This window comes from Methylophaga marina (assembly GCF_030296755.1).
Classification (GTDB): Bacteria; Pseudomonadota; Gammaproteobacteria; order Nitrosococcales; family Methylophagaceae; genus Methylophaga; species Methylophaga marina.
In genome coordinates, this window is sequence record NZ_AP027741.1 from 1,800,001 (window position 1) to 1,857,671 (window position 57,671).

Sequence of the window (57,671 nt, forward strand, 5' to 3'; positions counted from 1 at the left end):
TAGAGGAGCGTTGTGTAAGTCTGTGAAGGTGTGTTGAGAAGCATGCTGGAGATATCACAAGTGCGAATGCTGACATGAGTAACGATAAAGGGGGTGAGAGGCCCCCTCGCCGAAAATCCAAGGTTTCCTGCTCAACGTTAATCGGAGCAGGGTGAGTCGGCCCCTAAGGTGAGGCAGAAATGCGTAATCGATGGGAAACAGGTTAATATTCCTGTACTTGTTATTACTGCGATGGGATGACGGAGAAGGTTAGGTCAGCCAACTGTTGGATATGTTGGTTTAACTGCGTAGGCGTGCTGAATAGGAAAATCCGTTTGGCTTAGCTGAGACAGGACGACGAGTGCCATTAGGCGCGAAGTGATTGATACCCAGCTTCCAGGAAAAGTCTCTAAGCTTCAGGTAATAACGAACCGTACCCCAAACCGACACAGGTGGATGGGATGAGAATTCTAAGGCGCTTGAGAGAACTCTGGTGAAGGAACTAGGCAAAATAGCACCGTAACTTCGGGAGAAGGTGTGCCCCTGTTAGGTGAAGTGACTTGCTCACGGAGCTGAAGGGGGTTGCAATGACCAGGTGGCTGCGACTGTTTATTAAAAACACAGCACTCTGCAAACTCGAAAGAGGACGTATAGGGTGTGACGCCTGCCCGGTGCTGGAAGGTTAATTGATGATGTTAGTTTAGGCGAAGCATTTGATCGAAGCCCCAGTAAACGGCGGCCGTAACTATAACGGTCCTAAGGTAGCGAAATTCCTTGTCGGGTAAGTTCCGACCTGCACGAATGGCGTAACGATGGCCACACTGTCTCCACCAGAGACTCAGTGAAATTGAAATTGCGGTTAAGATGCCGTATACCCGCGGCTAGACGGAAAGACCCCGTGAACCTTTACTACAGCTTTGCACTGAACTTTGAACCTACTTGTGTAGGATAGGTGGGAGACGTTGAAGCGATGACGCTAGTTATCGTGGAGTCAACCTTGAAATACCACCCTGGTATGTTTGGAGTTCTAACCTACGCCCATTATCTGGGCGAGGGACAGTGTATGGTGGGTAGTTTGACTGGGGCGGTCTCCTCCCAAATTGTAACGGAGGAGCACGAAGGTACACTAAGCATGGTCGGACATCATGCGGTTAGTGCAATGGCAAAAGTGTGCTTGACTGCGAGACAGACACGTCGAGCAGGTACGAAAGTAGGTCATAGTGATCCGGTGGTTCTGAATGGAAGGGCCATCGCTCAACGGATAAAAGGTACTCCGGGGATAACAGGCTGATACCGCCCAAGAGTTCACATCGACGGCGGTGTTTGGCACCTCGATGTCGGCTCATCACATCCTGGGGCTGTAGCCGGTCCCAAGGGTATGGCTGTTCGCCATTTAAAGTGGTACGCGAGCTGGGTTTAGAACGTCGTGAGACAGTTCGGTCCCTATCTGCCGTGGGCGTTTGAGAATTGAGAGGAGCTGCTCCTAGTACGAGAGGACCGGAGTGGACGTACCCCTGGTGTTCGGGTTGTTGTGCCAACAGCATTGCCCGGTAGCTATGTACGGACGGGATAACCGCTGAAAGCATCTAAGCGGGAAGCCCCCTCAAGATAAGTTCTCACTGGGATTTAATCCCCTGAAGGGCCGTGGAAGACTACCACGTTGATAGGCTGGGTGTGGAAGTGCAGTAATGTATGGAGCTAACCAGTACTAATTGCCCGTGAGGCTTGACCATATAACCCCAAGGGAACTTGGGGAGTTGCGAATTCTTTACGCAATATCTTGTTACCGATTTCCGAGAGTCAGTTTAGAACTGACTATGCCAGTTATGCCTGGCGGCCATAGCGAGTTGGCCCCACCTGATCCCATCCCGAACTCAGAAGTGAAACGACTTAGCGCCGATGATAGTGTGGGAGTTCCCATGTGAAAGTAGGTCACTGCCAGGCTTTAATATAAAAAAGCCCATCCAATCGGATGGGCTTTTTTTATATCTAAAACCCTGACATGACTTCTCTTGACTCAGGGAGCAGCCCATGTGACATTTTTGTCAGGAACAAAAATGGACAGCGATAGCTGCCCGAAGGGTGAAGTGCAGGGAGGCACTTCATCAAAGTAGGTCACCGATAACGGCTCCTGTGTTATCGGCATACATGACATCCGTGTAAATAACTGCCAGGCTTTAATACAAAAAAAAACCAGTCGACATCTGTCGTCTGGTTTTTTTTTATCTAATGTTTAGACCGTGACCAACTTGAACGAAGTGACCGCCAATCGCTCCTGCATTGGCGACATACCGCCATCCATGGACATAACAAAAACATCAGGAATGTTTTGGATGAGCGAAGGAAGTCGCGCCGCGATTTGCACCAGGGATGGGGCACACAAAGTAGGTCACCGATAACTGCTCCTACGTTATCGGCATACATGACATCCATGCATATAACGCCCATACATACTCTAGTTCACAGTTCTTAAGCTCTACACTGAGCGAATTTTACTACTTTGTTCGTTATATGCGAATCCAAATCTGAATAGACTTAGTGGCTGCCCAAAGCGTATGGCGGCGGCTTTAAATTAGCCGCCGGAAGAGGCAGAACTGAAGTCAGATTGCTGAAGACATTCATGTACTATCTGTAAAATGTACCCATGCGCCTTAATGCAGTATGCGTTAGAGGTGCTTTATACCAAGACTTAATCGATAATAATGCTGAGAATTAGATACTGAAATCGCGTATAGACGGTATATCGAGCAAGAAAGATGGAACATTTAAAAAAAAATTAAGCATACTGAGACAGACATGTAGAGCTGTCTCTGATGCCTCAGACCGTATTGTCAATTGGTTATGATAAAGCTATCTTCGGCGTGAAAATATTCTTTCATTTATTAACTAGCTGATAATTAGCCTCAGTAAATCTTGGCGAGCAAATGGCTAAAAATATCAGATCACAACCGCCGTTATTAGTAATGCGTTGTGGTGTTAGTGGTGGAATAATGACGATATCCCCTGCAGATACAAGTTCTGCTTGATTATCTCCTAGTTCGACTAATCCTTCCCCTTCTAAAATGACATAACGTTCTCTTGTCGCGTTTAAACGATGCCATTGTGTCGTGACGCCTGGACAAACTCTGGCTTGAGCTATTGATACATCAGAGTCATGTGAATCATTAGAAAGTTCGTTTATATAGCACCCTTCAAAAAAGAAATACTCTTTCTCTCGTGAGTAACGATGTATTGTGGGAGTTGTCATTTAACTGTCAGATCTCAAATCAATTTCTCAGAGTAGATGCTGGCTCAATGTCCATGGAGAAAATCATGCTGGATATATTCTAACGAACTCAGAGAAGTTTAAAACATATATATCCATGCTATTGACCAACAAAATGTTGATTCGATAACTAGAAATGATTATTTGATTAATCCGCGAGTGCAGCCAACAGTAAAGAATCTCAATTAAGAGCCTTAAGAAAATAAATTCCAAATGATGAGAAAAGGGTGGCTATCAAAATCTCTCCCCTACTATTAACCTAATAACATTACTGTAGTTAGATGAATGAAGTTGCTTTGGCTATTTTTAGAATCTTATTGACCTGCTAGCCAATCATCATCGGAGCCTTCATTCATTCCTTCAAACAGATACGTTGATAAATAGCGTTCACCTGTATCCGGGAGCATTGCTAGAATTGTACTTCCAGGCTTTGCAGTTTCAGCTACTTTCATCGCGGTAGCTAAAGTGCCACCACATGATAGGCCAACAAAAATCCCTTCTTCACTTGCTAAACGGTGCGCCCAAGTTTTAGCTTCATCGTCTGTGACTGAGTACAGTTCGTCATAAACATTTCGATTTAATACATCAGGAATAAAATCAGGTGTCCAACCTTGGATTTTGTGCGGAGCCCAGTCATTACCGGCTAACATCGAAGCGGCAGCCGGCTCTGTTGCAATTATTTTGGTCTCTGGGCGAGCGGCTTTGATGATTTCACCGGCTCCAGTAAGTGTTCCACCTGTCCCCCAACCTGAAACCCAATAATCGAGAGGCTTACCAGCAAAGTCAGAGAGTATCTCCGGACCAGTTGTGTTGCGATGATAAGCCGGATTAGCTGGATTTTCGAACTGTTTAGCCAAAAACCAACCATATGTCTCAGCAAGTTCTTCAGCTTTTCTTACCATGCCTTTGCCGCTCTCTGCGGCTGGTGTCAGGATGACCTTTGCGCCTAAAGCACGCATAATTTTGCGTCTTTCTACTGAAAAGGTTTCTACCATCGTTGCGACAAAAGGATAACCTTTTGCTGCGCATACCATAGCGAGCGCAATACCAGTATTGCCTGATGTTGCTTCAACTACTGTTTGACCAGGTTTTAATACGCCACGTTTTTCAGCATCGTCTATAATCGCGTATGCTAAACGGTCTTTAACAGAACCCATCGGGTTGAAGGACTCAACCTTTACATACATATTCACATGATCTGGGGCGATATTATTTAATTTAACAACAGGTGTGTTGCCTATCGTATCGAGTATGCTGTTATATATCATATTATGTATTCGCTTCGTTAACTTATTGATATCGCTTTTTACTATAAGTCAGCTGCGGTGCTTTTATAGTAAATTATTTTCATAGCCATCAATTATCGCTTGAGCCGCTTCAATGTTATCTCGCTCGACAAAGACATGAGCAAAATCTGTAGCTGGGAGATCACCAACCGCGCCTTGTAGGAAGTGTCCGCCAACATGACATTCAATTTCGTGACTTTTTAATAAACCTGCGACTATGTGAGCCTCAAGAATATTATTAGCGCGAAATACTAGTTGCATTCGTTTTGTCTCCAATTAATATTGAGACTGGCACTCAGTTTAAAAAAAACAATGTGGTAAACGTTATTTTGTCGTTACATGTATTTGTTGTTTTGTGGATTGTTTAGCGGGTTTTTTGCTGTTTTCGATATTTGATGATGTCTGCAGAGCTCGTAATATATTTTGTCGTGTGATGGAGCCCACTAAGCGGTTATCTTTTATCACCGGCAAACATTTGTATGCCGTTGATAAAAAGGTTTGTGCTATTTCGATGATAGAGTCTTCAACATCTGCTGTGGCACATTCAGAGTTCATGAATTCTCCGACTTGACCTGCTGCTTCACCTTGATATGCCGCATTAAGAGCAACTTGCATACAATCTTTTTCTGATAAGAAACCGATGAGGTTGCCATGATGATCAATGACCGGTGCACCGGATAGTTTAAATTCTACAAGTTGGTTAATTGCACGAAGTATGTCCATATCTGGCGTGAAGGTAATTTTAGTACCATTCATGTAATCTTTAACTTTCAACGGTGCTAACATGTTTACCTCCTCAAATAGGTGCTATTTTTGCTGTGCTTTTCGCTTTTCGCATGCTTCTTTTTCCTGAGCAGAACATGCGCCACCACAACTTCCGCTCAATCCAACTTGATTTAGACCGCCACAACTACCTTTGATCGCTGAACGACCGAATAGTACACCTATTGCCATTGCAGCAGTGATAATCAGTAGTAATACAAATGCGGCGATAAAAGTTGTCATCTAACCTCCAAAGTCATCCAAGAAGATGTTTTCACGTTCAACACCTAAATCTTCAAGCATATTAATGACTGCAGCATTCATCATTGGTGGACCACACATATAGAACTCACAGTCCTCAGGTGCTGGGTGATCCTTCAAATAGTTTTCATACAGCACGTTATGGATAAAGCCAGTGTACCCCTGCCAATTATCTTCTGGCAATGGATCGGATAAGGCCACATTCCAAGTGAAGTTTTCATTCTCTGCAGCCAGCTCATCAAAGTCTTCGGTATAGAACATCTCACGTAAACTGCGGGCACCATACCAGAAGCTGATCTTACGATCGGTTTTAATTCTGCGAAGCTGATCGAAAATATGTGAACGCATAGGTGCCATACCCGCACCACCACCAATAAAGACCATTTCCTTGTCAGTGTCTTTTGCAAAGAACTCACCGAATGGTCCTGATATGGTTACCTTATCACCTGGTTTTAAATTGAAGATATAAGATGACATTTGACCTGGTGGAATATCATCGTTATCAGGTGGTGGAGAAGCTATCCGAACGTTCAGCATAATGATGCCTTTCTCTTCAGGATAGTTCGCCATTGAATAAGCACGTACAACGTCTTCTTTTACTACAGACTTATACCGCCACATATCAAAGCGATCCCAGTCACCCCGGTAATCACCTTCTACATCGAAGCTTTTATATTCAACCGTATGAGGAGGGCACTCAATTTGAATAAATCCTCCTGCACGGAAATTAACATCTTCACCTGTAGGCAGTTCAAGAACAAGCTCTTTGATAAAGGTTGCTACGTTATGATTAGAGCGGACAGTACATTCCCATTTTTTGACACCGAAAACTTCTTCGGGCACTTCAATTTTCATGTTCTGTTTAACCGCTACTTGGCAGGATAAACGGTCACCTTCAGCGGCTTCACGCTTAGTAATGTGTGACTCTTCTGTCGGAAGGATTGAGCCACCACCTTCAAAAATTTTGACCTTACACTGTCCGCAAGTACCACCGCCACCGCAAGCTGAAGATACAAATAGATCTGCATCAGCGAGTGCGCCTAGTAATTTGCTACCCGCTTTTGTCTTGATGGTTTTTTCATCATTGATGACGATTTCAATATCACCCGTTGAGACTAATCGTGAGCGTGCTCCTAGTATCAAAAATACTAAGGCCATGATGATAAGGGTAAATAGTACGATGCCGAGTACGATTTCCATTACAATTGAATCCCAGAAAATGCCATAAAACCAAGTGCCATAAGTCCTGCGGTAATAAACGTAATGCCCAAACCTTGCAGTCCATCAGGTACATCTGAATATTTGAGTTTCTCACGTATGCCAGCGATAGCTGTAATAGCCATGGCCCAGCCGAGACCACTACCTACCCCGTATACAGCACTTTCAGATAGATTGTAGTCACGTTCAACCATGAATAGGGTTCCCCCAAGAATCGCGCAGTTCACAGTGATTAATGGTAAGAAAATACCTAGCGCGTTATACAGGGCGGGGGCATATTTATCCATGGCCATTTCGAGGATTTGTACCATGGCAGCGATAACGCCGATGTAGCTGATGAGCCCAAGGAAGCTTAAGTCAACATCTGGTAAGCCTGCCCAAGCCAGTGCGCCATCCTTGAGTAGATATTGGTAAATTAAGTTATTTGCCGGTACGGTAATCGTCTGAACCATGATGACAGCGATACCAAGCCCTAGTGCTGTTTCAATCTTTTTTGATACAGCAAGGAATGTACACATCCCTAAAAAGAAGGATAGAGCCAGGTTCTCAATAAAAATTGAGCGTACGAATAGGCTAAGATAATGTTCCATCTACAATACCTCCGTACGATGAACTTGATGGATTTGATAGTCGGGAGCTTCAACTTGCTCTTTCTTCCAGCTACGAACAGCCCAAATCAGTAGGCCAATAACAAAGAAAGCACTAGGCGGCAGCAACATAAGACCATTTGGGATATACCAACCACCGTCATTGGCCACTGGGATCACTTGATAGCCAAATAATTTACCGGCGCCCAAGAGCTCACGGAAGAATGCCACCAACATCAAAATAAGACTGTAGCCTAAGCCGTTACCGATGCCATCCAAAAAGCTTAGCATCGGTGGATTTTTCATTGCATATGCTTCTGCACGACCTAATACAATACAGTTAGTGATGATTAAGCCAACAAAAACAGACAACTGTTTACTCGCTTCAAAAGCGTAGGCTTTGAGTATCTGATCCACAATAATCACCAGTGAAGCGATGATGGTCATCTGGACGATGATTCGAATACTACCAGGAATATGTTTACGGATAGCACTGATACAGGCACCTGAGAAAGCTGTTACTGTTGTCAAAGCCAATGACATAATGAGTGCAGACATCATGTTAGTGGTAACAGCTAATGCAGAGCAGATACCCAGTACCTGAAGTGTAATTGGATTGTTATCAATGAGAGGATCGATAACATTATTTTTTGCTTGGCTTGCCATAAGTTATTTCCCCAATTCCGAATGCATGTTTTTCAGGTAAGGTCCAAAACCTTGGTCACCTAACCAGAATTGTAGAAGGTTGGTGACACCATTACTGGTCAATGTCGCACCAGATAAGCCATCAACTTTATATTCTGCATCAGGTGTACTAGGCTCAACATGCCCACGAATGACGCGTATTTCTACATTACCTTCTTCATCAAAAACTTTCTTGCCAATCCATTGAGCGCGCCATTTAGGGTTGTCAACTTCACCGCCAAGACCGGGTGTTTCAGCATGTTGATAGAAGCGTAAACCACGAATAGTGTTGAAGTCACTCTCCAGAGCTAAAAAGCCATATAACGTTGACCATAAACCATAGCCGTGAACAGGCAGCACCACTTGTTGAATATTGTCACCATCTTTCAGAATATATACAGGTGCGTACTTAGCGCGACGACCAATGCCGGCAATATCATCCTTGTCATCAATATTAATGCTCATTTGCGGGTCAGCTGATGCCGCACGTTGGTCATAACTAACGGGATCGATATCCTTGTCAGCATAATTACCTGTATCTAGATCAATCAATTTCACTTCAAACTGACTGAACAATTCATCAACGCTACCAGACTGATCATTTAAGCCTGTGACAGCAAGAATATTCTTTTTGATGTCAGCTTTCTTATTATCATCTTGTATCGGCCGTAAGTATACGGCCGCTGTAGATACCAGGACTGAACAAACCAGACATAACAGAATAGCGATAAAGAGTGTTTTTTTCGGATCATCATTAGGCAAATTTAATAACCCACCTAATAATCCTTTTTTTGTATTAGTTTCAGCCATGATGTTAACTTCGCTTCAATCTGCGTTTGATATTGGCCTGAACAACAAAATAGTCGATCAGGGGGCGAAAATATTGCCAAATAATATGGCCAGCATAATACCTTCTGGGAAGGCTGGGTTCACGACACGAATCATAATCGCCATAAAACCAATCAATGCCCCATATATCCATCGGCCTTTATTTGTCATTGCCGCTGAGACAGGGTCTGTTGCCATAAAGACCATACCAAAAGCAAGGCCGCCCATCGTTAAATGCCAGTACCACGGTACACTAAACATAGGGTTTGTATCACTGCCTATTAGATTAAATAATAGGGTTGTAGCAAACATACCCAAAAATACGCCGAGAATAATCCTAAAATTGGCTACACGGGTATAGATGAGAAAAGCAGCACCGATCAAAATAGCGAGAGTTGATGTTTCCCCTAATGAGCCAGGCATAATGCCAAAGAAGGTTTGAGACCAGCTATAGCCTGCTGACTCAACAGCATCGATGCCACCTGATGCTGCTAGTGCTAATGGGGTCGCACCAGTATAGCCATCGACTGCAGTCCATACTGCGTCACCTGACATAGCTGCAGGATAGGCAAAGTACAGGAATGCACGGCCTGTTAATGCGGGGTTGAGGAAGTTTTTACCCGTACCACCGAATACTTCTTTACCCAAAACGACACCAAAAATGATACCGAGTGCGACCATCCATAACGGTGTTGAAGGTGGAAGTGTGAGGGTGTACAGCATGGAACTGACTAAGAAACCTTCATTGACTTCATGATTCCTGACTGCTGCAAAGATGACCTCAAAAACACCCCCAGCAACGAGTGTGGTGATGTACATGGGTAAAAAGTAAAGCAGCCCGTGGAACATATTAGCGAATAGACTATTGGGATCGTAGGCAATGCCTAACGAGCTCATTATCCAATTACGCCAGCCATCTAAGTCTGTCATGCCCATCTGTGTAATTGCGTTGTTGGCTTGAAAACCTGTATTCCAGAGCATCAATAACAACACAGGGAACGTGGCTACAACAACATAGCTCATTACCCGCTTGAGATCGATAGCATCACGGACGTGAGGAGAGCCTCTTGTTACATCAGCGGGTGAATAAATAAACGTATCCACCATCTCATATAACGCGAAATACTTTTCGTATGGGCCGCCTTTCTGAAATTGTGGCTCGATACGATCAAGAAAACGTCTTAAGCGTGCCATCAACTATCCTTCTATCTCAATTTGTGTCAAATTCGTTCTAAGTGCTGGGCCATAGTCATATTTACCTGAACAGACAAAGGAACATAATGACAAATCTTCTTCGTCGAGTTCCAAACAGCCCAGCTGTTGTGCTGTATCAGTGTCTTTAACCAGCAAAGAGCGCAGTAACTGTGTCGGCAAAATATCCAGTGGCATGACTCGTTCAAAAACACCTACTGGAACCATCGCACGGGGACTGCCATTTTGTGATGTCGTTAAAGGGACATCTTTTTGACGAAAAATGCTCGAAAAGAAAACATTAAGCGAAGAAAATTTGCCTTTACCACCGGGACGAATCCAACCGAGTAACTCACGCTCAACACTTTCAGCAATCACTGAGATTTGATTATGAAAACGGCCTAGATAGGCTGCCCAGTTGTTAGCCGTATGGCCATGCAACACAGAACCAGAAATGATACGAGACTGAATATTCTGAACTTCACCAAACACTAAGTCCTGGGTGCTAGCTCCCAGACGTGTGCGAATTAGGCGAGGCTTGTTTACCAGTGGTCCGGCAAAAGAAACAACGCGCTCAACCCAGAGGCGTCCAGTTGTGAAAAGCTTACCAATGGCGATGACATCTTGATAACCGATAGTCCACACTGATTTGCTAGCGCTGACCGGTTCAAGGAAATGAATGTGTGTACCCGCTAAACCTGCTGGGTGGGGACCAGAAAAAGTATGAACTTCGATATTATTTTTCTGATTGACTGGAAGGGCTGTGTCTGGAGCCTGGCAGACATAGACTTTTCCTTCTGTCAGTTGACTGAGAATCGTTAAACCATGTTTAAACTCTTCAGCATATTCGCTAATGATAATACTGGGATCAGCGGCAAGAGGGTTGGTATCAATGGCCGTGACAAAAATCGCATCAGGGACAGCTTCAACAGCTGGGGAGCGGCTGTATGGACGTGTGCGGAATGCTAGCCATAAACCTGAGTCAATCAAGTTTTTTGTGATATCTGCACGCTTTAGATTATCGAGATTGTTAGCATCATATTGTTCGAAAGTGATTTCATCATCACCCTCTAACTCAATTACCACTGATTGTAATGCTCGTTTCGCACCACGATTGATGGCTTTTACGATGCCTGCTCCGGGGAGGTAAATTGAACACCTGGGTTCTTTTTATCAGTGAATAATGGCTGTCCGAGTTTAACTTTCTGGCCTTCTTCCACCATCATCGTAGGTTTCATACCTACATATTCATTACCCAATATGGCTACTGAATTGACTTTATTGCCATCGTAGATAGTTTGTTCGGGTTTCCCCGAGATGGGCAAATCTAGCCCTTTCTTAATCGAGAAATGCATACTTCACCTGATCAGGAGACAACGGACGTACCTGCTATCTGTGTTACGTTAAATTCCCAGCTTGTAAGTATAAGTATTGTTTCCGATGAAAGAAAGCAGAAATCCCGATAAATATCAGCTTAAATCATTCACCTGCTTGAATGCGATCAGATTCTTTCAGCCATCTATAGGCAAGAACGAACCCTAAGAAGCTAAACATGCTAGCAATTAAAAATGTCCATATGGCGCCAGGGCTATCCCACATATAACCGCTGAATAAGCTGCCAATCACACCACCGGCACCAAAGCTGGCACTGCTATATAAGGCTTGTCCTCTTCCTTGTGTCGGTCCTGTGAAATGCCGATGAACCCAAGCAATTGCAGATGCATGAAAACTACCATAACTTGCAGCATGTAATAATTGAGCGAGAATTAGCACAGTAAGGTTTTGCGGAAAGAGGGCTATCAAGAGCCAACGCAGTGTCGTAAGTAAGAGACTAGCCATGAAGACATTACGGAGTCCGAACTTGGGAAGCCAACGATGCATCACCAGAAATATGGCCACTTCAGCTAAAACACCGAGCGCCCATAATTGTCCAATCAAGCTGCTACTGTAATCATACTGCTCAAGGTAAATGGTATAGAAGGTGTAGTAGGGGCCATGACTTGCTTGCATCAATAAGCAAACCAGCAAAAAAGCAATCACGCTGGGTCTTTTTAATAAGGTTCTTAACGACGTTGTTTGGTGATGAGCGGTCTTTGCTGATTCCGGTACTGTAAGGCTAAATAACCAGATACCAATGATACTGAAGAACAGCGCTGTAGGAACAATGTCAGGTTCAAAATGCTCTAGTAAATTGCCTAAAATCACGACAATGGTGATAAAGCCAATTGACCCCCATAAACGCACTTTACTGTAATAATGACTATCTTCACCGAGATGTTGCAGTGTAGTGACTTCAACTTGGGGTAATGATGCATTCCAGAAGAAGCTGAATAGCATCAAAATTATGGCTACGGCAAGGTATGATTGCTCGATGAATATAGCCGAAAATACGATGATGGTGGCAAAGCTAGCGAGTCTTACAATACGCATTCGGCGATCGTAATGGTCTGCTATCCATCCCCAAATATTGGGAGCGATAATTCTTGAGCCCATCAAGATCGCAGTCAGCTCACCAATTTGACTCGGACTAAATCCTTCCCATTTTAGATATAGACTCCAGTAGGGGACTAAGATCCCCAGACAGGCAAAATAGAAGAAGTAAAAGCCGGACAGGCGCCAGTATGGCAATTGGGATAAAGGCACCTGAACGATTTATGCTTGACTTGGAATGATCGGCGTATCAGTTACGACATCCATATTTTGTGCACGATGACGTAAAACGTGATCCATCAGAACTAGTGCCAACATTGCTTCTGCAATAGGCGTGGCTCGAATACCGACGCAAGGATCATGGCGACCTTTAGTCACAACTTCAATCGCATTTCCTTGAGTATCAATACTACGACCAGGCAAACGTAAACTAGAAGTTGGCTTTAAAGCAATACTGACAAGTAAATCCTGACCACTAGTGATGCCACCTAAGGTGCCACCTGCATGATTACTGAGAAACCCATCAGCTGTGATTTCATCCCGATGTTCAGTCCCTTTTTGAGTAACGGAATCAAAGCCAGCGCCGATCTCAACACCCTTGACTGCATTGATACTCATCATCGCATGGGCGATGTCGGCATCAATACGATCAAATATGGGTTCGCCCAAACCAACAGGAACATGACGAGCCACAACATTAATTCTGGCTCCAACTGAGTTGCCTTCTTTACGTAAGGCATCCATATAGTTTTCGAGTTCAGATTCTTTATCTGGATCAGGTGAAAAAAGGCACTTTTTTCAACATGTGACCAGTCTAATGTATCGACTTTTATCGGTCCCAGTTGTGATAAATACGCCTGTATTTCAATGCCATAACGTTCTCGAAGGTATTTTTTGGCAATACCGCCGGCAGCGACACGCATGGCAGTTTCTCGTGCCGATGAACGTCCACCGCCACGATAATCACGCACGCCGTATTTTTGGTGATAAGTGTAATCCGCATGCGCTGGTCTGAACTGATGCATGATGTTGCCGTAATCTTTGGATCGTTGATCAACGTTTTCAATCAACATTCCAATAGGTGTACCTGTTGTTTTGCCTTCAAATACACCAGATAGAATCTTAACTTGGTCAGGCTCACGGCGTTGTGTTTCATGGCGCGATTTACCTGGGCGCCGACGGTCTAAATCTCTTTGGAGATCCGCTTCTGTGAGTTCAAGTCCTGGAGGACAACCATCTACGATACATCCTAAAGCTTGTCCATGACTCTCACCAAAAGTGGTCACAGTGAAGAGTTTTCCAAAGGTATTACCTGACATATCTCATTCCGATTGGCATTAAGGTTAAACAATAAATAATTTGGCAAAGCCTAAAAAGGCGACAAAGCCAACAACGTCTGTAACGGTCGTTAGCAAAACACTGCCAGACAGGGCCGGATCGATACCAATTCGCTTCAGCCCCAGTGGTATGGTGACCCCAGCTAGTGCGGCTGCGACTAAATTAATAACGATGGCGCTCCCTATAAGCAGGCCCAAAGACAGGCTATTAAACCAGATCACAGTCACTACTGCGATAGCCGTCGCCCATATCAAACCATTGGTGGCGCCTACTAACATTTCTTTGCGCAACAGCCAGCGCTCATTTTTGCTGTTCAACTGACCTAATGCCATCGAGCGAATAACGAGTGTTAATGTTTGACTACCGGCTATCCCCCCATGCTGGCAACGATTGGCATAAGAACAGCCAGCGCGACTTGTTTTTGGATAGTTGTTTCAAACAGACCAATTACCCATGAGGCAAGAAAAGCTGTAATTAAGTTAACAGCGAGCCAGATGGAGCGGCGATTGACGCTTTTTTCACTGTTGCGAAAGTATCTTCATCTTCGCCTAAGCCCGCCATGCTTAACATGGAGTGCTCTGCTTCATCACGAATAACGTCTACAACGTCATCAATCGTGATACGACCAAGTAGACGGTTATCTTTATCTACCACTGGTGCAGAAATCAGGTCATGTTTTTCAAATCGTCTTGCCACATCACGATCAGTCATATTTGCTGGAATAGGATCCACTTGATGTGACATGACTTCACTGACCAATAATGAGCGACTTCGACTGACAACCTGAGAGAGCCTTAACGTGCCAAGGTAGTGATCATTGTGGTCAACCACGTATAAGCTGTCGGTATTTTCCGGTAACTCACCGAGCATACGTAAATAACGTAAAACGACTTCTAAGGTGATATCCGTCCTGACGGTGGTGACGTCGGTGTTCATCAAACCACCGGCGCTATCCTCGTCATAGGCTAAAACGGCTTCAACACGACGCCTGTGTTGAATGTCCATCGCACGTAATATTTCATGCACAACATGATCGGGGAGATCCTGCAGAATATCGGCGATATCGTCTGTATCAAGGTCTTCGGTGGCATTGATGAGATCGGCCGTGTCCATATCCGTCATCAGATCGGTACGGACTTCTTCACCAATATAGGATAGAACCTCACCACGCAGATCGGGATTAATCAGGGGCCAGCAGATTTTTCTTTCGTTAGGTGGTAAAGATTCAAGTAAATGAGCTGTTTCTGCCGGATGCAGGCCCGCCAGTAAACGACGCATTCTGACAAAACGTCCGCTTTGCAATGCATCGGATAAAGCATTGATTGATTGATTAAGGGCGTGGTCGTGGTCCAGCTCAGACATATCCAGTTCTCAACGGTGGAGGTGTTTAGGATTGTGATTAGGCTTTATTTTAGCTTGCTTAGCCTTTACTGGATAGCGTGAGATAGCTTGTGGCTAATGAAATACTCTGATTTGGTGAGATTTTTTCCTATCAAAATCATTCATTACAGCCTTGCTAATGTTTATTACCTTCTAACTTAGTGACTGGGGCCATTAATATCTTCTAATAACAAATCAAGGGCTAAGGGGTCAGTTGTATTCATGATATCCAATGTGTTGAGTGGTAATTCACTCAAATTGGTTTCATTTATCACCTGTTTCACTTCAAGTATGGCATTGGGATGCATACTGAAGTTTTCCAAGCCCATGGCAAGTAAGAGTCTGGTATAGCGTGGATCACCAGCCATTTCACCACACATAGATACATCGACATTGTGCTGTTTACCCGCTTGCAGCGTCATATAGATTAGTCGTAATACAGCAGGGTGCAGCGGGTCGTAAAGGTAGTTGACGTGATCATCTATACGGTCGATGGCAAGTGTATATTGGATGAGATCATTGGTACCAATCGAGAGAAAGTCGACATGCTGTGCGAAAATTTCGGCACAGACTGCGCTCGCTGGCACTTCAATCATCGCCCCCACCTCAATGTGATGATCGTATTCGAGGTGTTCTTTATCTAATTCTTGCTTGCACTGTTCCAATAGGTTTTTTGCCTGCAATAGTTCATTCACCGTCGATATCATCGGGAACATGATTTTGATTTTGCCATAGGCCGAGGCGCGCAAAATGGCTCTTAATTGTGTACGAAACATGGTTGGTTGAGTCAAACATAGACGAATCGCACGCATGCCCAGTGCCGGATTGGTCACAACCGTCTGGTTCAGGTTGCGTCCACCATCGACTGTTTTATCTGCGCCAAGGTCAAAGGTACGTATGGTGACTGGCTGATTATTCATACCTTCAACCACATCACGGTATGCTGACAATTGCTCTTCCTCCTCAGGAGGGGACAACCGGTTCATGTATAAGAACTCAGTACGGTAAAGCCCTATACCTTGAGCGCCGGCACTACTGATAGTGGTGACATCCTCTGGCAATTCGGCATTAGCTAATAGTGTGACGGATTTGCCATCACGTGTTTTAGTGGGTTGAGATTTATATCGACTGAGTGAGGAGATATGCTCACGGAAAGCAATCAATCTGCCTTCATATTCAAATTGGGTGCGTTCATCTGCCCCCAATAGCATCACACCTGTCTCGCCATCGACAATCAGTGGTTCGTTATCCTGTACATAGCGTCGGACTGACTCAACACCTACGATGGCTGGAATACCTAAACTTCTCGCTAAGATAGTTGTGTGAGATGTCGCGCCACCGTGTTCGGTGACAAAAGCCACAATTCCCTGATGTTGCATCAGTACGGTATCTGCCGGGGTCAGATCTTCGGCGATAATGATGTGGCCCTTGAGCCGGCCATCAGGAATTTCGTGATCAGCGACTTCTTGATCTGCCAGAATACGATGAATACGGTTGACCACATGATCCACATCATCACGGCGTGTACGGAGATAAGGATCGTCCATTTCATTAAAGACATTGATCAAAGCGTCACGCTGTAATTGCAAAGCCCATTCGGCATTACAACGGCGCTGACGGATCATGTCGACCGGAATCTTATTCAGCGAAGAGTCGCTTAACATTAATAGATGTGTATCAATGAAAGAAGTGACATCAGCTGGGGCATTTGCTGGAATATGATTACGAATGGATTTTAATTGTTGTTTTGCTTGATCAATGGCATCAAGAAAACGATCCACTTCCTGTTCAATAGCAAAAGCCGGTATGAGATATTCACGAACATCTGGTTGATTATGAAAAAGAATATGGGCACGGCCCATAGCAATGCCACGAGAGACGCCAATACCTTGCAACTCAAGTGTCATTCACCTTCTCCAAAATAATCATTTATCAGGGTATCCAAGGAGGCTAATGCTTGTTCCGCATCTGCACCTTCTGCAGTGACTGTGATTTCAGAGCCTTTTGCGGCTGCCAGCATCATTACACCCATAATGCTTTTTCCATTCACCGTTCTGTTTTCTCTTGAGACGGTAATGTCTGCTTGGTGAGCTGATGCCGTTGTGACGAATTTAGCTGCAGCTCTGGCATGCAACCCTAGTTTATTAATTATTGTGAATGTTTTTGTCATCATTTTCTTGAGTAGCCTGTGTGATGACAGCGAACCACGCCTTCTTGTCCACCACTTAACGCTTTTATTTCGAGCTCTTCTAAATTAAGGGCTGGGTAATTCAAAACACGTATCAGCATAGGAAGGTTGAGACCCGAGACCACCCGGATATCTGTTCTATCAGATACGGCGCACGCTATATTACTAGGCGTTGAACCGAACATGTCAGTCAGTATGAGGATACCGTGACCTTGATCAAGTTTTTTAAGTCTTCATCCATTTCTAATCGAATGGCTTCCGGATTATCTTTGGTTTCGATAGAAATGACTTTCGTCGGAAGAGGGCAGCAAGATAACATTTGACGAGCGGTATTGATGAGCTCTGTACCGATGTTATTGTGCGAAACGAGTAAAACGCCTACGGTCATATTAGTTCTCTATAAAAACAGCCATGGCTGTAGATAGACAAATTGGCTCTGCCTCTGTCTTTAAACGATAATGAATGTAATAGATATACGACATGTCATCAAGTTAATGTGAAATGCTCATTGCTGAATTTGCTGTTGTTGCCGGTATTTTAGCTGTTCATTCGCATTATTTGTCATTCTTTGCATTTTTAACCAGGTCAGCAACCGTATACTGAGCGAGGATGGATTTGATAATGACAAGTGTAGCATTGGTGTAGCTATGCCCAGAATCTGTTCCTCACTCTGGTTTCCTTCAAGTTGACTCTCTTGCTTTAATGTCTCATGCAGGTTTAGCTGAAAGTGTAATGGGCAGGTATCCAGCACGTGCGCGCTGCCAAAATGTTGCCTGATATTGATTGTGCCGAGCTCTCTTGTATTGAGGAGATCTTTCAGTATGGACGGTGCAGTCGCTATCAATTCATGTTTGTGACGATGAATATCAACCACATCATCAGCAACAAATTGATGACCTTCACTAATCAGTTGAAGAGCCAGACTGCTTTTGCCTATGCCTGGTGGGCCTTTGATGAGAACACCTAAACCATCAACACAGACCATCACTCCATGAAGTGAGAGGTGTTGGCTAGTTTGAGGCACGATTAATCTTCGTCGATGGAGAGCAGTAACTCAAAAATCTGTTCTGCGCTATTTGCATTGCGCAGTTTCTGGCAGATTTCCGGATCGCGAAATAAAGTCACGAGGCGTGACAAATGTTGTAGGTGATGGTCGGTATCTTCTTCAGGCACGAGTAAACCAAAAGCAATATCGATAGGTTGGTTGTCAACGGATTCAAAAGGAACGGGTGTTTCGAGTGTGAGCATAGCGGCGATGGTATGAGTCAGTCCGGGGACTCGGGCGTGAGGTATAGCCACGCCTTTGCCCAGACCTGTACTGCCTAGTCTTTCTCGTTCTAATAACACCTGAAATATTTTTTCTGCTGTTGTCGCATTCGTATTACTGGCTAACTTCTGACTTAAGTTTTCCAGTACTTTCTTTTTGCTCGTAGCATTGTCATGAAAGCTGATACTGTCAGCGTTAACCAATAATGCGGCAATTAGCATAAAAAAGAATCTCTTATTAGTTGACGTTGTGCTTCATTTCAGCACCGACTGACTGATGATGATCGGTGATTTTATCTTTGTGTTTAATGATTTGACGGTCCAGCTTGGCAACCAGATTCTCAATAGCAGAATACATGTTTTCATTTTCATCTGAGGCGAACAAGTCTGCGCCGCTGACATGAACAGTCGCTTCCGCTTTCTGACGTTGTTTTTCTACTGATAACACAACATGAACATTGGTCATGTGATCAAAATGGCGAGTCAGTTTTTCGAATTTTTTGTTGACGTGATCGCGTAAGCTGTCAGTGATTTCGATATGTTGTCCGCTTAAATTTAACTGCATAATGTTGGACTCCTTTTGAGTGATGATAACTGGTTTTACACCAGTCGTTTACGCTCATTCGATGGCGCAATTGCCAACGTTTCACGATATTTTGCAATTGTTCGTCTGGCGACATTGATACCTTGTTCTCCGAGGATATCGGCAATTTTACTGTCGCTCAATGGTTTTCGTGGATTTTCAGCTGCAACCAGTTTTTTGATGATAGCGCGAATCGCTGTAGCTGAACATTCTCCGCCGGCCTCAGTACTGACATGGCTGGAGAAAAAGTATTTCAGTTCAAAAATTCCGCGAGGTGTATGTAAGTATTTGCGCGTTGTGACCCTGGAAATCGTTGATTCGTGCATTTCCACAGCTTCAGCAATATCTGCCAATACCAGCGGTTTCATCGCTTCTTCACCAAAATCGAGAAAGTCTTTTTGTCTGTCAATAATCGCTTCGGTGACTTTTAATAAGGTTTCGTTGCGGCTTTGTAAGCTTTTCAGAAACCAGCGTGCTTCCTGCAGATTGTTTTTCAGATAGGTATTTTCGGCGCTGTTATCAGCCCGATTGATCAGTTGCGCGTAGTGTTCAGCTATTTGCAAGCGTGGGGCATTATCAGGATTAAGAGATAAGACCCACTGACCTTTTGATTTTCTGGCGTACACGTCTGGAACGATATATTCCGTTGTATCTGTCTGGATTTGACTGCCGGGACGCGGGTTTAAAAGCTGGATAGAGCGAACCAATTCGGTCAATTCATCATCCGACACTTTCAAAGCACGCTTAATTTGGGCGTAGTCGCGTTTAGCCAATGTATCCAGATGTTTATCAATTAACTCTCTCATCAGATCAATATGAGGTAGACCTGAGGCTTCATACACCCGAAGTTGAATCAGTAAACACTCGCGTAAGTCTCTGGCTGCTACGCCTACGGGATCAAAATGTTGAATACGGTGAAGCACAGTCTCGATTTCATCTAACTCTATTTCAGCAAATTCTTCACCTAAGCTTGCTTGGATATCGTCGAGAGAAGTTTTCAGGTAGCCATCATCTTCAATTGAATCAATAATGATAGTCGCGATAGCTTCTTCGATTTCAGTGAAATGAGTCAGTCGCATTTGCCAAAGCAGGTGTTGCTGTAGCGAGTCAGTGCTCTCGTCCTGATTCTCGCGTTCCATATCACCGTCATGAATAACATTGCTGTTACTGGTACTGACGGGTTGATAATCGTAGGTATCTTCCCACTGACTATCTACAGGAAGATCTTCGGGAATATTCTGATTGTCGAGCTCACTGATTTCGCGACTGGTCTGATCTTCGGTGTTTGATTTGCGTGCGTTCTCGTCAACTTCAAAGTCTTCTTCAACTTCGAGCAAAGGGTTGGTTTCGAGTGCTTCCTGAATTTCTGTTTGTAACTCAAGCGAAGACAATTGCAGCAAACGAATGGCTTGCTGTAATTGCGGAGTCATTGACAGACTCTGGCCTACACGCAGCTGTAATGAGGGTTTCACGAGAATTCTTTATGTGTTTTGACGACCATGTAAATATGTTACCGCAAGTCTTATGCCATTGCCTACAGCTACATACAAAATCTTAACTGTAGATTTATTTAATCAGGCCTAAACGATCACAAATGGTGAGTGTCGGGTCAACCTTATTCATGGTGTAGAAATGTATACCAGGTACACCCAAATCGATTAATTGCTGAGTAAAGTCAGTTAAAAAATCAACGGTGAACGCAGTCATTGATGCCGTATCATCGTAAAAAGCTTCCAGTTTCTTGCGAAGCCATCGAGGGATTTCGGCACCACAACCTGCTGAAAATCGAGCCAGCTGGGCATAGTTATTGATGGGCATAATGCCCGGAATGATAGGAATATCAATGCCTTGTTGTTCACAGGCATCAACAAAATAACGATATGCATCCATATTATAGAAATATTGTGTAATCGCACTATTCGCACCTGCATCCACTTTACGTTTGAAGTTGATAAGGTCATGTTCAGCAGATTGTGCTTGCGGGTGTACTTCAGGGTAGGCGGCTACTTCGATGGTAAAGAAGTCACCTGTTTCTTTGCGAATAAACTCAACAAGCTCACTGGCATAACGAAAGTCACCTGGTGCTTGCATACCTGATGGCAGATCACCACGAAGTGCGACAATGCGGTGAATATTATTATTGCGATAGGTATCCAATAATGCACGGATACGTTCCGCGGATGAGCCTACACAAGAAAGGTGGGGGCGGCATCAATGTTGGTCACTGCATGCTGCTTTTGAATGTCTATCACCGCATCCATCGTGTTGTCTTGTGTTGAACCGCCTGCGCCAAAGGTCACTGAGAAAAACTCAGGTTTAAGAGGGGCAAGCTGTTCTCGGACACTACTTAAATTGGCAATGCCTTTTTCCGTTTTTGGGGGAAAGAATTCGCAGCTTAAAGTGAGATTTTTGGCCATATCCATTAACTTTGATTAGAAAAATGGGCTGAAAACTCAGCCCATTTTTAGATTGATTAAAGATTAATATCTGTAGTGTTCAGGTTTGAATGGGCCTGTTTTTTCCAGCCCCAGATATTTTGATTGCTCGTCTGTCAGCGTAGTCAGGTTGGCACCAATCCGACCCAAGTGCAGTTGTGCGACTTTTTCATCCAGTTTTTTCGGCAATACGTAGACTTTATTTTCATAATTGTCAGTATTTTGCCATAACTCGATTTGTGCCATGACTTGGTTAGTGAACGAGGCTGACATCACAAAGCTTGGATGACCGGTTGCACAGCCAAGATTCACCAGACGACCTTCAGCTAACAGAATGATGCGTTTACCATCAGGGAAGATAACGTGATCAACTTGCGGCTTGATGTTCTCCCATTCATATTTACGCAGGGAAGCGACATCAATTTCTGAATCAAAGTGACCAATATTGCAAACGATGGCTTCATTTTTCATCTTCAGCATATGGTCATGGTTGATAACATCGATGTTACCTGTTGTGGTGACGAAGATATCGCCCATTGCTGCCACATCATCCATAGAAACAATGCGGTAGCCTTCCATGCTGGCTTGAAGCGCACAGATTGGATCAATTTCAGTTACCATAACGGTGGCGCCCATGCCACGGAATGCCTGTGCACAGCCTTTACCCACATCACCGTAACCTAAAACAACGCAGATTTTGCCGGCGATCATCACGTCCGTGGCGCGTTTAATACCGTCGAGTAGTGATTCACGGCAACCATAGAGGTTATCAAACTTGGATTTAGTGACAGAGTCATTGACGTTAATGGCTGGCACTTTCAATGTGCCTGCTTTCATCATTTCATACAGACGATGAACACCGGTGGTTGTTTCTTCTGACAGGCCTTTCACGTCATTTAATAACTCAGGATACTTGTCATGCATTATCTGAGTTAAATCGCCACCATCGTCCAGAATCATGTTCGGACGCCAGTTGTCTGGACCCATAATCGTTTGTTCGATACACCAAACCGCTTCTTCTTCTGTTTCACCTTTCCAGGCGAATACTGGAATACCTTGATCAGCAATTGCGGCTGCGGCATGGTCTTGTGTCGAGAAAATATTGCATGATGACCAGCGGACTTCAGCACCGAGTTCGACTAAGGTTTCAATCAGTACGGCTGTCTGAATCGTCATATGTAAGCAGCCGGCGATACGAGCACCTTTCAGTGGCGCTTGGCCAGCATACTCTTCACGTAAGGCCATTAGACCTGGCATTTCGCTTTCAGCAATTTTAATTTCTTGATGGCCCCATTTAGCCAAGCTGATGTCAGCAACTTTATAATCAGGGGTTAAATTTTCGATTGGTGATTCCATTGTTCGTTTCCTCAAATTCTTTTATAAACCGGCAGCGTCGCGTAATACATCTGCCATATCTGTTCTTTCCCAGCTAAAATCAACATCTTCACGGCCAAAGTGACCATAAGCCGCTGTTGGTTGGTAGATAGGTTTGATTAAATCGAGCATCTTAATTAAGCCAACTGGTCGTAAATCAAAGTGTTCACGAACCAGGGCGACCAGTTTTTCTTGAGAAATTTTTCCGGTACCAAATGTCTCTACACTGATAGAGGTCGGATCAGCCACACCAATGGCATAAGACACCTGGATTTCACAGCGATCGGCTAAGCCTGCGGCAACAATGTTCTTCGCTACATAACGACCTGCATAAGCCGCACTGCGATCGACTTTTGATGGGTCTTTACCAGAGAAAGCACCACCACCATGACGAGCCATACCACCATAGGTATCAACGATGATTTTTCTGCCTGTCAGACCACAGTCGCCGACAGGACCACCGATAATAAATTGTCCGGTAGGGTTGATATGGATTTTTGTATCTTTAGTTAGCCATTCAGCGGGCAGTGTGGGTTTGATAATGCTTTCCATCACCGCTTCATGAAGACTGGCTTGTGAAATATCCGGGCTGTGCTGTGTGGATAATACAACGGCATCAATACCAACAGGTTTTCCATCTTCATAGATGAATGTCACCTGACTTTTGGCATCTGGACGTAGCCAGCTTAACTCGCCATTTTTACGAACCTCTGATTGGCGTTTTACCAGACGGTGTGCGTAAGTAATCGGTGCTGGCATGAGAACATCAGTTTCGTTACTGGCATAACCAAACATTAAACCCTGGTCACCCGCGCCCTGATTTTCTTCTGTGTCTCTATCAACGCCCATGGCGATGTCAGAGGATTGTTTACCAATCAGAGACATAACCGCACAGGTTTGACCATCAAAACCCACATCTGAGCTGTTATAACCGATATCGGTGATGGTTTTACGAACAACATCTTCGAGATCGACCCATGCTGAAGTACTGATTTCACCAGCAACGATGGCGGTGCCTGTCTTTACTAATGTTTCACAAGCCACGCGAGCATGGGGATCTTGGCGAAGAATTTCATCCAAGATGGCATCTGAAATTTGATCGGCAACTTTGTCTGGGTGGCCTTCCGATACAGATTCAGAAGTGAAAAGATAATTGCTACTCATAGTCAACTTCCTCATTACAATGAGATTGTGGTAATGATAGTTGTGCTATTTGAGGGGGAATAAATCTCGCTCATTACTATCAGTTACCTGTTAATAATGAACGCAGTTAAATAATGGAGTATTGAATAAGCCTAGCAGGTTAACCACCTGTTGCAGCGTTCCTTATTCGAAATGACATATTAATCTATATAGAGAATTTTTCAAGCTTAATTATCTTCACAAAGTCGTCACACAGCGTGGTCTAAAGCGTTAATCGGTCTCCATTTTGTTTCAGCCATAGCTTGTGTTCTTTGTATGTAGGACAGATGTCCGCTACCAACTGCCAGAAAGCCTTTGAGTGGTTATGATGCCTGAGGTGACAAAGCTCATGAAGGATGACGTAATCAATGACTTTGTCAGTGGCCATGATAAGTTTCCAATTGAGCTGAATATCGCCCGAGCGATAACAGCTTCCCCAGCGAGCTTTATAGGTTTTTATGGTAAGACTTTTAGGAAAGAACTGATACGCTTCCGCCAATTGAAAAAATCGTGATGTCAGAATTTCATTAGCCTGTTGCCGGTACCACTTTTCCAGTTGACGTTTAATACCTTCTGCCGATATATCTTTTTTCTTGGTATAGAGCTGTATGCGATTGTCGATGTGTTTAATGGTATTTTCAGCGCTGCTGGTATGAATATCTAATTGATACGTGTTCCCTAGAAATAAAAAAGACTCCCCATCTGCGTAAACGGTTTCTCTGGTGACTGGCAGTTGTTCAAGTTTTTGTTTTATCCACGCCCTTTTTTTATCCACAAAGTCTTGTGCTGTTTTGACTGCAAGTGTCGTTGGTATCCGCACAATGACTTCACCTTGCTTAATAACCAACGCCATACTTTTACGGCGTGAACTGCGAATAATGGTGTAATCAAAGCCTTCAGGGTGTGTATGTGTCATAAATAATCGTTATAAGCAGATTTTTGTCAGCTGATTTGAGAAAATGTCCCATTAATCTACGTCAATTGAATCATGTCATCATCATTATCTTTTATAGAATCCAGAAAAATATCCGTTGCACCCATGTTGGACTGGACCGACCGTGATTTTCGTTATTTGTTACGGCTTATTTCGAAACATGCTTTGCTCTACACAGAAATGGTGACCACAGGGGCGTTGATTCATGGTGATAGACAGCGCTTTTTAGCACATGATGCCGCTGAATATCCGTTGGCACTTCAACTGGGCGGATCTGACCCCGCTGCTTTAGCCGAGTGTGCCAGGATGGGCGAAGATGCCGGTTATAGTGAGATTAATCTGAATGTAGGCTGCCCAAGTGACAGAGTGCAATCGGGCAGTTTTGGCGCTTGCTTGATGGCTGAACCGAATTTAGTCGCTGAAGGCGTAGAGGCGATGACAAACGCGGTGACTATACCCGTGACAGTAAAAACACGTTTGGGCATAGATGAGCACGACAGTTATGAGTTTCTGACTCATTCTGTTGATGCTGTATCAGCTGCAGGCTGTAATATTTTCATTCTACATGCCCGTAAGGCCTGGCTTAAAGGCTTAAGTCCAAAAGAAAACCGTGATGTCCCCCCTCGATTATGAGCGTGTTTATCAAATCAAAAAGGACTATCCACACCTACACATCGATATTAATGGCGGTATTAATAGTTTGGTTGAAGCCCAGCAACATCTGCAATATGTGGATGGCGCCATGCTGGGTAGAGCGATTTATCATGACCCGTACCTGCTTATCGATGCGGATGAACGTATTTTTCTGCAAGCGGCTTCTGACAAGCCCAGTCGACATGATGTCATTGAAGCTATGTTGCCGTATATCGAGCAAAGAATGAAACAAGGACGACCGCTGAAATCTATCACACGACATTTACTAGGTTTATTTCAAGGCCAACCAGGTGCTAGACGCTGGCGGCGGCATTTAAGTGAGAATGCCCACTTAGGAGATGCAGGCATTCTCACAGTTCAACAAGCCTTAAGTCTGGTCGACAAGGTTTAGTTTCTGAGGCCAGTGCCTTTTTTCAACAGATATAAGGCATATACGGTGAGTGCTACGATGAACAGCATGATGATGCCAAAGGCTGCCATGATAGGGATATCTGAAATACCCAGCATACCGTAACGAAAAGCATTGACCATATACAAAATAGGGTTCAATAGTGAAACGTTTTGCCAGAAGTCTGGCAATAAATCGATAGAGTAAAACACCCCACCCAGATAGGTTAATGGGGTTAAAATGAAGGTCGGGATGATGGCAATTTCATCAAAACTGCGTGCATAAATCGCATTAATGAACCCACCTAATGCAAATAAAACCGCACTGAGAAATACCATGCTGATGGTAATAAAAATATGTTCCACCGGCAGGTGAGTAAAGAACAGTGATACCAGTGTCACGATAATCCCCACACACAGTCCCCGAGCCGTACCTCCTGCGACATAACCTGCCAAAATCAAGTAATTCGGAATGGGTGCCACAATCAGCTCTTCAATGTGGTTTTGGAACTTGGCACTGAAGAACGAGGAGGCCACATTTGAATAGGCATTATTGATCACTGCCATCATAATAATCCCGGGAACGATATATTCCATGTAACTGAAACCACCCATTTCACCAATACGGCTACCTATGAGATTACCGAAAATGATGAAATATAAAGTCATCGTAATGGCTGGCGGTAAGATGGTCTGCGGCCATATTCTGAAGAAACGACGGATTTCACGATATAGCAATGTGGAAAAGGCGACCCAGTGTCTTTGGCGACGAGTTGGTGTCATATGTATTACTCCGACTTCTCAACAAGTTTGAGAAATAATTCTTCCAAACGATTTACTTTATTTTTCATGCTGGTGACTTCAATACCTGTATGACTCAGTTGTTCAAAAACACTGTTTAACGATTCACCACGGTGAATTTCAACCTCTAAAGTGGTGTTATCGATTTGTTGATAATCGAAGCCTTTGAGCTGGAATGTATCGTTTAGTGGTTCTTTGAGGTCTAAAACAAAGGTTTCTTTATCAAGGCGATTGAGTAGGGACTTCATATCGGTATTTTCAGTTATCTGCCCTTTATCGATAATCGCGATATTGCGACATAGACTCTCGGCTTCTTCCAGATAATGTGTCGTCAATATAATGGTGGTGCCTTCGGCATTAATTTTTCTCAAAAATGTCCACATGGAACGACGAAGCTCAATGTCAACGCCAGCAGTTGGTTCATCTAAAATCAATAATCTTGGATTGTGAACCAACGCTCGGGCAATCATCAGTCGACGTTTCATGCCACCTGAGAGGGAGCGAGAAGGGGTGTCTCTTTTTTCCCATAAACCCAACTGTTTGAGTAACTCATCTGCTCTTGGCTCAGCTTGGCTTGCGGGCATACCATAATAACCGGCTTGAGCGACAAGAATATGCTTAACCTGCTCAAAACCGTTAAAGTTAAACTCTTGTGGGACCAGTCCGATATAGCTTTTAGCTTGTTCAGCATCGATGTCCAGGTCCGTATCAAAAACCTGGATAGATCCTGTACTTTTAGTCACCAGTGAGGTGATAACACCGATAGTCGTTGATTTTCCCGCACCATTAGGCCCGAGCAAAGCAAAAAAATCGCCTTGCTCTACATCCAGGTTAATTTCTTTTAAGGCTTGCATGCCATTGCGGTAAGTTTTGCTTAGATTCTTGATAGATAATGCTTTCACTGTCTCTCTCAAGCGTGATAAAGGTGGCTAGGTTATCATGCCAACAGCGAGATGAGAATTTTGAAAAATATGTTTAGACAATCCCCTCCCAAAACAATAGATGAATTAATGCAGCGCTGTCAGCAAATCGCTGGAAAAAGCTTAGGTCAGATTGCACAGGAGTTGAGTTGCGCTGTACCTGCAGATCTCATGAGGAATAAAGGATGGGTTGGTCAGCTATTAGAGGCCTGTCTTGGTGCTGATGCCGGTAACCAGGCTGAACCAGATTTTATCTCCTTAGGCATTGAATTAAAAACCTTACCATTAAACGCCAATGGTGAACCGAAAGAGTCGACTTATGTTTGCACTGTTTCAACAGGCGAATACGAAGCCTTAAGTTGGGACAATAGTTGGGTAAAAAGAAAACTCTCACATGTATTGTGGATACCCATTGAGGCTGACTCATCTATTCCGCTTGCAGAGCGTTACATTGGGAGTGGCTGGTTATGGCAACCTGACTCGTCAGAAGAAAATCTATTAAAAGCTGATTGGGAAGAACTGATGGATCGTTTAACGATGGGAGAGCAGTCTGAACTGACAGCCAGAGAGGGACAATATTTACAAGTCAGACCTAAAGCAGCACACAGTCGAATTCTGGCAAAAAGTTCGGATAGTCAAGGCGAAACGGTTTTTATGAATCCTCGCGGTTTTTATCTAAGAACCGTTTTTACCAAGCAGTTACTCGCGAAGGCGTTAAATTGATGGTAACGTTGCAAAATTAATGGACTAATTTTGTTTTACTCGGAAAAGTAGAGAGACATGCTAAACGCACTAGTTATCGATAGCTCACCAGATTTTTGTGAGCATATGTTCAATTTATTAGAGTCGGCTGGTTTCAACGTAGATACCGCCAAAACAGGTGGCGAAGGCTTGGTAAAAGCCGCGGCAGGAAAGTATCGTTTAGTGTGCTGTTCTGACAATCTGTCTGACTATGCCAGTAGTGAGTTTTGTAGTCAGCTCAGAGCTTTGAAGGGCTACGATTTTGCCACATTGTTAGTGCTAACAGAGCATGATAATTCAAAGATTCTTAAACAGGCACTGTTGGCTGGTGCGACTGATATCTTCAGCAAAAGTGATATGTCAGAAATGGATACCTATCTTTGTCGAATCAGCCAGCGTGAGACACGACAATTAAGTGGGCGAGTTCTATTTATCGAAGACTCCCGGGTACTGCAAACCATTATTATCGATTTGTTGACAGATATGGGGCTGGATGTTGACGCCTACAACTATGCCGAAAGTGCATGGGAGGCCTTTAAAGGTGGTGACTACGATCTGGTCATTACAGATATCATGCTTGAAGGCAGTATGAGTGGCATTACGCTGGTACGAAAAATTCGGCGTATGCAAAGTGAATATAGCAATGTGCCCATTATTGCTACGTCTGGTTTTGACAATATGTCTCGTAAGATTGAACTATTCCATCTTGGCGTTAATGACTATGTGTCAAAACCGATTGTGCGTGAAGAGTTGAGACAGCGTGTATTTAATCATGTCACCAGCTACCAAACGACACAGGAACTGCGTACCCAGCAAAAGTCTTTACACAGTCTGGCTATGCTGGATGATACGACGGGCTTATTTAATCGTCATGCACTTCGTGAATTCGCAGGTAAATACTTCAGTGAGGCTTACCGCTTTAGCCGTTGTTTATCTCTGGCTGTGATTGATATCGATCACCTCAAAGATATTAATGAACATCATGGGTTTGAACGTGGTAATCAGATGTTAGCTGAGCTTGGTTCATGGTTGAAACGTCATGTGCGTGACGTGGATCTTGTTGCTCGCTGGGCTGGTGATGAGTTGGTTTTACTTTTGCCTGAGTGCGACCTAGCTTCAGCAAAAAATATGATGGATCGCATGGTGCAACGTTTGAGAAAACTCAAACCAGCTGACTTAGATGTGATCGTCAGTGTCGGTATTGCTCAATTGCGGCAAACAGATAACGATAATCTCAACAGTTTGTTTGAGTTAGCAGATAAAGCAATGTATCAGGCTAAAATGGCGGGACGTAATTGCGTTAAAGTGTATACAGAGCCTGAATCCATTCCCGAGTTGAGTGGTAACGATTAGCCGTAAAGCTGTTTAAAGAGTTCACACTGGTCTTTGTCCAGCATGAAGATACCGTGGCCACCGTTTTCTAACTCTAGCCAGGTAAACGCAATCTCCGGCCATTTATCATCCACAGCGAGATCGGTGTTACCTACTTCAATAAATATCAGACCATTTTCTGTCAAATGATCGGCCGCACCGGAAAGAATTTTTGTGACTAAGGCTAAACCATTATCATCTGCTTCAAGTGCTGAGTTTGGCTCATGTCGATACTCTTCAGGCAAAGAAGCCATTTCCTCTGCTCCCACATAGGGCGGATTACTGATAATCAGATCATATTTTTCATCGGTAGATATCTTTTGCCATATATCCGACTCAAGCAACGTCAGTTGATCCTCTAATCCATATTTCTGACGATTTACTCTAGCGACATCTAAGGCATCAGAACTGATATCACTGGCTGTGACTTCAGCTTGCTCAAAGGCCATTGCCAATGCGATAGCAATACAACCACTACCAGTACACATATCTATAATTCGTGTGATGGAGTCAGGTTCAGCGACCCATGGTTGGAACTGTGTTTCTATTAATTCAGCAAAAGGGGAGCGGGGAATAAGAACACGTTCATCCACAAAAAAAGGTAAACCAGCAAACCAGGCTTCATTGGTGAGATAAGGTAGTGGAATACGTTTCTCAATCCGCTTTTCAATAGCGATGAGTAGGGTCCGCTTCTCATCCTGCGTGAGTCTGGCGTCGAGAAATACATCCGGAAACGTATCGACAGGAAGATGCAAACTACTTAGTAACAATTGTGATGCTTCATTAAATGCATCCTCATTACCATGACCAAAAAATAATCCCGCTTCATTGAAGCGGGATGTAGACCATCGTAAAAAATCACGAAAAGTATTTAATTCAGATTGAACAGCTAGGTAATCAATCATACGTTTTGTGTGATATCAACAAAGTGACCAGCTATCGCAGCTGCTGCAGCCATGGCGGGGCTAACTAAATGTGTTCTTCCACCTTGCCCCTGACGGCCTTCAAAGTTGCGGTTTGACGTCGATGCACAATGCTCACCTGCTTCGAGACGGTCCGCGTTCATGGCCAGACACATTGAGCAGCCCGGGTCACGCCATTCAAAACCGGCTTCGATAAAGATTTTATCCAAACCTTCTTGCTCTGCTTGTTGTTTAACTAAACCAGAGCCAGGCACAACCATGGCCTGTTTCACACTGTCAGCGACTTTACCGCCCTGAATGGCTTCTGCAGCTTCACGCAGATCTTCAATGCGAGAGTTTGTGCAGGATCCAATGAATACTCGGTCTAAATAGATGTCTGTAATCGGCTGATTAGCTTGTAATCCCATATATTTGAGCGCTTTTTCCATACCGTTGCGTTTAACGGCATCTGATTCTTTGGCAGGATCGGGAATAGACAAATCAACTGAAACAACCATCTCAGGAGACGTGCCCCAAGTGACTTGAGGTTTAATTTCTTCTGCTTTGAGTACCACGACTTTATCAAAATGGGCGCCGTCATCTGAGTGAAGTTCACGCCAAGCGTTGACGGCTTTATCCCAGTTTTCACCAGAGGGCGAAAAAGGACGGTCTTTCAGATAGTTAATCGTGGTTTCGTCAACCGCAATCATCCCCGCACGTGCGCCAGCTTCTATGGTCATATTACAGACTGTCATGCGACCTTCCATACTCAAAGCCTGAATCGCTTCACCGGCAAATTCGATTGCATAGCCTGTACCACCTGCAGTACCGATTTCACCAATGATAGCCAGAACGATATCTTTCGCTGTGATGCCGGGTTTAACCTGACCCTCGACACGCACTTGCATGTTTTTGGACTTACGTTGAATCAGGCATTGAGTCGCCATGACATGTTCGACTTCGGAAGTACCAATACCAAACGCTAGCGCACCGAAAGCACCATGAGTTGATGTGTGAGAGTCACCACAAACTACCGTCATACCAGGCAGTGTCGCGCCTTGCTCGGGTCCAACAACATGCACAATACCTTGCCGTAAATCATTTAATCCAAATTCAGTGATACCAAATTCGACGCAGTTGCTATCGAGCGTATCTACTTGCAAACGTGAAATAGGGTCAGCAATCCCTTGTTCGCGATGTGAAGTGGGGACGTTATGATCTGGCGTCGCTAAAATTGAATTTAGGCGATAAGGTTTACGTTCAGCTAAACGGAGCCCTTCGAATGCTTGGGGGAAGTCACTTCATGAACCAGGTGACGATCAATGTAGAGTAAAGCTGTCGTGCCATCTGACTCAGAACGAACGACATGTTGTTCCCAAAGCTTATCGTAAAGTGTTTTTGCTGACATATCTCTATTAAAACCGATTAGTGAGTTATAAGTATCCTGGCATTATACAGCGTCAGAGATGTAAGCTCTATCTGAACTGATGGCAAAAAAACGGGTAACCCGAAAGTTACCCGTTTCATTTTTACTGCTAAGGAAAAGTGATTATTCCATATTAGCGTGTCTGTATCGCATTTCTTCTTCTGGAATACCTTTCTCATGGATAAGATGAGAAACGATGGCTTCCAAGAAAATCAATGTCGATAATTCAAACATAGTACCCATAGGCATGCCCTTTGTAGGAGCAAAGCTATCATCGTTACCAATTTGAATTGTCTTGTCCGCTATATCACCAATCGTTGAACTTGCTTTAGAGCAGATTAATACTACTTTAGCTTTCTCCGATTTAGCTTTGTTCGCGAATGAAACCAACTGAGTTGTTTCACCTGAACCTGAGATAACGATTAATAAATCGCCTTCACGGATGCTAGGTGTGCTGATTTCACCTTGAACGTATACGGTGTAACCACTATGCATCAACCTCATACCCAAGAAGTTACCAACAAGACGTGAACGTCCGGCACCTGTAATGAAGATGCGTTTAGCACCATCACACATGGCAACGAATTCAGCTTCAAGAGAACTGTCAGTAGCCCCTAAAATATCAGTGATTTTGTTTACAACTAGATCACGATGCATTGTCATTTTTCTAATCCTTATGCTGCGTCAACTAATGCACGCAGTTCTTTTGCAGATTCAGCTGGAGATGGAGCGCCGTAGATAGCCGCACCAACAACAACGATGTCAGCACCAGCTTGAACTGTGCTTTGGATTGTATCTTTGTTGATACCACCAGCAACAGAAACTTTAACGTTCAGACCTAAACCAGCGATAGTTTTCAGATCTTCAAAAGGTGTTTGACCAGCAGCTTGTGCGTCAAGACCAGTGTGAACACCAATGATGTGTGCACCGTTAGAAGCCGCTTCTTTAGCAACAGCCGCTTTATCTTCAACACCGATTAAATCGATTTGAGCTTCAGCGTTATTTGCGTTAGCAGCTTTGATAACGCCTTTCATTGTAGCCATGTCAGAAGCACCTAAAACTGTAGTGATGTCACCACCAGCTTCAAAGAAAGGAGTCGCTTCGTATTCACCAGCGTCCATTGTTTTCAGGTCAACCAGGATTTTTTTGTCTGGGTGAGCTGCTTTCAATGCCTTAACCAGTTTCAGACCGTTGTATTTGATACAAGGTGTACCGATTTCAAGGATATCGACATATGGCGCTACTTGTTCAGCCAGAGCCATTGTTGCGTCAAAGTCCAATGAGTCAAGAGCCATTTGGATTTCAGCCATGTTACATACTCCTAATTTATAGTAAAAATTATTGTTATCACGCTTGCTTATGTGAAGCGGGACTATATGCAGAAATCAGTGACAAGTCAATTTCACTGACCCTGCTGCATTCGGGCCCACTCACCAATGGAGTGGGCTGAATACGGGGAAATTTAATTCTGATGAATTAGCTTTCCAGTTCTGCAAGACGGTTAGCCAGTAACTCTTCAAGTGTTTCAAGAGCTTTAGCAAAACCATCAATACCTTCTTGTAATTTTTCAGTCGCCATGCGGTCTTCAGCATGCATAGCTTTGAAGGTTTCTTCTGTCATGTTGATACGTTCAACATCCGATGCTTTCGCATCTTCAACATTTAACTTACGTGGTAAGTCACCTTCTGTTGAATGTAATTCATCCAGTAGGGCTGGAGAAATAGTGAGAAGGTCAACACCTGCTAACTCAGTGATTTCACCGACATTACGGAAGCTCGCGCCCATTACTTCGGTTTCTAAACCAAACTTCTTGAAGTAGTTATAGATTTGAGTAACAGAAACAACACCTGGATCTTCAGCTGGCTCGTAAGAATCACGGCCTGTGTCTTTTTTGTACCAGTCGAGAATACGGCCAACGAAAGGTGAAATCAGTTGGATACCATTTTCGCCACAAGCTACCGCTTGGTGCAGACCAAAGACTAGAGTCAAGTTGGTGTGAATACCTTCTTCTTCCAGAACTTTAGCAGCCATTACACCTTCCCAGGTTGCTGCGATTTTGATAAGGATACGCTCACGTGAAACGCCTGCTGCTTCGTATTGAGCAATCAGGTCACGACCTTTAGCGATAGTTGCTTCAGTATCAAATGACAAACGCGCATCAACTTCTGTAGATACACGACCTGGAACGATATCCAGAATTTTCAGACCAAATGAAACAGCTAAACGGTCAAAAGCCAGAGAAACTACTTCTGACGCGGGTGCATCTGCACCTAATGTTTCACGAGCCGCTTTCAATGTGTCATCAACAATACCTTGGTATTGTGGCATTTGAGCTGCAGCAGTAATCAGTGAAGGGTTAGTTGTAGCATCACGAGGTGTAAATTTTTCGATAGCTTGAATATCACCAGTATCGGCGACAACAACGGTCATTTCCTTAAGCTGATCAAGTAAAGTAGCCATGTTTCGTACCTTTAATTTTTAAGTTAAAAATTAACAGTCAACGTGATATCACGCAGACTGTATGGTTGATTTTTTTGATTATTATGTCGGCAAAGCCGGACTACTGCCCGGCTTTATTCCGTAAATCTTGGGTGCAAGCTGAAGGTTAACTTAACCTTTGCTTTGAATGTAACGTTCAACACCTGTCATTGGTTTAGCTTGTGCTTTGTTACGAATATATTGTTCAACGCTAGTGATAACGGTGACGGTTGTTGCTTTATTTCTGATGTATTTTTCAACACCAGTTAGTTGTGAGCCACTATTCGATTGGTTTCTGATATAACGCTCAACACCTGTCAAACCATCATTCGTTTTTGCTGCTGCTGGGCTGCTTGGCTTAGCACTGCTGGTTGGAGCAGAACTAGGACTTGATGAAAACAGGCTTTTAAAAAATCCACAAACTGATGCTAAGAAACCTTTATCACTCATAATATTATACCCCTGTTACATTTTAACCCCATCTGCCCAACAAAACGAGGTTGGTGCAACGGGTAAATTACTATTTTAGATTAATCGTGGCAAGTCGGAAGAACCTTAGCATATGCCTAAAAGTCGACTTGATTTGTGACTAACCCATCCTGAATTATTGATATTGGTCAATTAAAATCGTAATTATTATCAATACACATTGACCGATATCTTACCTCATTATTTAAATTAATAAATCAACCAGGTAAGCATGAAAAAAAACGAGCGGTCATTGACCACTCGTTTTATTTTCTTCTTTAAGCAATATTTGCTTATGCTGCGTCAACTAAAGCACGTAATTCTTTAGCTGCTTCAGCTGGAGAATCCGCACCGTAGATTGCTGCACCAACAACAACGATTGTTGCGCCAGCACGAACAGTGTCTTGAATAGTGTTTTTGTTCAGACCACCAGCTACTGAAATACGCACGCCTAAGTTTAAGCTAGCGATATCTTTCAGATCAGCGAAAGGTGTTTGACCAGCAGCTTGTGCGTCAAGACCAGTGTGAACACCGATGATTTGAGCACCGTTACGAGCTGCTTCAGTTGCAACTGCTTTTTTGTCTTTAACACTGATTAAGTCGATTTGAGCTTCAGCGTTGTTAGCGTTAGCTGCTTTGATTACGCCGCCCATTGTCGCTTTGTCAGAAACACCTAATACTGTACAGATGTCAGCACCTGCTTCATAGAATGGAGTCGCTTCGTATTCACCAGCGTCCATTGTTTTCAGGTCAACCAGGATCAGGTTGTTAGGGAATTTGCTTTTCAGTGCAGTAACCAGTTCAAGACCGTTATATTTAATGCAAGGTGTACCGATTTCTAAGATATCGACATAAGGAGCAACTTGCTCTGCAAGCGCGATTGTTTGATCGAAATCCAGAGAATCCAGTGCCATTTGAATAAGTGCTTTTGCCATGCTGACATGCTCCTAATTAATTTAATTTATGAGTTATTACGTTGAAAATACGCTCGCAGACTATAAAGCAGATTTGCAGATGCTGTCAATTTTTGACTTGATCTCAACATTTAGCTTCTTTTTTATTACTGGACACAATGATTTGCATTATGCGACTCTTTTTGACCAAATTACATAGTTGCGAGGATCTATTTTGAATACAGAATCTGCGGTCTGTTTGGATAATGTAGCTGGTCTGATTATTGACATGGATGGGGTGCTTTGGCATGGCAATAAACCCATGAAAGGAGTGGAAGCGTTTTTTCAACTATTGAGAAAAAAACACATACCTTTTGTTTTGGCGACAAATAACGCCAGTTTGACTCAGCAGCAATATATAGAAAAATTAGCCTCAATGAATATTGATGTCGCTGCGAACGAAATTCTCACTTCCAGTATGGCCACAGTTAGCTATTTGTGTGAACACTTATCAGCAGATAAAAAACGCGTTTTTGTAATCGGGGAGGATGGTCTAAAACAGCCCCTGAGTGATAATGGATTTGTGCTGACAGAGTTATACGAAGTAGATCAGCCTGAAAAAGGTATCACAGGGCGAACAGCAGATATTGTTGTGTCAGGACTCGATCGCCACTTAAGTTGGGATAAATTGGCAACGGCAACCCTAAATATCAATGCGGGTGCTGCCTTTTATGCAACAAACTCAGATGCCACATTACCTACTGAGCTCGGTGAAGTTATGGGTAATGGGGGCGTACTTGCTGCACTCGAATCTGTGACCGGTGTCAAGCCGATATCAATTGGAAAACCAGCGCCTATATTGTACGAACAGGCTTTGAAAATTTTAGGTACAACAAAAGAGACAACCGTTGCGATAGGTGACCGTCTTAATACGGATATTTTGGGTGCTGTTAATGCGGGTATCCGCAGTGTCTTAGTATTAACCGGTGTGTCTTCTGCTGAGGATGTTGAGCAGGTTGATTATCAACCCACATGGATTCTGGATGATTTGGCGGCACTCACCAAGGCCTTGAAAGACTAGCTAGATATAAAAAGGAAGCGAGAGATGAAAAAATTAATCAATGCTGTGGACAGTGTGCTTGAGGAGAGTTTGAGTGGGTTTGCTAGAGCACACAGCGATATTATTCAATTCAATCAACAACCCCACTTTGTTAGTCGAAAAAATAAGTCTGAAAATAAAGTCGCTCTGATTTCTGGTGGTGGTGCTGGTCATGAACCATTACATACTGGATTGGTGGGAAAAGGCATGCTAGATGCGGCTTGTCCTGGACAGGTGTTTACATCACCTACTCCTGACCAAATGATGATGGCTGCTCAGACTGTTGAAGCGGGTGCTGGCGTGTTGTTTATTGTTAAAAATTATGCCGGTGATGTGATGAATTTTGAAATTGCGGCCGAAATGTTGGATTGCCCACATGAAACTGTACTGGTGAATGATGACGTATCCTTACCCAAAGATCACAGTACTGGCCGTCGAGGTGTCGCAGGGACATTAATTGTAGAAAAAATCGTCGGTGCGGCTGCAGAAGCAGGCGCTGATCTAGCCACTTGTAAAAAGCTGGGTGACAAAGTCGTCAATGCCACAGCGTCGATGGGATTGGCTTTAACGAGTTGTACGGTACCTGCCTTGGGTCAACCCACTTTTGATATTACAGATAATGAAGTCGAAATGGGGGTTGGGATTCATGGTGAGCGCGGTCGTGAAATCATGAACTTAACGACTGCTGATGAGTTAGTTCAGATACTGGCTAAAGCGATTGATGAGGATTTGCAGCCGGCGAAAGGACAGCGCGTGTTACTACATGTGAATGGCTTTGGGGCGACACCATTAATGGAGCTGTACCTAGTCTATGATATCGCTGCTCATTTTTTTGAGGAGCGTGGTATAGAAATTGTGCGTTCACTGGTAGGCAACTACACCACTTCACTAGATATGGCGGGTTGCTCAATTACGCTAACATTGATGGATGACGAAATGCTGCAGTATTGGGATGCACCTGTACATACGGCGGCATTACGTTGGGGGATTTAGTTTTTACTTAACTCATCAGCAATGACGCAAAGAATAAGTTGTGATGTACGAGCGCCTGCATCGATGTGACCGCGGGCGCGTTCACCCAAAAATGAGGCTCTTCCTTTTGTGGCCAGCATGTCTTTAGTTGATTGCATACCTTGTGTAGCGGCTGTTTTCATATTACTTAGAACCGTCGCTTTGTCTGCATTTTGTTCAGCATCACTTTGCAATGATTGCATCACTGGAATCAGGGTATCCAGCATGGTTTTTTCACCGATATCGGCCTTTCCTCGCGCTTTTATTGACTCAACACCCGCTGAGTAAATAGTGGAAACGGCTGTCAGATCCATATCTGGATCTTTAGCGGCTTTCCCCATACTCACAAACATGGAACCCAGCAATGAGCCTGATGCGCCACCCATAGTAGACATTAGAGTCATACCCATTTTCATGAATGCTGCTGACCAATCAAGTTGAATCAGTTCATCATTTTGCTTAGTCAAGGCCTCAAGTCCACGTAATAGGTTGGTGACATGGTCACCATCACCAATGGCTCGATCCAACGCAGAAATCTCCGCTTCATTGTTAATTATTTCAGATTGAATTGCAGCGAGAAGAGTGGGGAGAAAAGTGGTATCAGTCATGTTTAGGCCAGTGAGTTTATCGCAGATCATAAAACTACTGAATCCATAGCATCAGGTCAACTGACAACCATCGTTTTATGTTTGCTTCGGAGGTAACGGGTGGATGGGGGGAATGATATCGGCGTTCAATAATAAGCGCCCATACACCACACCTCGCAGTGTAATCATTTTGTCGGCGATCATGTTCAGGCGATTAGCTGGGCCTTGAACCAGAATGACTGACAGTGTGTTGGTATGGGTTAAATTGACATTGAGGTTACTGATGACCTCATCAATGTATTCATATTGCAGATCATGAAGACGTTTTTGCAGGCCGGGTACGGAATGATTGTAAACCAGATTAACGGTGCCGGTCATGACAGTATCACCCTGCTGGGCGCGATGTTCATTGATTTGTAAATTTATCATGTCACAAATAGCCTGAGAGCGACTTTCAAACCCCCGTTTACTGACCATTTCATCTAAACCTTCCAGCAGACTTTCAGGTAATGAGATACTGATACGACTGACTTTTTCTTTGCTCATGCGAACTCCTGAAGTTTGTCATCATTATTGTCTGAATGGACAAGACTATCACCCAGGCTAAAACCGGGGTGATGTCACCTGATTTTTAGAACAAGTGGCTATAGCGCTCCACTTCCCATGCACTAACCACAGTGTGGTATTCATTCCACTCAGCTTGTTTGTAACGAATAAATTCGTTTCTCAGCTCACTACCCAGGACTTCTTCCATAAACGGATCAGCAGCAAATGCCTGAATGGCTTCGTCCAGCGTTCTGGGTAAGAATTGAATGCCTAATTCCTCACGTTCTGCTTCAGTTAATTCATACAGATTACGTTCCTGAGGTTTACCAGGATCTAGGCCTTCTTTGATACCTTCTAGACCAGCTGCGAGCACCAGAGCGGCTGCAAGGTATGGATTGACAGCGCCATCGGCATTGCGTGATTCACAGCGACCACCACCCATCGGCACCCGAACTGAGTTGGTACGGTTATTCGAGCCAAACGAGTTAAATACCGGTGCCCAAGTGAAGTAAGGCATATCACCCTGGCGAACCAGTCGTTTGTATGAGTTTACGGTTGGCGCAAACACCGCACATAAAGCGGGCCCGTGTTTTAATACACCGGCAATGAACTGATAGCCTAATTTGGTTAAGCCGAGGCCATGCTCATCTTCTTCAGGTTTGCACTGGAAAAGGTTAGCTCCAGTCTCCAAATCATAAAGCGACATATTAAAGTGAGCGCCTGTTCCAGTTTTATTTGAGAAGGGTTTAGGCATGAATGTCGCTAACAAATCTTCTTGTTTCGCATATTCTTTTGCCATCATCTTCAAGAAAGTAAAGCGATCGCAGCTGGTAATGGCATCAGCGTAGTTAAAGTCGAACTCGAACTGTGCATTGGCATCTTCATGATCGAAGGAGTAAAGCCCCCAACCCAGATCATCAATGCTAGTGGCCATTTTGTCTAACCAGCTAAAATTACTTAAAAAAGCGCGAGTGTCATAACATGGTTTTTTCAATTTATCATCTGGATCAGGCACAGACAGGGTGCCATCTTCATTTTTTTCACCAGGTAAACTTCTGCTTCAATACCCAGATTCATGCCATAACCGAGCTCTTTTGCTTGTTCCAGTACAGATTTGAGTAAAACACGAGTACTGAGCATATACGGTTTTTTGTATAGGGTATTATCGGCTGGCATCCAGGCAATTTCTGGTTGCCATGGTAGTTGAATAATATGATCTAAATCTGGCACAGAGGCGATTTCATCATCATTTGGCTGCTGTCCCAAACCATCGACAGCATAACCGGTATAAAGCTCAGAGCCATGTGCCATATGATGTAAATGCGAGAGCGGGACAACTTTACCTTTCGGTACGCCATGGATATCCACATACGTACCCATGCAGTATTTCACGCCTTTGCTTTTTAATTCTTCTTGTATTTTTCTGATTTCATCATCAGTTTTGATGTTAATCATGAGATTACCCTTCTTTGGTTAATGATTTATAAGAGAGACTGGTGGTAGCTTTGATCAAGCGGCGGTTGTTCCTTAATTGCTCTCATCACCAGTTGAGATAAGTCTTCACACATCCATGAAAAAAGTGCTTCACCCTCAGCTTTTGTTGCAGTGGAGGGGTTACCTGTCACGCCATTTAAACTGGTGCGATTGACAGGATGGCTGAACACACAGCCATCAGTTCGGTCCGGATCATCTGCGTCAACTAATTTATCTTCACGCACTAACTCCGGGTGTAAGGCCATCATCAAAGCGGTTTCGGCTTGATTGGCATGCCAGTCTTCAGCATCGTCATGATGGGCTTTGCGAACACGTTCCGAAATTTGAGCGGTGTGAACCAAGCCGATCATCAAATCATCATGACGTGCTCTGAGCATTTCCAAGGCGCAACGAAGTGGAGCGGCATTGGTCACATGGCCATTGATCAGTAACAGGCGTTTAATACCGGAAGAGGCTACCCAGTCACCGATATCGGAAATCATATCAATCAATGTTTTAGGATTGAGTGCCATCGTGCCTGGCCATCTTTTAGAATGACCGATAGAACAACCATAGGGCTGGGTGGGTAATAAAATAACCGGTGTCTGCTTTGCTACTTCTTTGCATAAGGTGTCAGCAATAGCGGAATCCATACCACAGCCCATATGTGGTCCATGCTGTTCGGTGGCGCCTACAGGCAGTAAAGCGGTATCAACACCGTTTTTTACAGCCTCAGCTACTTCTTCCCATGTCATTTGTGCTAATTCATACATTAGAAAACGCTCCCAACTTCATCATTTACTGGCACCATGCGGACAAGGTTCAGGTGATCTTCATCATCATCCTGCTTGGGAGGGTGAATCAGTTCTTCCAGTCGTTTTTTAGTGGCGATAAATTCTGGCGATAAAAATTGATCTGGATTTCTAGGTTGAGGTACCGGTACTTCAATCACTTCTTGTACTTCGCCGGGATTGGCTTTTAGCACCAGAATGCGATCAGCTAGATAAATGGCTTCATCCAGATCGTGGGTAATGAAAAACACTGTCACATCAATGTTTTTCCATATCTCCATCAGATAAGCCTGCATTTTGCTGCGAGTTTGAGCATCAAGGGCCCCAAATGGCTCATCCATCAACAGCACTTTAGGTTTATTGGCTAAAGCTCTGGCAATGGCAACACGTTGCTTCATACCTCCTGAGAGTTGATGGGGGTAGCTGTTTTCAAAACGTGCTAAACCAATTAAGTCTATCCACTGTCTAGCTTCAGCTTCTGCTGTGCCTTTGTCATAGCCAGATTCACGTAGACCAAACATCACGTTCTGCTTGACGGTTAGCCATGGAAATAAGGTATAACCTTGGAATACCATGCCGCGTTCTGGTCCCGGTTTATTGACGACTTTGCCATCCAGTTTGACTTCACCTTCGGTGGCTTGCTCAAGGCCAGCCAGAATGCGAATCAGGGTGGATTTACCACAGCCTGATGGCCCAATCACGCAAACAAACTCACGTTTATGAATGCTCAGATTGATATCTTTTAACGCGGTCACCGTGCCATGTCGGCTTTGGAAGGTTTTACTTAACCCTGTCACTTCCATGGTGACTGGACGTTTTTTGATGCGGGCAAAACGGTCTCGAACAGCATCTGACTGAACGCGATAATCGGGTAAGGTTGGTTCACTCATCTCGTGCTCCTAATTCGCTTTCTGCCAAGGGAAAAGACGACGTCCAAACCAGGCGAGTAATAAATCAATGGTCAGGCCTAAAATGCCGATCATCATGATGGCGGCGAAGACGTTGTCGAAGTTTTTGTAGCGTGCTTGTTGGGTGATAAACCAGGTAATGCCTGAGCTGGTGCCAATCAATTCCGCCACAATCAAATAGGTCCAGGCCCAGCCAAGCAGGATGCGGGTGTCGCGGTATAAATCCGGCAAAATGCCAGGTAATACGATGCGAAATAGCATGGAGCGATTATTTGCGCCCAATGTTTGACCCGCTTCCAGTAAGGCTGGGTCCAGTTTTCGGGTGGTATTGGCGACGATCAAAACCTGCTGGAAAAAGGTACCGATAAAAATAATCGCAATTTTTGGCGCTTGATAAATCCCAAGAATCGCCACCGCCAATGCACCAAATGCTGGCGCAGGTAGGTAGCGGAAGAACTCGATAAAGGGTTCAAATAATCGAGAGAAAAAGTCATAGGTCCCAGCCAAGACGCCAAGGGGAATGCCTATGATGGATGACAAAAGGAATCCATAAAAAATAACCTGAATACTGCTCCATAGACTTTCGTGTAACCACAGCTCACTGCTACGTTTGGGTTCGGTGGTAAACGACGTATAGAAAGCGGTGACAACTTCATGTGGCGCGGGCAAATAAATAGGGTTGGCCGGTATGCCTTCTGGTATGGCCTTGCCTGCTGCGGAAGCTTTGTCGAGTTCAGCATTAAAAACCTCTTTATCAACTAGCATTCCTTCACGAAAGTAACTCACAGAGCCGGGTAAAGTGACTTCTACTTCCGGGTGCCAAATAAATGGGACATAGCTGACCAGACACCAAAGAAGAATGGGTAATACAAAACTGCTGATAGTCACTAATTGTCGACTACGCGGCTCAAGCGGTTTATTAACTGAAAAGAGTGACATAAACAGTACCTTTGCTATTTTCAGACAACACGATCCCCTGCCTGGTCATGACATAAAATTTCAGGAAGAGGGGAAGGCACCGGTTGATGACCGGTGCCTATTAGTCTTTTACTCGCCTAATAAAAGAGAAGGATCGATGTAATTATCGACAGTCTGTTTATCGGCATAGACCTTATTGTCGACATTGAATTGATCCGCAATTTCTGTTGAACCATAAAGCGAACCAAAGCCGTCTGCTTTTTTCATAAAGCCTTGAGCTTCTTCTTTAGTCAAAATCTTAGTACCATCGATAAAGGCTTTATACGCCTCGGGTTCAATACCAACGCGAGCAGCCATGATGCTGATGGCATCATCACGTGTTTTTGGATCATTGAGGTAATCAACCGCCATATACCAAGCATCGATAACTTTTTTCCATTCATCGCGGTGAGTTGCCAAGCTTGATGGAGAAACAGCTAACACATCATAAATAAGACCAGGTTCATCGGCACTGGTGTAAATAGGTTTCGATGCTGGCACTAAATCTAATGCCTGACCTGAGTTTGGTTGCCAAGCCCCAATAGCTTCGACCTGGCCTGATGCCAAGACTTGTGGTGTTTCATTTGTGGGCACATTCACTAGTTCAACATCACTTTCAGTCATACCGGCTTTTTCTAAACCGTTCAGCAATAATAAATGATCGACAAAGCCGAGTTCGACGCCAACTTTTTTGCCTTTCAGATCGGTAATGGAGTTAATGCTGGGCGCACCCACAATCATATCGTTACCGTTACTGTAGTCATTAATCAGGATCATGACATTTTGGGCACCTGTGGCACCTGTGACTAGAGCGTCACCATTAGTCATCGTCACCGCATCTAACTGACCCGCAGCGAAGGCGTCCATGCTAGCGACGTAATCAAACCATTCAAACTGCACGTCCACACCAACTTTATCGAACATTTTCTTTTCGATGGCGATTTCCCAAGCCACCCAACCTGGCCAATCGCTATAGCCAATTTTTAGTGGTTCTGCACTGGCATTAGCTGAAAGTAATAAACCTGCGAAAGCAGAAAGAAATAGTCTTTTTTTCATTTTAGATACCCCGGTTAGTATTACGATTTACCAATTTGGTAATACTCAGTTTTGCAGTAACTGTGCCAGACCATGGGGTGTTGTATGGTTAGGAGAGAAAAACTGGTATAAATGGATGAGGCAATATTGAAGTAAAACCAACAAAAATAAGACTTTCAGCGGGTTATAGAGAATAGTAAGTGAAATGGTAATAAGAGAAGAGCTGATCTTATTGCAGAGTTTTACCTCGGCTAATTCCAGATGCTTATGCACTAAAAAGACACGTGAATTGATAAAAAGCCCCAAAAGTGCGCGCTATTGTAGAAGCTAAATTGGAAATGATGTGTATTAAATAAAAGAGGAGATTGAGATCGTGAGAAGAAGGGTATAAAAAAAGCCCCAACCCGAAGGTTGAGGCTTTTCAATAAGCTTTGAACCAATTCAAATGAATTGTTTCAGATTAGCTTACCAGCTGATAAAACCACCAACAGATAATACATCAACTTCATCATCAGATGATTGAAGGTGATATTCAGTTTCCATTTGTGAGTATTCAGCAACCAATTTCAGGTTAGCTGTTACATCATGATAGATACCGATAGTAGCCATTGCGTTGCTGTCTAAGTCAGCTGCACCACCACCTACTGCATTTGTGCGGTCTCTATCTAGTGTTGATTCACCATAAGATGCAGCAACAAAAGTTTGACCACCGAAACGGTAACCTAACTGTGCGTAGTAACCATCACCGTCACGTGCACTACCATTTGTGTTGAAAGCGCCAGTGCCTAGACCGTTAACGCCTTGACCTTTGCTGTCATAGTAAGTAGCAACTGCTTCAAAACCACCCAGGATTAATTGACCACCGACAGTGTATGCATCAGAAGTTTCGCTACCTGTAGCATTGCTGTAACGAACATCTTGAGTCATACCATCTAACCACAGTTTCATAGAACCGCCGTCAAATGCTGTAGCGTAGCTTAAAGATGCTTCATAACGAGCGTCTTTTTCAAAGCCAGTACCAGTCGCTTGTAAAAAGTCATCAGAATCCGCAACAGCAATCGCTGCTTTGAAACCATTCATATCAGGAGTGGTGTAACGGATTTGTGAGCGCCAGTTAGCGTACTCATAACCCCAACCGATACGACCTAAAGAAGTTGTTCCAGTGTTTTGATCGCCAGCTGCTGTGACGCCAGTCGCACCTACACCGTATAAAGTTTGGTCTAACAGGATGTTGTTAGCTGCATAAAGGCCTAGACCTTTACCTAACATGATTTGACCAAATGAACCGTCAACAGTTGCAAATGCTTCACGTTGTTCCATAGCGTCGTTACCGCCTTGGTTTTCGTTGAAGTAGCTGCCATTGTTAGTTGATGGTGAGATAGAAACACGTGCTGCCACTTTAAGGCCATTGATTTCAGGCATTGCCACGTTAAAACCAAAGAATGTAGGTAACAGACCGTTAGCTACTTGTTGGTTGTTTTGATCGAAACCACCGTTAGCGCTGTCTTGGTCGCTAGCGATGAAGAACTGGTTGATGTTACCGTCAACGCTGAATTCGTAGCCGTTTTCACCACCGACAACGATTGTCGCGTTAGCTGCACCAGCAGCTGTTAATGCTGCTGCACCGACTAAAGAAGCCAGTGTTGATTTTTTTAATAATTTCATTCTGTTTCACCTTCTAATTGTTAACAGATTACTTTAAGTCTCTCTCGTAACCGGATATGTCTCGGTTGTTAGCTATTTTGCATATAAAAAAATCTAATGCAACACTTTTACAACAATTTTTTTAATTTTGACGAGAAAATCACATTTCTGTGTTTTTTTTACCACAATGCTTTCGTTCTCTGCTATGCCAAATAGCGGAATAATGCGTGATAGGTGTTGCTGTGGGGATAAGAATTTATTGTGGAAATTATGCAACAAAAGTGACAGGCAATAAAAAACCCAGTTTCTTTTCAGAAGTCTGGGTTTTTTATAATCCGTGGTGGCTCGACCTGGAATCGAACCAGGGACACAGGGATTTTCAATCCCTTGCTCTACCAACTGAGCTATCGAGCCGATAAGGGTGCGTATTAAACCTTCTGACAGGTGTGATGTCAAGGGGAAATCATCATTAATTCTATTCCATACTTGTCCGCTTCAGTGGGGCATGCTCTAATGACCAGCTATTTTTATTGATTATTCAATGGATAACTGAATGTCGGCATCAAATAAGAAGTGGTTATGGGCATTGATCATTCTAGCTGCTCTCGCGGTTATTTTCGTCGGGTCGTTTTGGGATAAATCGTGGAACGAGCGACTCGAAGAATTGGTTTCCAGTCATCAGCAGTTTGAGGATGATGATGACAATGAAGAGGAAGTGAATACTAACCAGCCGCTCATCGTCACACTAGCGGATGAAACGATTCCCTACGCGGGCATTGACACGCTCACACTCCAAAAAACGCTGTTGTTTCCTGAGTTTAAGGCTTATGCAGAAGTCGTGGATATACGCGAACTGATTCAATGGCGTGCGCGATTAAATCAGCTAAGATCGGCCGTCACGGTTGCAAGCGTGACTGAAAATGCAGACCGACTGGAGTGGGAAAGACTGAAGAAGCTGGCAAAGGGAACCGGCAGTGTGGCCAGTAAGAATGTAATCTATGCGGAAACCAGCTGGCGTGAAGCCAAGGCAAACCTTAACTCTGCGGCATTTCAGCTTGAAGACGCAAAAACAGAGTTGATTCAAAGCTGGGGTGAATCCATTGCAAACTGGGTTATGGATAAATCTTCGAAAGAGCTGGAAAGATTAATTAATCGTCATGACACATTATTAATGGTGACACTTCCTATCGAGTCATCGTTGCCAGCAGATGTGAATGTGATTCGAGTCTCTCGTGCGGGGGGCCGCGCTTCTGCAAGAAAAGCTTATTTCGTTTCCCCAGCCTATGTCAGTGCAAAACAAATTCAGGGTGAAACGTATTATTTCCGAATTGCGACCGGCAAGCTTCGTTTAGGTATGCGTTTGGATGCCTGGATTCCAGAAAATAGTGATCCTGATTCAGGCTTTCATATTCCAGACGAGGCTATTGTCTGGTATTCGGGACAGCCTTGGGCTTACATCCAATTGAATGAAGCAAGCTACAAACGTATACCTTTAAGTGAGGGCAAGTTGGTCGCTGGCGGTATATTTACACAAAGCGAATTTGAGGAAGGTAATGAGGTCGTGATTTCAGGGGCTCAAATGTTGTTATCAGAAGAGTTCCGCTGGCAGATTCATGATGAGGACGATGATGATTAAATGCCACTTCTGTTTTAGTCAGCTGATTAAGGTGAGTCTGCATGCTATCTAAAGTCGTTGCTTTTTCGGTACGCTTTCGTGGCGTGGTGGTCGCTCTGGCTTCGATGTTACTTATTTATGGTGTCTATAAGTTATCTAACTCCAGCTTAGATATTTTTCCAGAGTTCGCCCCTAAACAGGTCATCATTCAAACAGAAGCCCAAGGCCTAACGGCTGAGCAAGTAGAAGTCTTGGTGACGCAGCCTTTAGAAAACGCGCTGGGTGGTCTAGTGGGGATGAAATCAATCCGTTCTCAGTCTATACCCAGTCTTTCGGTGTTGACGCTAACCTTTTACGACAATACGGATATTTATCTGGACAGGCAGTTAGTATCTGAGCGCTTATTGGGGTTAAAAGAAGTCTTACCGGCTGGCGTGGGCGCTCCATTGATGGTGCCATTAGAATCCTCATCCGGCACGATTATGACCATAGGACTGACGTCTGATTCGCAAGACTTGATGACATTGCGCTCGCTTGTAGACTGGACATTGGCTCCCAGGTTGCTGAGCGTCGATGGTGTTGCAGATATTAATGTGTTTGGCGGTCATGAGCGTCAATTACAAATTCAGATAAAACCAGACAAATTAGCGAAATATGGTATTTCGATCGATGAAGTGACGACAGTCGCGCAGCAAGCTACCGGCATTATGGGCACCGGTTTTGTTGAAAACCAGAATCAACGGATGACCATTCAAGTCAGCGGACAACCGCTCAATGCCACACAGCTAGCCAAAGTTGTTGTTCGAAAAGAAGGCAATACTGTTCTGCGACTGGGTGATATTGCGTCTGTAAAAGAAGCACCTGCACCAACGATTGGTGGTGCAGCTATTGGTGGTAAACCTGCCGTTGTGTTGATGGTAATTGGTCAATACAAAGCGAATACACTGGCAGTAACCGAAGGCATTGAGGCTGCTTTAGATGAGTTCAAAGATGGTTTCGGTGCTGAAGGCATTACCTTGCATGATGATTTATTCCGACCTGCAAACTATATCCAGACATCACTCGTCAATATCCAAGAACATTTGATGGTCGGTGGTGGACTGGTCATGCTGGTGCTGATTTTATTTTTATTTAATATCCGTACCGCTGTGATCTCCATGACAGCTATCCCTCTCTCTTTGTTTGCAGCCATGATCGTCTTGCTGGAATTTGGCATCAATATAAACATTATGGTCCTGGGTGGTCTGGCCATCGCACTCGGGGAAGTGGTCGATGATGCCATCATTGATACCGAAAATATTTTTCGTCGATTAAGGCAAAATGCCCTGCTAGCAGCACCTAAGCCCACCATGGAAGTGGTGTATGAAGCGTCAATGGAAGTAAGAAGTTCAGTGGTTTATGCCAGCTTTATTGTGATGCTGGTCTTTGTGCCATTATTGACATTAAGTGGGGTTGCCGGTCGTATGTTTGAGCCATTGGGTGAAGCTTATATTCTGGCCATTTTTGCCTCACTAGCCGTGGCATTGACGGTCACGCCAGCGCTTTGTCATATCTTGCTGACCCGAGCAGGAGATGTCAGTCATGACGAGCCACCCCTGATTCGAATGATTAAACCTATTTATGGTCGTGTGCTATCTGCGATAAGCCACTTTCCAAGACTAACCTTGCTTGGTGTACTGGGTTTCTGCGTAGCGGGCTTGTCGATATTACCGTTCTTAGGAGGCAGCTTTTTACCGGAACTTCGTGAAGGTCATTACATTATTCATACCGCGAGCGTACCGGGTACATCTATAGAAGAGTCGTTGCGAATAGGTGGTCGTATAGAGCAGCGGGTGGCAGAAATACCCGGTGTACGTTCAACCTCACAATGGGCGGGTAGAGCAGAACGTGGTGCTGATACGTTTGGCACACACTATAGTGAATATGAAGTGGATCTTGAGCCGATGGATGGGCCCTCTCAGCAGCGGGTACTGGATGAAATTCGTGAAATATTAGAAGCCTTTCCCGGCGTGAACTCGGAAGTGAATACGTTTTTAACAGAACGTATTGATGAAACTATTTCCGGTTATACCTCACCTATTGTCGTCAATATCTATGGCAAGAACCTGGATGCGTTGGACAAGACTGCACAAGAAGTGGCAGAAGTTATGAGGGATATTGATGGCGCCGCTGATGTTCAGCTTCGAGCCCCTCCCGGCGAACCACAGCTTGAAGTGCGGCTGGATTTAGACAAGCTGGCTTATTGGGGCTTGCGTCCTGCAGAAGTGATGCAGGCAGTGAGAACGGGGTTTGATGGGGCTGTTGTAGGCCAAGTCTATGAAGGCAATCAGGTGTTTGATGTGGTGGTTGTGTTACCTGAAGAACTGCGTAAACAACCTCAGCAGTTAAGAGCCTTACCCATACAGACGCCAGAAGGTGTGATGTTACGCTTACAGGACATTGCGGTGATTCAGCAGGTCTCGGGACGCCATATGATTCAGCATCGTGGGTCACAGCGTTTGCAAACGGTCACGGCTAATGTCACTGACCGTGATCTGAGTTCTTTTTTGCTGAGCTGAAACAACGTGTACATGATGAAGTCGCTTTCACCGCAGATATCTATCCTGAGTTTACTGGTGCGGCAGTGGCACAAGCGCAGTCTCGTGAGGATTTGATTGTGCATTCCACCTTGGCAGGCTTAGCTGTTTTGTTATTGCTTTACGTGGCCTTACAAAGCTTTCGCAATATGATATTGGTATTGATTAATTTACCGTTTTCTCTAGTCGGCGGTGTGCTGGCCGTGGTTTTAACCAACGGCGTGTTGTCGATTGGTTCATTAGTCGGTTTCGTGACGCTATTTGGTATCACATTGCGTAATGCCATTATGCTGGTGTCACATTACCAATACATGGTGACAGAAGAGGGCGCGGCCTGGAATCTGGATACTGCCATCCGAGGGGCACAAGAACGCTTACCATCAATACTCATTACGGCTTTGGTCACAGCGCTCGCCATGTTACCCATAGCGATAAACTCGGATAGCCCTGGCCGTGAGATTATGGGGCCGATGGCCAGTATTATTATCGGTGGTTTGATTTCTTCCACGGTGTTAAATCTATTGGTGTTGCCAAGTGTCATGCTTCGCTACGGACGATTCAAAACCATTAGAGAAGCGCAGCTCTGAGCACCGATTAATCAAATGGAATTAAAAAGGCGATACCAATAATCAGTAACACCACGACAAAAAAGGCAATTTCTATAATCATCAGTGAATAGCAAAGGTTTGTGCTTGCTCATTGCGTTGATCGGCAAAGAACTGATAAATGTCTTTTAGCTCCTTGGTGGAGAAATGAATCAATATCAGTTGCTGTCCTGGGTAGATTAAATCTGGATTATGTCCCATCGTACTGGTGGTGTAGTTATAGATATAGCTAGACTCCACTTTATTGTTTAACACCTTGCCAAGAAATGAGCTCAATCCGGTAGGTAGCGGTTCATCGGCATCAGCAGGAATGGTAACTCTGACTAAATCTTTATTGATACCTTCAAGTGCCAGACCCTGACGAAAACGTTGAATCAAGCCAGACTGAATAATTCCCCATAAACCTTGACGATCGGCCTCAGTCACACGATGCAGATAGAATAGAGCACTGTCCTCTAAACCACCCGATTTGACGATGTCGTTCACTGACAATTCGATAGAGCCTTTATCTATTTCCGCCTCAAGCAGGCGATCTTCAGGTAAATCTGATTGTGATAATTGGCCAATGGTCGTTTTCTTCTGTACATCTTGCTCAGTAATCACCGTAATAGGTGCACTTTTGTCGACATTATCAGCGTTGAGCAAATCAATAAGCGGCCGCTGTTGTCGACTGCCATCGGCTTGTTCAATGGTGACAAAGGTATTTTTATCTTCGGTACTGTCATCAAGCGCTTGTAATGTCGTTTGTTGTTTTTCAGTTTCTGTGTATTTTATGGTGACTGGGGTGTCTGCGCTCAGATTTTTATCAGCAAGTAACTGACCGATGGTCGTCTCGCGTTTTTCTATTTTGGGGATCACAATAGTGCCATCTTTCCGCACGAACTCACCTTGTTTGTCATTTAACGTCACGGCTTTACTACCCAGATGATCCACAAATTGTTCTGCTTCTTTTTCTATGATGGCTTGCTGATCTTCGGTAGGTGCGACAGGTTCAATGGTGACTTCTTCTATTTCTGGATCTTCGATTTCTATCGGTGGCGAAACCGTGTGTTCCGTGCGAGAGGGTTGTAAGTCTGCAAAGAGTAAATAGGCCAGACCCAGCAGTACCATTAAGGCCAGAATAGCAGGGACAAGGGATGGAACTGATCGTGCAGACTTAGCCATAAAATTTCTCTCTGGATTAGTGTCATTATTATTTAAGACGAGAATAAGCCAGTCAGTAAGGCGGGATCAAGTTTCTGATAGCAGCCTGTTTTATCGATTTTATTATTTAACACGCATTCGATAATAGATTTCGCCTGTTCAGGACTATGAACCGGGTTATCTGGTAATAACTGCATTAATGCATCTGTTATTAATGAGGCATGATCACTGTTTTTAGTTTCAAGTACAGTGGCTAAACGATGAACCAACTCTGGAAGGCCAACTTGTGATAACAGAAAGGGGATACGTTTAATGGTCAGAGTCTCATTGTCCGTTTCAAACTCAATACCGAACGCAGATAAATCTGTTTTATAGCGTTGAAATTGGCCGATTTGAGCAGTAGAAAGAGGCAAGCGTACAGGCACTAAAATCGGCCTGGAGGTCAGGTTATTCTGATCAATCGCTTGTTTAAATTGTTGCTGGCGAATCTTTTTGTCTGCTCGTTGAAGATCAATCAATGCTGGCTCTGGCGTATTCAGAACCATAAACCGGCCATGTAATATCGAGGCTGATGACCAGTTAACGGTCTCAGATAATGACTTAACAGCTTTAGCCTCGTCTATAGGTGTGCTTTCTGCCTGATAAGTTGACGCCTGCTCATTCACCTGTTCGGAGTCTGGCAAGCTTAACTCTGTCTGGAGCTGATCTGGTGCCGGTGTTTCTGCTATAGCCTCCTGAATGGCTTTGTTTATCAGGCCGTGGATCAAACGTGCATCTCTAAAACGGACTTCATGTTTAGTCGGGTGTACATTGACATCCACTCGGTCCAGAGGCATGTTCAAATAAAGCACGTATGCCGCCTGACGTCCGGGTGGAAGCCAATCTCCATAGGCCTGGCGTATGGCATGATTAATCACCCGATCTTTGATGACACGACCATTAATAAAAAAGTATTGCACATCGGTTTGAGCGCGATGGGCGGAGGCTTTGCTCACCCAGCCTGATAAATGAATATCTTCAAAGGATTGTTCTAGATAGTTGGCCTGACGAACAAAAGCCTGACCACAGATTTTTGCCAGTCGTTGAGGATATAAATCGGCTGATTTGAGTGCGGGTAGTTTGATGTAACTTTGCTCATCAAAGCGTGCACTGAACCCAATATCAAATCGACTCAAAGCGAGTCGATAGAAAGTTGTCATTAGATGATGAAGCTCTGTTTTATCACTTCGCAGAAAGCGGCGACGCGCGGGTAAATTAAAAAAGAGCTCTGCTACGCTCACGGTTGTCCCATCAGGATGAGCAGCAGGTTCCGGCTCTAGCTTATCGGATCGCACTTGCCAGGCACATGGCTGTTCTGCTTGTTTTGAGGTGAGACTCAAGCGTGTGACAGAGGCAATACTGGGCAAGGCCTCACCGCGAAACCCCAAGCTGCCAATCACACTGAGTTGTTCGCTACTATGTAATTTACTGGTGGCATGCCGGCTTAAGGCAAGTGCTAAATCATCAGGATGAATGCCAGCGCCGTTATCAGTGACTTTTATAAGCTGACTGCCCGCACCCTCGATCACGATATCTACTTGAGTTGCACCTGCATCAATACTGTTTTCAACGAGCTCCTTAAGTACTGAAGCTGGACGCTCAACTACTTCGCCAGCAGCAATTTGGTTGGCTAGGTGAAGGGGTAGGGCGTGAATTCTGGTCGCGTTCATACGTTAAAGTTTAACGTATGAACGGCAAGAGGTTTAGGGGATTTTTAAGACATCGCCAACGTGAATTTCGGAAGAGGCCAGATTATTCACCGATTTGATATCGGCCATCTTCACGCGATAACGCTGAGCAATCATACTCAGAGTATCACCGCGACTGACAATATGTTGTTGTGGCAGGCTTGTGCCGGGAATCGGGTTTTGTTGGAAATAATTACGAATGCCGACCATCATGGCGTGAGCCAATTTATTCTGATGGCTAGCATTTTTGAGTTTCCTTTCCTCTTCTGGATTAGAAATAAAGGCTGTTTCGACTAGAATAGAGGGGATATCAGGCGATTTGAGCACCACAAAAGCAGCGGATTCGACGTGTTTTTTGTGAACATGACCAACACGTTTAAGACCTGACAAGACAGTCTGACCGACTTCCAAACTGCCTTCCAAGCTGGCTGTTTGAGACAGATCAAGTAAGACCGACGCCAATAAATCATCCTTATCTTCCAGGCTGATGCCTCCGGCTAAATCAGCCGCATTTTCTCTGTCTGCAAGAATCTGCGCTGCTTCACTACTCGCACCTCGACTGGATAAAACATAGACAGACGATCCTCGGGCTTTGCGATTGGTAAAGGCGTCAGCATGGATGGAAATGAACATGTCAGCACCGTTTTCCCGAGCACGACGGATACGCTGTCGCAAACTGATAAATACATCACTGTCTCGGGTTAAATACGAACGCATTCCTGGCTCTTGATCCACCAGTTTGGCCAGACGTTTACCGATAGCGAGCACCACGTCTTTCTCTTTAGTGCCGTGAGCACCTACTGCGCCAGAATCCTGACCACCATGTCCAGGATCAATGGCTACAACAATATCTCTACGCGGTAGAATTTTATTGGTTTTGATGACTTTTTGTTCTTGTACAACCTTATTCTGAGCAGCCTCCGAAGGCGTGTTCAAGGCTTCTTCTTTGACTTCAGCAATAGATTGTTTGAGTTGTTGCTGTGTGTACAGAAGATCAACCACTAAGCGGTTAGGGTAGTTTTTCTGCGGTGGTAGCGTTTGGGTTTGGTATTTCACTTCATGAGCTAAATCCAATACCACTCGTAACGTATTTTGATCATAGGCGGCATAGCGCACAGCTTTTATTGGGGTATTTATCAACGATGGAATCGTCAACTTATCACGTTGTTGAAAGCCTTTTAAGTCAATGACCAGACGATCGGGGTTGGCTAAAGTAAATGCGTTGTAACTGACTTTGTTATCAAGATCAAATACTAAGCGTGCACTCTGATTATCTGAAGACACGCGCAGACCTTGAATGGCATCAGCCCATGTTGGCGCTGTAAAAAATAGCAGAAAAAAACTTAGTAGGAGACGGACCATCTCAACACCCTTATGATCACTTGGCCGTTATTTTCTCTTTGCTTAAAATTAAAATCAAGTTTTCTTTCTAAATAAATGAGATACAAGGGAAAGTTGAACTATTTGTGAAGTTTTCCACAGACTTCTTCACCCAAAGCTGTCATTGCTTGAATCTCTACCTGTCTTCCGGTTGATTGGTACGATAAGTGAATCATCAGATCTGGCGCTGGTAAAAAATCCTGACCGCGTTGCGCCCATTCAATCAATGATATGGCATTGTTATGAAAGTAATCATCGATACCCATAAATTCAAGCTCACCGGGATCGCTGAGACGATATAAATCAAAGTGGTAAATATCCCTGTGATCAAGTTGGTAGTGTTCAACAAGAGTATAGGTGGGACTTTTGACATTACCCTGATGCCCAAACGCTTGCACAAAGCCTCTGGTAAAGGTCGTTTTTCCTGCACCCAGTTCACCTTCAAGATGAATGGTGAAGAGCTTGTCAGGCATCAGCATGGCAAGGTCTCTACCTAGGCTGAGGGTCGCTTTTTCGTTATCAAGATATCTATGCACGTTCTTTTCTTATTTTAAATTCAACAGATGACGAAGATGAGGTAATAAGTCTAATGCCAGTAATCCCCGTTCTCCATGTTCTTTGGCTGCTCTGTCAGCGGCCATGCCATGAAGTATGACACCAAGACTGGCAGCATCAAAGAGTGACATTTTCTGTGCAAGTAAGCCACCGATAATACCGGTCAATGCATCACCCATTCCCCCACTTGCCATACCAGGATTGCCTACCGTTGATACTAGTGTGGTGCTGCCATCACAAATCAATGACCCTGATCCTTTAAGCACAACAACGCCTCCGTATTTCTGCTGAATAAGTTTCACAGCATGAAAGCGGTCTGCTTCTATTTCACTGCTGCTCATACCCAACAATCTGCCTGCTTCACCAGGATGAGGCGTAAGAATCCAGTTTGATTTGTAAGCAGGACGCTGACTGAGTAAGTTCAGGGCATCTGCATCCATGACCATCGGTTTTTCTATTTCGAGAAGCGCATTAAACATAGGGTTAGACCAGGCATCTTGACCTAAGCCCGGGCCAAAACTTATTACTGATGCTTTCTCTAATAACTTTGCTAAATCAGTCGCTGAATCTATTGCGCTCACCATTAACTCAGGACGGTCTATATTCAGCCAGTGAGCATGCTCAGGATGTGTGGCAACACTGATAAGTCCTGCTCCAGTGCGGGCTCCTGCTTCAGCACAAATTCTCGCAGCACCTGACATGCCACGATTGCCACCCACGACCAGTAAATGACCAAAGTCCCCTTTATGGGCTGAACGGGCTCTTGGTTTTAATTGTGGTTTATAGTGCTCGAAGCGGGCGAGTTGGCTTGATGTAGGTAATGTTTTATATAGGCTCTCTGGTGTTTCTAAATCATCAAAATAAATGCGTCCGCTATAGTGTGGACCGTCTCCCGTGAACAAGCCTTGGTTCAATCCCAGAAAGCTAACGGTGATATCCGCTTTCACAGCGATGCCCATGACTTTTCCTGTATCCGCATTCAGGCCTGAGGCGATATCGATCGATAAAATGCGAGCCTGAACCGTGTTATTGATAGCGGCAATGGCTTGAGCATAATGACCTCTTACAGGGCGATCCAAGCCTGTACCGAACAGCGCGTCAACAATGACATCGGTCTCCGCAACTTGACCACTAAAAGCTTGAGGCTTATGACCTGTACTTAAAAAGCCTTGTCTCGCATGGGCGGCTTCATCACTCATTTTATCAGGCTGACCCAGCTCGATAAGGTCGACATGGAAACCTTGATTAATCGCCTGATGAGCAAGGTCATACCCATCTCCACCGTTATTCCCTGCTCCGCAAAATACGGTGATATGTTTTGCTTGTGGCCAAGACCTCATCAAAATATCCAGTGCGGCTTTTGCTGCACGAGACATGAGTTCAGTACCGCTAATGTGATGGTCTTCAATGATGGTGCGATCAATTTCACGTGTTTGCGCGGCAGTATATAAACGATCCGGCAAGATGTGCATAAGTCGATCCCCTCTAATTCAATCCCGACAGCTTATAATAGGTTTATGGACAAACAAAACACTGACATCGAATGGCAGGATTTTATCTTACGTATGCAACGTTGGGCGCGTTCGCTGGGATTTCAGGCGCTGGGTGTCAGTGATCTTGATTTGTCAGAGGCAGATCAGCGATTACAAAACTGGCTGGAAAAAGGCTTTCATGGTGACATGGGCTTTATGGAAAAGCATGGTAGTAAACGGACTCACCCAGCCCAATTAGTTGAAGGCACAGTCAGTGTTATCAGTGTCAGAATGGATTATTGGCCTGGGGAAGCTGCCGAACCCTGGTCCGTGCT

At 44.3% G+C, this 57,671-nt stretch carries 53 protein-coding genes, 1 tRNA gene, 2 rRNA genes, 6 pseudogenes and 1 riboswitch (2 of these 63 only partly in view); of the genes and pseudogenes, 11 read left to right on the plus strand and 51 right to left on the minus strand.

Translation table 11 applies throughout. The features are described 5' to 3' along the window. Nucleotides 1-1,712: ribosomal RNA gene (locus tag QUE24_RS09235) — 23S ribosomal RNA — on the plus strand (it extends 1,183 nt beyond the left edge of the window). A gap of 96 nt (nt 1,713-1,808) precedes the next feature. Next, nucleotides 1,809-1,923: ribosomal RNA gene (gene rrf, locus QUE24_RS09240) — 5S ribosomal RNA — on the plus strand. 931 nt (nt 1,924-2,854) lie between these two features. Here the strand turns inward: rrf and QUE24_RS09245 are convergent. From QUE24_RS09245 to QUE24_RS09375, 27 genes and pseudogenes are all read right to left on the minus strand, one after another. After that, entirely contained in the window at nt 2,855-3,226 is a 372-nt protein-coding gene (locus QUE24_RS09245; protein ID WP_286303553.1) for a cupin domain-containing protein, read from the minus strand. Nucleotides 3,227-3,558: 332 nt separating this feature from the next. After that, the gene (cysK, locus tag QUE24_RS09250) at nt 3,559-4,512 is read right to left on the minus strand and encodes a cysteine synthase A (protein WP_286303554.1); all 954 of its coding nucleotides are present in this window, start codon (nt 4,510-4,512) and stop codon (nt 3,559-3,561) included. Between the two features lie 63 nt (nt 4,513-4,575). Continuing rightward, nucleotides 4,576-4,791 carry a putative signal transducing protein gene (locus QUE24_RS09255; protein WP_286303555.1) on the minus strand — a complete coding sequence of 72 codons (216 nt, stop codon included), beginning with the start codon at nt 4,789-4,791 and terminating at the stop codon, nt 4,576-4,578. Nucleotides 4,792-4,854: 63 nt separating this feature from the next. Then, entirely contained in the window at nt 4,855-5,316 is a 462-nt protein-coding gene (locus QUE24_RS09260) for a CBS domain-containing protein (RefSeq protein WP_286303556.1), read from the minus strand. Nucleotides 5,317-5,337: 21 nt separating this feature from the next. After that, nucleotides 5,338-5,535: a (Na+)-NQR maturation NqrM gene (gene nqrM, locus QUE24_RS09265; protein WP_286303557.1), complete on the minus strand. Its 198-nt coding sequence runs from the start codon at nt 5,533-5,535 to the stop codon at nt 5,338-5,340. After that, nucleotides 5,536-6,753 (minus strand): NADH:ubiquinone reductase (Na(+)-transporting) subunit F, encoded by a 1,218-nt coding sequence (gene nqrF, locus QUE24_RS09270; protein WP_286303558.1) that lies wholly within the window; start codon nt 6,751-6,753, stop codon nt 5,536-5,538. Further along, entirely contained in the window at nt 6,753-7,361 is a 609-nt protein-coding gene (gene nqrE, locus QUE24_RS09275) for an NADH:ubiquinone reductase (Na(+)-transporting) subunit E (RefSeq protein WP_286303559.1), read from the minus strand. Before nqrE ends, nqrF begins: the two co-directional genes overlap by 1 nt. Next, entirely contained in the window at nt 7,362-8,024 is a 663-nt protein-coding gene (locus tag QUE24_RS09280) for an NADH:ubiquinone reductase (Na(+)-transporting) subunit D (RefSeq protein WP_286303560.1), read from the minus strand. A gap of 3 nt (nt 8,025-8,027) precedes the next feature. After that, nucleotides 8,028-8,852 (minus strand): Na(+)-translocating NADH-quinone reductase subunit C, encoded by an 825-nt coding sequence (locus QUE24_RS09285; RefSeq protein WP_286303561.1) that lies wholly within the window; start codon nt 8,850-8,852, stop codon nt 8,028-8,030. Between the two features lie 4 nt (nt 8,853-8,856). Next, nucleotides 8,857-10,064: pseudogene (locus tag QUE24_RS09290) on the minus strand (NADH:ubiquinone reductase (Na(+)-transporting) subunit B). Between the two features lie 3 nt (nt 10,065-10,067). Continuing rightward, nucleotides 10,068-11,416: pseudogene (locus QUE24_RS09295) on the minus strand (Na(+)-translocating NADH-quinone reductase subunit A). A gap of 124 nt (nt 11,417-11,540) precedes the next feature. Next, nucleotides 11,541-12,704, minus strand: a complete 1,164-nt coding sequence (locus tag QUE24_RS09300; RefSeq protein ID WP_286303562.1) for an MFS transporter — start codon at nt 12,702-12,704, stop codon at nt 11,541-11,543. Between the two features lie 9 nt (nt 12,705-12,713). Then, nucleotides 12,714-13,810, minus strand: a pseudogene (gene aroC, locus QUE24_RS09305) (chorismate synthase). A 24-nt stretch (nt 13,811-13,834) separates the two neighbouring features. Next, entirely contained in the window at nt 13,835-14,161 is a 327-nt protein-coding gene (locus QUE24_RS09310; RefSeq protein ID WP_286303563.1) for a magnesium transporter, read from the minus strand. Between the two features lie 142 nt (nt 14,162-14,303). Further along, a complete protein-coding gene (locus QUE24_RS09315; protein WP_286303564.1) occupies nt 14,304-15,191 on the minus strand; it encodes a magnesium transporter in 888 nt (295 codons plus the stop codon). Nucleotides 15,192-15,367: 176 nt separating this feature from the next. After that, a complete protein-coding gene (gene ptsP / locus QUE24_RS09320) occupies nt 15,368-17,116 on the minus strand; it encodes a phosphoenolpyruvate--protein phosphotransferase (RefSeq protein ID WP_286303565.1) in 1,749 nt (582 codons plus the stop codon). Further along, nucleotides 17,113-17,382 (minus strand): HPr family phosphocarrier protein, encoded by a 270-nt coding sequence (locus QUE24_RS09325; RefSeq protein ID WP_286303566.1) that lies wholly within the window; start codon nt 17,380-17,382, stop codon nt 17,113-17,115. Before QUE24_RS09325 ends, ptsP begins: the two co-directional genes overlap by 4 nt. Continuing rightward, entirely contained in the window at nt 17,379-17,582 is a 204-nt protein-coding gene (locus QUE24_RS09330; RefSeq protein WP_286303568.1) for a PTS sugar transporter subunit IIA, read from the minus strand. Before QUE24_RS09330 ends, QUE24_RS09325 begins: the two co-directional genes overlap by 4 nt. A gap of 5 nt (nt 17,583-17,587) precedes the next feature. Next, a complete protein-coding gene (locus QUE24_RS09335; protein WP_286303569.1) occupies nt 17,588-17,785 on the minus strand; it encodes a hypothetical protein in 198 nt (65 codons plus the stop codon). A 117-nt stretch (nt 17,786-17,902) separates the two neighbouring features. Further along, on the minus strand, nt 17,903-18,421 hold the full coding sequence (locus QUE24_RS09340) for an HPr kinase/phosphorylase (RefSeq protein WP_286303570.1): 519 nt from the start codon (nt 18,419-18,421) through the stop codon (nt 17,903-17,905). A gap of 2 nt (nt 18,422-18,423) precedes the next feature. Beyond that, the gene (locus QUE24_RS09345; RefSeq protein ID WP_286303571.1) at nt 18,424-18,885 is read right to left on the minus strand and encodes a PTS sugar transporter subunit IIA; all 462 of its coding nucleotides are present in this window, start codon (nt 18,883-18,885) and stop codon (nt 18,424-18,426) included. A gap of 16 nt (nt 18,886-18,901) precedes the next feature. Beyond that, nucleotides 18,902-19,228 carry a ribosome hibernation-promoting factor, HPF/YfiA family gene (gene hpf, locus QUE24_RS09350; protein ID WP_286303572.1) on the minus strand — a complete coding sequence of 109 codons (327 nt, stop codon included), beginning with the start codon at nt 19,226-19,228 and terminating at the stop codon, nt 18,902-18,904. Nucleotides 19,229-19,263: 35 nt separating this feature from the next. Next, nucleotides 19,264-20,718 (minus strand): RNA polymerase factor sigma-54, encoded by a 1,455-nt coding sequence (locus QUE24_RS09355; RefSeq protein WP_286303573.1) that lies wholly within the window; start codon nt 20,716-20,718, stop codon nt 19,264-19,266. A 94-nt stretch (nt 20,719-20,812) separates the two neighbouring features. Next, nucleotides 20,813-21,663, minus strand: a pseudogene (metF, locus tag QUE24_RS09360) (methylenetetrahydrofolate reductase [NAD(P)H]). A gap of 63 nt (nt 21,664-21,726) precedes the next feature. After that, nucleotides 21,727-23,037 carry an adenosylhomocysteinase gene (gene ahcY / locus QUE24_RS09365; protein WP_286303574.1) on the minus strand — a complete coding sequence of 437 codons (1,311 nt, stop codon included), beginning with the start codon at nt 23,035-23,037 and terminating at the stop codon, nt 21,727-21,729. A 21-nt stretch (nt 23,038-23,058) separates the two neighbouring features. After that, the gene (metK, locus tag QUE24_RS09370) at nt 23,059-24,219 is read right to left on the minus strand and encodes a methionine adenosyltransferase (RefSeq protein ID WP_286303575.1); all 1,161 of its coding nucleotides are present in this window, start codon (nt 24,217-24,219) and stop codon (nt 23,059-23,061) included. Nucleotides 24,220-24,310: 91 nt separating this feature from the next. Further along, nucleotides 24,311-24,389, minus strand: a riboswitch (S-adenosyl-L-homocysteine riboswitch). A gap of 71 nt (nt 24,390-24,460) precedes the next feature. After that, on the minus strand, nt 24,461-25,153 hold the full coding sequence (locus QUE24_RS09375; protein ID WP_286303576.1) for a M48 family metallopeptidase: 693 nt from the start codon (nt 25,151-25,153) through the stop codon (nt 24,461-24,463). Nucleotides 25,154-25,225: 72 nt separating this feature from the next. On the opposite strand from QUE24_RS09375, the pseudogene dusA reads away from it, so the two are divergent. Then, nucleotides 25,226-26,216, plus strand: a pseudogene (gene dusA, locus QUE24_RS09380) (tRNA dihydrouridine(20/20a) synthase DusA). On the opposite strand, the gene QUE24_RS09385 reads toward dusA, so the two are convergent. Continuing rightward, complete coding sequence (locus tag QUE24_RS09385) at nt 26,213-26,995, minus strand: ABC transporter permease (RefSeq protein WP_286303577.1); 783 nt, start codon at nt 26,993-26,995, stop codon at nt 26,213-26,215. The pseudogene dusA and the gene QUE24_RS09385 overlap by 4 nt on opposite strands. Nucleotides 26,996-27,000: 5 nt before the next feature. Next, the gene (locus QUE24_RS09390; protein WP_286303578.1) at nt 27,001-27,915 is read right to left on the minus strand and encodes an ABC transporter ATP-binding protein; all 915 of its coding nucleotides are present in this window, start codon (nt 27,913-27,915) and stop codon (nt 27,001-27,003) included. A 69-nt stretch (nt 27,916-27,984) separates the two neighbouring features. Between QUE24_RS09390 and mutH the strand changes: the two genes are divergently transcribed. After that, nucleotides 27,985-28,656, plus strand: a complete 672-nt coding sequence (gene mutH, locus QUE24_RS09395; protein ID WP_286306100.1) for a DNA mismatch repair endonuclease MutH — start codon at nt 27,985-27,987, stop codon at nt 28,654-28,656. A 57-nt stretch (nt 28,657-28,713) separates the two neighbouring features. Beyond that, on the plus strand, nt 28,714-30,027 hold the full coding sequence (locus tag QUE24_RS09400; RefSeq protein WP_286303579.1) for a diguanylate cyclase domain-containing protein: 1,314 nt from the start codon (nt 28,714-28,716) through the stop codon (nt 30,025-30,027). Here QUE24_RS09400 and prmB read toward each other — a convergent pair. The 7 genes and pseudogenes from prmB to hxlA (QUE24_RS09435) form a co-directional block, all read right to left on the minus strand. Beyond that, nucleotides 30,024-30,950, minus strand: a complete 927-nt coding sequence (gene prmB / locus QUE24_RS09405; RefSeq protein ID WP_286303580.1) for a 50S ribosomal protein L3 N(5)-glutamine methyltransferase — start codon at nt 30,948-30,950, stop codon at nt 30,024-30,026. The genes QUE24_RS09400 and prmB overlap by 4 nt on opposite strands. Continuing rightward, nucleotides 30,947-32,355, minus strand: a pseudogene (gene leuC / locus QUE24_RS09410) (3-isopropylmalate dehydratase large subunit). The gene prmB and the pseudogene leuC overlap by 4 nt, the downstream one beginning before the upstream one ends. Nucleotides 32,356-32,496: 141 nt before the next feature. Then, nucleotides 32,497-33,036, minus strand: a complete 540-nt coding sequence (gene hxlB, locus QUE24_RS09415) for a 6-phospho-3-hexuloisomerase (RefSeq protein ID WP_286303581.1) — start codon at nt 33,034-33,036, stop codon at nt 32,497-32,499. An 11-nt stretch (nt 33,037-33,047) separates the two neighbouring features. Next, nucleotides 33,048-33,683 carry a 3-hexulose-6-phosphate synthase gene (hxlA, locus tag QUE24_RS09420; protein ID WP_286303582.1) on the minus strand — a complete coding sequence of 212 codons (636 nt, stop codon included), beginning with the start codon at nt 33,681-33,683 and terminating at the stop codon, nt 33,048-33,050. 166 nt (nt 33,684-33,849) lie between these two features. Further along, the gene (locus QUE24_RS09425; RefSeq protein WP_286303583.1) at nt 33,850-34,833 is read right to left on the minus strand and encodes a transaldolase; all 984 of its coding nucleotides are present in this window, start codon (nt 34,831-34,833) and stop codon (nt 33,850-33,852) included. A 150-nt stretch (nt 34,834-34,983) separates the two neighbouring features. Beyond that, the gene (locus QUE24_RS09430) at nt 34,984-35,301 is read right to left on the minus strand and encodes a hypothetical protein (RefSeq protein WP_286303584.1); all 318 of its coding nucleotides are present in this window, start codon (nt 35,299-35,301) and stop codon (nt 34,984-34,986) included. Nucleotides 35,302-35,612: 311 nt separating this feature from the next. Continuing rightward, complete coding sequence (gene hxlA / locus QUE24_RS09435; protein WP_007147026.1) at nt 35,613-36,254, minus strand: 3-hexulose-6-phosphate synthase; 642 nt, start codon at nt 36,252-36,254, stop codon at nt 35,613-35,615. Between the two features lie 193 nt (nt 36,255-36,447). Between hxlA (QUE24_RS09435) and QUE24_RS09440 the strand changes: the two genes are divergently transcribed. Further along, nucleotides 36,448-37,293 (plus strand): HAD-IIA family hydrolase, encoded by an 846-nt coding sequence (locus tag QUE24_RS09440; protein WP_286303585.1) that lies wholly within the window; start codon nt 36,448-36,450, stop codon nt 37,291-37,293. 24 nt (nt 37,294-37,317) lie between these two features. Beyond that, entirely contained in the window at nt 37,318-38,304 is a 987-nt protein-coding gene (gene dhaK, locus QUE24_RS09445; RefSeq protein WP_286303586.1) for a dihydroxyacetone kinase subunit DhaK, read from the plus strand. Here the strand turns inward: dhaK and dhaL are convergent. The 10 genes from dhaL to QUE24_RS09495 all read right to left on the minus strand — a co-directional run bounded on the left by dhaL (nt 38,301) and on the right by QUE24_RS09495 (nt 46,677). Then, nucleotides 38,301-38,930, minus strand: a complete 630-nt coding sequence (gene dhaL / locus QUE24_RS09450; RefSeq protein ID WP_286303587.1) for a dihydroxyacetone kinase subunit DhaL — start codon at nt 38,928-38,930, stop codon at nt 38,301-38,303. The two genes, dhaK and dhaL, sit on opposite strands and share 4 nt — an antisense overlap. A 75-nt stretch (nt 38,931-39,005) precedes the next feature. Continuing rightward, complete coding sequence (gene nikR, locus QUE24_RS09455) at nt 39,006-39,455, minus strand: nickel-responsive transcriptional regulator NikR (protein WP_007147022.1); 450 nt, start codon at nt 39,453-39,455, stop codon at nt 39,006-39,008. 85 nt (nt 39,456-39,540) lie between these two features. Continuing rightward, nucleotides 39,541-40,470 carry a hypothetical protein gene (locus QUE24_RS09460; protein ID WP_286303588.1) on the minus strand — a complete coding sequence of 310 codons (930 nt, stop codon included), beginning with the start codon at nt 40,468-40,470 and terminating at the stop codon, nt 39,541-39,543. Continuing rightward, the gene (locus tag QUE24_RS09465) at nt 40,446-40,910 is read right to left on the minus strand and encodes a type I glutamate--ammonia ligase (protein ID WP_286303589.1); all 465 of its coding nucleotides are present in this window, start codon (nt 40,908-40,910) and stop codon (nt 40,446-40,448) included. The genes QUE24_RS09460 and QUE24_RS09465 overlap by 25 nt, the downstream gene beginning before the upstream one ends. A gap of 26 nt (nt 40,911-40,936) precedes the next feature. Continuing rightward, the gene (locus QUE24_RS09470) at nt 40,937-41,701 is read right to left on the minus strand and encodes a creatininase family protein (RefSeq protein WP_286303590.1); all 765 of its coding nucleotides are present in this window, start codon (nt 41,699-41,701) and stop codon (nt 40,937-40,939) included. Then, entirely contained in the window at nt 41,701-42,609 is a 909-nt protein-coding gene (locus tag QUE24_RS09475; RefSeq protein ID WP_286303591.1) for an ABC transporter ATP-binding protein, read from the minus strand. The genes QUE24_RS09470 and QUE24_RS09475 overlap by 1 nt, the downstream gene beginning before the upstream one ends. Nucleotides 42,610-42,618: 9 nt before the next feature. Beyond that, nucleotides 42,619-43,566, minus strand: a complete 948-nt coding sequence (locus QUE24_RS09480; RefSeq protein WP_286303592.1) for an ABC transporter permease — start codon at nt 43,564-43,566, stop codon at nt 42,619-42,621. Between the two features lie 108 nt (nt 43,567-43,674). Then, nucleotides 43,675-44,640 carry an ABC transporter substrate-binding protein gene (locus QUE24_RS09485; protein ID WP_286303593.1) on the minus strand — a complete coding sequence of 322 codons (966 nt, stop codon included), beginning with the start codon at nt 44,638-44,640 and terminating at the stop codon, nt 43,675-43,677. Between the two features lie 444 nt (nt 44,641-45,084). Continuing rightward, a complete protein-coding gene (locus QUE24_RS09490) occupies nt 45,085-46,284 on the minus strand; it encodes a porin (RefSeq protein WP_286303594.1) in 1,200 nt (399 codons plus the stop codon). Between the two features lie 317 nt (nt 46,285-46,601). Next, nucleotides 46,602-46,677 (minus strand) — tRNA-Phe (locus QUE24_RS09495). 139 nt (nt 46,678-46,816) lie between these two features. Between QUE24_RS09495 and QUE24_RS09500 the strand changes: the two genes are divergently transcribed. From QUE24_RS09500 to QUE24_RS09510, 3 genes are read left to right on the plus strand one after another with little or no spacing between them, the layout of a single operon-like run. After that, a complete protein-coding gene (locus tag QUE24_RS09500; RefSeq protein ID WP_286303595.1) occupies nt 46,817-47,899 on the plus strand; it encodes an efflux RND transporter periplasmic adaptor subunit in 1,083 nt (360 codons plus the stop codon). 41 nt (nt 47,900-47,940) lie between these two features. Next, the gene (locus QUE24_RS09505) at nt 47,941-50,436 is read left to right on the plus strand and encodes an efflux RND transporter permease subunit (RefSeq protein WP_286303596.1); all 2,496 of its coding nucleotides are present in this window, start codon (nt 47,941-47,943) and stop codon (nt 50,434-50,436) included. Between the two features lie 38 nt (nt 50,437-50,474). Next, nucleotides 50,475-51,041 (plus strand): efflux RND transporter permease subunit, encoded by a 567-nt coding sequence (locus QUE24_RS09510; RefSeq protein WP_286306101.1) that lies wholly within the window; start codon nt 50,475-50,477, stop codon nt 51,039-51,041. A gap of 81 nt (nt 51,042-51,122) precedes the next feature. On the opposite strand, the gene QUE24_RS09515 is transcribed toward QUE24_RS09510, so the two are convergent. The 5 genes from QUE24_RS09515 to QUE24_RS09535 all read right to left on the minus strand — a co-directional run bounded on the left by QUE24_RS09515 (nt 51,123) and on the right by QUE24_RS09535 (nt 57,336). Next, nucleotides 51,123-52,223, minus strand: coding sequence for a hypothetical protein (locus QUE24_RS09515; RefSeq protein WP_286303597.1), 1,101 nt, complete (start codon nt 52,221-52,223; stop codon nt 51,123-51,125). 32 nt (nt 52,224-52,255) lie between these two features. After that, on the minus strand, nt 52,256-53,911 hold the full coding sequence (mutL, locus tag QUE24_RS09520; RefSeq protein ID WP_286303598.1) for a DNA mismatch repair endonuclease MutL: 1,656 nt from the start codon (nt 53,909-53,911) through the stop codon (nt 52,256-52,258). 33 nt (nt 53,912-53,944) lie between these two features. Continuing rightward, nucleotides 53,945-55,291, minus strand: coding sequence for an N-acetylmuramoyl-L-alanine amidase (locus QUE24_RS09525; protein ID WP_286303599.1), 1,347 nt, complete (start codon nt 55,289-55,291; stop codon nt 53,945-53,947). A 98-nt stretch (nt 55,292-55,389) separates the two neighbouring features. Beyond that, nucleotides 55,390-55,845: a tRNA (adenosine(37)-N6)-threonylcarbamoyltransferase complex ATPase subunit type 1 TsaE gene (tsaE, locus tag QUE24_RS09530; protein WP_286303600.1), complete on the minus strand. Its 456-nt coding sequence runs from the start codon at nt 55,843-55,845 to the stop codon at nt 55,390-55,392. Nucleotides 55,846-55,854: 9 nt separating this feature from the next. After that, the gene (locus tag QUE24_RS09535) at nt 55,855-57,336 is read right to left on the minus strand and encodes an NAD(P)H-hydrate dehydratase (protein WP_286303601.1); all 1,482 of its coding nucleotides are present in this window, start codon (nt 57,334-57,336) and stop codon (nt 55,855-55,857) included. 45 nt (nt 57,337-57,381) lie between these two features. On the opposite strand from QUE24_RS09535, the gene queG reads away from it, so the two are divergent. Next, nucleotides 57,382-57,671 carry the start of a tRNA epoxyqueuosine(34) reductase QueG gene (queG, locus tag QUE24_RS09540; RefSeq protein WP_286303602.1) on the plus strand. 781 nt of this gene lie beyond the right edge of the window, so the window shows 290 of its 1,071 coding nt (coding positions 1-290); its start codon is at nt 57,382-57,384; the stop codon falls past the right edge of the window.

What these genes read in the sequence shown, in the direction of transcription:
- QUE24_RS09245 (WP_286303553.1), bottom strand. Translation starts at nt 3,226, where the DNA reads ATGACAACTCCCACAATACATCGTTACTCACGAGAGAAAGAGTATTTC.
- cysK (WP_286303554.1), bottom strand. Translation starts at nt 4,512, where the DNA reads ATGATATATAACAGCATACTCGATACGATAGGCAACACACCTGTTGTT.
- QUE24_RS09255 (WP_286303555.1), bottom strand. Translation starts at nt 4,791, where the DNA reads ATGCAACTAGTATTTCGCGCTAATAATATTCTTGAGGCTCACATAGTC.
- QUE24_RS09260 (WP_286303556.1), bottom strand. Translation starts at nt 5,316, where the DNA reads ATGTTAGCACCGTTGAAAGTTAAAGATTACATGAATGGTACTAAAATT.
- nqrM (WP_286303557.1), bottom strand. Translation starts at nt 5,535, where the DNA reads ATGACAACTTTTATCGCCGCATTTGTATTACTACTGATTATCACTGCT.
- nqrF (WP_286303558.1), bottom strand. Translation starts at nt 6,753, where the DNA reads ATGGAAATCGTACTCGGCATCGTACTATTTACCCTTATCATCATGGCC.
- nqrE (WP_286303559.1), bottom strand. Translation starts at nt 7,361, where the DNA reads ATGGAACATTATCTTAGCCTATTCGTACGCTCAATTTTTATTGAGAAC.
- QUE24_RS09280 (WP_286303560.1), bottom strand. Translation starts at nt 8,024, where the DNA reads ATGGCAAGCCAAGCAAAAAATAATGTTATCGATCCTCTCATTGATAAC.
- QUE24_RS09285 (WP_286303561.1), bottom strand. Translation starts at nt 8,852, where the DNA reads ATGGCTGAAACTAATACAAAAAAAGGATTATTAGGTGGGTTATTAAAT.
- QUE24_RS09310 (WP_286303563.1), bottom strand. Translation starts at nt 14,161, where the DNA reads ATGGCATTAGGTCAGTTGAACAGCAAAAATGAGCGCTGGCTGTTGCGC.
- QUE24_RS09315 (WP_286303564.1), bottom strand. Translation starts at nt 15,191, where the DNA reads ATGTCTGAGCTGGACCACGACCACGCCCTTAATCAATCAATCAATGCT.
- ptsP (WP_286303565.1), bottom strand. Translation starts at nt 17,116, where the DNA reads ATGACACTTGAGTTGCAAGGTATTGGCGTCTCTCGTGGCATTGCTATG.
- QUE24_RS09325 (WP_286303566.1), bottom strand. Translation starts at nt 17,382, where the DNA reads ATGATGACAAAAACATTCACAATAATTAATAAACTAGGGTTGCATGCC.
- QUE24_RS09330 (WP_286303568.1), bottom strand. Translation starts at nt 17,582, where the DNA reads ATGTTCGGTTCAACGCCTAGTAATATAGCGTGCGCCGTATCTGATAGA.
- QUE24_RS09335 (WP_286303569.1), bottom strand. Translation starts at nt 17,785, where the DNA reads ATGACCGTAGGCGTTTTACTCGTTTCGCACAATAACATCGGTACAGAG.
- QUE24_RS09345 (WP_286303571.1), bottom strand. Translation starts at nt 18,885, where the DNA reads ATGCTAATTGCCGCATTATTGGTTAACGCTGACAGTATCAGCTTTCAT.
- hpf (WP_286303572.1), bottom strand. Translation starts at nt 19,228, where the DNA reads ATGCAGTTAAATTTAAGCGGACAACATATCGAAATCACTGACAGCTTA.
- ahcY (WP_286303574.1), bottom strand. Translation starts at nt 23,037, where the DNA reads ATGGAATCACCAATCGAAAATTTAACCCCTGATTATAAAGTTGCTGAC.
- metK (WP_286303575.1), bottom strand. Translation starts at nt 24,219, where the DNA reads ATGAGTAGCAATTATCTTTTCACTTCTGAATCTGTATCGGAAGGCCAC.
- QUE24_RS09375 (WP_286303576.1), bottom strand. Translation starts at nt 25,153, where the DNA reads ATGACACATACACACCCTGAAGGCTTTGATTACACCATTATTCGCAGT.
- QUE24_RS09385 (WP_286303577.1), bottom strand. Translation starts at nt 26,995, where the DNA reads ATGACACCAACTCGTCGCCAAAGACACTGGGTCGCCTTTTCCACATTG.
- mutH (WP_286306100.1), top strand. Translation starts at nt 27,985, where the DNA reads ATGTTTAGACAATCCCCTCCCAAAACAATAGATGAATTAATGCAGCGC.
- QUE24_RS09400 (WP_286303579.1), top strand. Translation starts at nt 28,714, where the DNA reads ATGCTAAACGCACTAGTTATCGATAGCTCACCAGATTTTTGTGAGCAT.
- prmB (WP_286303580.1), bottom strand. Translation starts at nt 30,950, where the DNA reads ATGATTGATTACCTAGCTGTTCAATCTGAATTAAATACTTTTCGTGAT.
- hxlB (WP_286303581.1), bottom strand. Translation starts at nt 33,036, where the DNA reads ATGACAATGCATCGTGATCTAGTTGTAAACAAAATCACTGATATTTTA.
- hxlA (WP_286303582.1), bottom strand. Translation starts at nt 33,683, where the DNA reads ATGGCTGAAATCCAAATGGCTCTTGACTCATTGGACTTTGACGCAACA.
- QUE24_RS09425 (WP_286303583.1), bottom strand. Translation starts at nt 34,833, where the DNA reads ATGGCTACTTTACTTGATCAGCTTAAGGAAATGACCGTTGTTGTCGCC.
- QUE24_RS09430 (WP_286303584.1), bottom strand. Translation starts at nt 35,301, where the DNA reads ATGAGTGATAAAGGTTTCTTAGCATCAGTTTGTGGATTTTTTAAAAGC.
- hxlA (WP_007147026.1), bottom strand. Translation starts at nt 36,254, where the DNA reads ATGGCAAAAGCACTTATTCAAATGGCACTGGATTCTCTGGATTTCGAT.
- dhaK (WP_286303586.1), top strand. Translation starts at nt 37,318, where the DNA reads ATGAAAAAATTAATCAATGCTGTGGACAGTGTGCTTGAGGAGAGTTTG.
- dhaL (WP_286303587.1), bottom strand. Translation starts at nt 38,930, where the DNA reads ATGACTGATACCACTTTTCTCCCCACTCTTCTCGCTGCAATTCAATCT.
- nikR (WP_007147022.1), bottom strand. Translation starts at nt 39,455, where the DNA reads ATGAGCAAAGAAAAAGTCAGTCGTATCAGTATCTCATTACCTGAAAGT.
- QUE24_RS09465 (WP_286303589.1), bottom strand. Translation starts at nt 40,910, where the DNA reads ATGATTAACATCAAAACTGATGATGAAATCAGAAAAATACAAGAAGAA.
- QUE24_RS09470 (WP_286303590.1), bottom strand. Translation starts at nt 41,701, where the DNA reads ATGTATGAATTAGCACAAATGACATGGGAAGAAGTAGCTGAGGCTGTA.
- QUE24_RS09475 (WP_286303591.1), bottom strand. Translation starts at nt 42,609, where the DNA reads ATGAGTGAACCAACCTTACCCGATTATCGCGTTCAGTCAGATGCTGTT.
- QUE24_RS09480 (WP_286303592.1), bottom strand. Translation starts at nt 43,566, where the DNA reads ATGTCACTCTTTTCAGTTAATAAACCGCTTGAGCCGCGTAGTCGACAA.
- QUE24_RS09485 (WP_286303593.1), bottom strand. Translation starts at nt 44,640, where the DNA reads ATGAAAAAAAGACTATTTCTTTCTGCTTTCGCAGGTTTATTACTTTCA.
- QUE24_RS09490 (WP_286303594.1), bottom strand. Translation starts at nt 46,284, where the DNA reads ATGAAATTATTAAAAAAATCAACACTGGCTTCTTTAGTCGGTGCAGCA.
- QUE24_RS09500 (WP_286303595.1), top strand. Translation starts at nt 46,817, where the DNA reads ATGTCGGCATCAAATAAGAAGTGGTTATGGGCATTGATCATTCTAGCT.
- QUE24_RS09505 (WP_286303596.1), top strand. Translation starts at nt 47,941, where the DNA reads ATGCTATCTAAAGTCGTTGCTTTTTCGGTACGCTTTCGTGGCGTGGTG.
- QUE24_RS09515 (WP_286303597.1), bottom strand. Translation starts at nt 52,223, where the DNA reads ATGGCTAAGTCTGCACGATCAGTTCCATCCCTTGTCCCTGCTATTCTG.
- mutL (WP_286303598.1), bottom strand. Translation starts at nt 53,911, where the DNA reads ATGAACGCGACCAGAATTCACGCCCTACCCCTTCACCTAGCCAACCAA.
- QUE24_RS09525 (WP_286303599.1), bottom strand. Translation starts at nt 55,291, where the DNA reads ATGGTCCGTCTCCTACTAAGTTTTTTTCTGCTATTTTTTACAGCGCCA.
- QUE24_RS09535 (WP_286303601.1), bottom strand. Translation starts at nt 57,336, where the DNA reads ATGCACATCTTGCCGGATCGTTTATATACTGCCGCGCAAACACGTGAA.